The following is a 57,671-nucleotide window of genomic DNA, read 5'->3' on the forward strand; positions in this document are numbered from 1 at the left end:
TCTACTCTGAGGAGTTAGTTCGGGATATTGCTAATATTTACCGCGCTGATTTTGAGATATTTGGGTACAAGCCAGAACTAGATTTAGAGTTGACTGCTCAGGCTCCGTCTCAACCTTCACTTGCTCAAATAGAAAAAGATCTGCTCAAGTGGAGAGATGACTTGAATCAAATTAGAGGTTAATAAAGTTTGCAGACAAACGGAGATGGTTAGAATTTGTAGAGCCGCTCCCAAAATTAAAGCAATAGGGCGTATATAATACGCCCCTAAAGTTCTATATACTAACAGCTTCTCTCTGTTAATTGTTAATCAACTGTGATTATGAATCTGCCTCTTCTTTATCCTTAGAGGGTTTGATAACCCGGAAGTTAACCACTGTACGTGCTGGGACTTCAGTGGTTTCACCAGTTTCTGGGTGGGTTCTGGTTCTTGCTGGTTGCTCTTTGGGGGTAAATTTGCCTAAACCCCGGATCACGACAGACTCACCCTTCTCAATTTCCTGGGAGATGGCATCAAAAGCCAAGTCGAGAATCGTTCTCACCCTTTTCTTGGGCAGTTTGGCTTGTTCGGCGACGTGCTGCACGAGTTCACTTTTCTTCATACCCAGAAGCTCCTATGATAGGTGGGGGTAGCAAAATTATTGTTCTAAGTCTACTGTAGCAGGTGTTTGTCTATGCGTCAAGTCTATAGACACAATCTAACGTCAAGATCTTTGATTTGCTACCACTTGGTTTGGAGTTCCCGTCGCAAACGCAAGGTACTCAAGGGGATGGTAGCCATCAGACTCCGGGAGTTAATCCAAGAGGTCTGCGCCAATTTAGAGGTCGAAATTCTGACTCTCGAGATCCAGCCCAACTACGTCCACGCTTTTTTGGACTGCCCGCCGACCCTAGCCCCGCATCAGATTATCCATCGAATCAAAGCCTATACAGCCCGTCACCTCCGTAAAGAGTTTGAACATTTGCTGGTGCTACCATCAATATGGACTCGTTCCTACCTAGTTTCGACATCGGAGACCATCTCTCAGGAGATTATTGAGAATTATGTGAAACACCAAGGGAAAAAAGGATGAAACAAGACCCAACAGACCAGTCGATAACTATCAATGTCTCTGCTGTTGAAGTTGATAGACTATTTTGGTTAAGGCAGGTATACTGTGGTATGCTACCCTAAGACAAATATCAATAGATGGGTTAGATACTGCATTACAGTAAATCAAATATAGTAAATTAGCTGGGAAAAACTTAGAGATTGAAATTATGACCGAATTCTCTGAAAAATTACCAAATAATACATTTTTATTGATTCATATCCCTAAAACGGCTGGCACTTCTTTTAGGTCTCAAATAGAAAAAAAACTCAAGTGTATTTTTGAGTATGGGGCTGACCCAAAAACTTCCCCATTGGTACATGAGACGATAGATAAAGGTGACTTAACATCTTTTGTGAAATCATTTAAATCGGAGGGCTTTGAAGCTGTATATGGTCATTTTGAGATTGCTAAGTATCAGCCAATTGTAGACGACACGACAAAATTTGCTACTTTCTTGCGACACCCAATTCAGCGCTCTATATCTAACTACGAGCATTTTCGTAGACATTATGGGTATGATAAATCTATGGAGGAATTTTTCAGCAATCCCCATTTTTCTAATCAACAATCTAAAGCCCTTGAGGGGATAGAACTTGACCAGCTATTTTTTATAGGAATTACTGAGCGCTATAGTGATTCTATTAAACTATTTAATAAACTGACAAACCTTGAGATTAAGGATGTCAAAATAAATGATAATCCTCAAAAAAAAGTTGATGAGCAGTATTCATTAGATTATCAATCTTTGAAACTGATAGAAAGCAAGAACCAAAAAGACTTAGACCTATACTGTAAAGCCCAGTCAATTTTCGAGAAAAGATTTGCAGAAATCATGTAATTGTTGTGGCTGCGTGAATTTACAAAGGTGTGCCTAAAAAAGCTGGGTTCCTTCTTCCATAGCTATTGTTAGATCTAAGTCTAATCATCTGAGTTGCCATGTCGTAGACATAATGTTGCTAAGGGAACCTGGTTGCCGTCTTGCATCAGAGCTAGAATCAAAATTTCGACTTCACTGGGTGTTTCACTGACATCAATGGTTTTCACGAACCCGCTATCAAGAGCATGGGGTACATCTGGAAATACCTTAGCCACATCACCACGTTCCTGGTTCATTTTTGATTCCCCAATGATACGATCGCCGCACATAACCTGAATACCAACAGCGGGAGAATACTTGCCAAGCGCCCACCCCTGAACCAGCATATTTTCTTCATCAAAAGGCTGGTGTAGCTTTGGTGAGTCGATCGCACATCCTAAAAACGCCTCCTGATCTTCAGAAAGGAATATCGCCATCACCTGGTTCTCGTCATTATTGAGGCGAATGCTGTAATCCTGTCGGATGCGACTCAGGTTAGGATTATAATAAGGATCGTTTTTCAATAAATCTCCCCACCGCTGTTTCATTAACTTCGATTCTCGCTTAAACCGTTCTTCTTTTTCTGGGGTATCCTCATACCCGCGACTCTTAGACTCATAGTGATATAAAACCACATGAGGAAGATAGATATTTCGATATCCCTGGCGAACCAACTTCAAGCAGAAATCCACATCATTAAACGCCACAGCAAATTCTTCATCTAATCCGCCGACTTCCTCAAAAACCTCTCGCCGGCACATCAAACAAGCTCCCGTAACCGCCGAGTAGTTGTTGACAGTAATCAGGTGGTTGTAGTAACCCAAATGGTGGGCCTGATAACCCTTGTGGCTGTGGCCTGCAACCCCGCCAATTCCCAATACAACCCCGGCGTGTTGGACCGTATCATCGGGGTAGAGTAGCAAAGGCCCCACGGCGCCGATTGAAGCACGTTGAGCCTGTTCTAGCATCGCTTCTATCCAGTCGGGAGTTAATACCTCGGTGTCATTATTTAGAAACAGCAGATAATCTCCCCGGGCTTTACTCACGCCGTAGTTATTAATCTGGGGATAGTTGAAAGGTACGTCGAACTCGTAACAGCTAAACCGTTCGGGTTCTTTTTGTTTCCAAGCCTTGAGAATATCCAGGGTTTCTGGTTCGTCACTGCCATTGTCAATGACCACCACTTCATAGTTGGGATAAGTGCTTTTCTCAAAAATTGACCGCAGGCAATGATTGAGTGTCGTTCCGAGATTTCGAGTTGGGATAATAATGCTAACCCGTTTGTATTCTTGGATGTGATAACGAATGGTGTACTGACCGGGCAAATTTTGATGGTCGGAAACAATTCGGGCTTTTTCCCCACGACGAATAAAGGATTCATTCAGGGCTTTTTCGGCTGCTATATAAGCATAGAGCTTACTATTGGGGTCGTAGGCGGTGGAACCGCCATGCTGTCGCCAACTGTAGAGAACTTTGGGAATATGGAAAATTTTGTCGGTTTTTTCTGTAACCCGCAAGACCAAATCATAGTCTTGGCTGCCTTCATAGCCGACTCGGAAGTTACCGACTGCATTGACAAGCTCCCGACGATATACCCCTAAATGACAGGTGTACATCCGTGCCAAGAATGAGTCAGGACACCAATCGGGTTTAAAGTATGGGAAGACTCGTTGACCGTATTGATCTAACTTATCTTCATCGGAATAAATCATATCCGCATCGGGATGTTGATTGAGTACCAGTGCCACCTCATAAAGGGCTTCTGGTGTGATCACATCATCATGATCTAACAGTGCGATATACTCTCCTGTCGCCAATTCTAAAGCAGAATTAGAGGCGGCACAAATATGACCGTTTTCTGTCCGAAAAGCGACTTTAATTCGGTTGTCTTTTCTGGCATATTCTTCGAGAATCGGTTGAACCCAAGGTTCGGTTGAATTGTCGTCTGCGATACAGAGTTCCCAGTTCGGATAAACTTGGTTAGTTACAGATTCGATCGCCTGTCTTAAAAACCGTTCAGGGGTATTATACACGGGCATAATCACACTGATAATCGGTTTGTATCCCAGATAATTAACCGCCTGAGACATTTGGCGCAAGTCAGCGGGTCTGGGCAAATTTTCCCTCAACCACTGTTCATAACTTTCTTGATCGATGGGAAACTTTTGCTCAGATGGACGAGATTTTTTTTGAGTAGGAAGGGGAAGAGGGACGATTTCCTCCGAGGGTTTTTCAACTATAGGTCGTTCTAGGCCCTCATTTTTTTTTTGAATCACCTGCTCCAACCGAGCGGCAATTTCCCCATCATCCGGTTCGAGTTGCTGCGCCATCTGGTAAAAGACGATCGCCCCGTCCATCTCGGTGTGCCGCGCCAGCGTATCCGCCAACTTAACATAAAGCCCCGCGTCATCCGGCCTGATTTCGATCGCCTTATGATAGGTTGCCACATTGTCCGGCTCCTGCTCCATCACCTGCCGGTAATATCCCAGGGCCTCTTCTAAATCTTGTTTGGCCCGCTCCCGCAGGGCATCCGCCAGCTTTTCCTGAATGGCGGGCAAATCGGACTGGGCCGCGATCGCACCCCGGTAGCCATCCACCGCCGCTTCCCAATTCCCCAATTTCGCGGCCACCTCGCCCAAATTGTAGTGGGACCAGGGGAACTCCGGATTCAACCGCGCCGCCTGCCGGTAGGCCTCCGCCGCCTCTTTCCAGCGCTCCAACTGTGCCAGGGCATCCCCCAAACTGTTGTAGGACCAAGAATAATCCGACTTGAGGCCGATCGCTTTCTGATAAGCCTCCACCGCCTCTTCCCAGCGCTCCAACTTCAGCAGCACGTCCGCCAAACCGTTGTGGGACCAGAACAGATCCGGGTCCAACTGGTTCGCCTTTTCATAGGCCGCGATCGCATCCTCCCAGGCCCCCTTATCCCGGCGCAGATCCCCCAATTTCTGCCAGATCTCCGCATTTTCCCCGTCGAGTTCCGAGGCTTTTTCGTAATGCGCGATCGCCTCATCCTTCCGGTCAGTATTAGAGAACCCGTCTGCCAAACTCTTGTAAGCCGCGCCGTCCGCCGCATTCGCGTCCAACTCCAGGGCCCGACTCAGCACCGGAACCAGGTCAGCCCAGCGCTTCTGCCGCGCCAGCACCGTCCCCAAACCGTAGTGCGCCGGCGCCAAATTGGGGTCGAGCCCCACCGCCTGACGGTAGGCCGTTTCCGCCTCTTTCAACTTCCACTGTCGGTTGCGAATTTCCCCGATTTGGTGGTGAGCCCAGGCCCAATTCGGATTCGCCTGCAACAACTGGCGGTAAATCGCCACCGCCCCGTCCATATTTTCCTGTCCGACGAAAGCCTCGGCCAAGGATTGATAAAATACCCCCGGCTTCGGGTCGAGGGCGATCGCCTGACGGTAAGCCCCCTCAGCCTCGTTCCAAGCCCCCTGAGAGGCCTTCGCCTTGCCGATGCCGAAATAAGCCGCCGCCAGTCGGGGGTCGCCTTCGAGCGCCCGCTGGTAGCTCGCCAGAGCCTCTTCCGGCTTACCCTCACCCAAGCGGGTATTGCCCAGGCGGACGTGATCTTCCGGGGACGCCTTGTCCGGCTCCAAGGCCCAGGCCCGCTCCAGACAGCGGGAAGCCTCCGGGTTCCGTCCCATCCGCTCCAATACCTTCGCCAAATTGCGATAGAAGCCCGCCACATTTTGATTTTGGGCGATCGCCTGTTGGTAGCAACCCAAGGCCTTTTCCAAGCGTTCTTCCTGGGCGTAGAGACTGCCCAAATTGGCGTAAACCTCCGGGAACTGGGGCTGAATTTCCAGCGCCTTATTGTAAGAGCGCACCGCCGCCTCCATTTCCCCCAACACTTGCAGGGCATTTCCCTGAATTTTGTAAGCTTCCGCCAATTGGGGATTGAGTCGCAGCGCCTTCTGACAGGCCGAAACCGCCGGTTCCCACTGCTTGATCGCGCAGTAGGCTTTCGCCTCTTGCAGCAGGGTTTCCGGGTTAGCCGGACGCTTCACCGGGATGCCGTTGGTTGCATTTTGAGGGGGTGTCGCCTGAGGTCCGGCCGTCGCCGCCGCCAGGGTATCTTGGGAGGGGGCGACATTTCCGGAAGTCGCCGTCGCCGCCGCCAGGGTGTCGGCGGGAGTCTGGGCGGTTCCCCCCCAGGCTTTCAATTCGATCGCCTTGCGGAAATAGGGGGCAGCTTCGGGCATTTTCCCCTGTCGTTTCAGGGCTTCTCCCAAATTGTGATAGGCTGCGGCGAGGGTGGCATCGAGGCGGATGGCGTTTTGATAGCAAATGGCGGCTTCGGCTGTTTGGTCCTGTTGCAGAAACGTATTGCCCAGATTGAGGTGATCCTGTGCCGTCACCGCCTGGGGTTCGAGGGTGTAGGCTTTATATTGGGCCCGCAGGGCTTCGGCCGTGCGGTTGAGTTGAGTCCAGACCTTTGCTAAATTCCGGTAAGCTCCGGCAAATTCCGGCTTGATGGCGATCGCCTTTTGGAATGCCGCGATCGCCTGTTCCCACTGTTGCGATCGGGCGTAGAGACTGCCCAAATTGGCGTAAGCCTCCGCCCAGTTGGGTTGCAGTTCCAGAGCCTTCGCGTAACGTTGTTTGGCTCCTTCGAGATCTCCCTGGCGCAGGGATACATCCCCCAGGATCTTAAATCCCGCCGCCGCATTCGGTTGAATCTTCAATAGCTGTTCGCAAGCCTTGCGGGCATCGTCGATCTGCCCCTGCCGCAGGTAAACTTCCGCTTGTTGCTGGAGGAATTGGACGCTTTTTTGCAGGATCTCTTTGGCTTGCATGGTTTGGCTCTGATCGGACACACTCATTTCGATTCCCAAGGGTTAATTGTAATGGGTTTTGGCGCTTTGTTGACAAAAGATTTTTTTCACGAGATTCCCAACTGCCCTATCATGTGGTCGAGGGAAGCCCGACTCACCCAGATATCCTCAGTGAGGGAATTTTGGTACATCAGCGATCGCAGGGGATAGCAGGAAAAGCCGTCTCCGGTGATGGCATAGTGTTCCAACCCCAACGCCTGAGAAATCACCCAGTAGTAATGGCGGTCGTAGTGCGGGGAAATGAACTCGACCGCCTTCGTCCCGGGCCGGCAGAAGGCTAAATTGGTCAACCCGCTACCGTGGGGGCCGACGATAATTTTCGCCCGGGAGAACAGTGCCACCTGTTGGGAAAAGGACAGTTGTTCGAGTAGAATTCGCACGAACCCCAAGGGTTCCAAAACCGCCATCACTTCCTCCTCATTCAAAACCCGCCGATGTCGGGCGGTGGCGCGGCTGACGTAGATGCGATCGGGATAGTTCCCCGCATCTCCCTGAGCCCGGGGCAAAAACGTCCGCCGCAGGAACTCCAACCCCCACGGTTGCAGCCATCCCGTCGGGGAGGCGAAGGAGGGAACGAGTAATTGCCGCGCCCGGAGATAGGGGATGCGATCGCTTTCGATAATTTTAGATTCCGGAATGCCCAGGCGATTCAGGGTTTCCCGCTGAAATGGCAGTTGGCGGCTGTTGACGACGAACCCATCGACGCGATCGAAGTCCACCCCCGCCTGTCGCAACAGTTCGATGCGGGGCAGCACGTCCACCATCCAGTGAAAGTAGATGTGTCCGGAAATTCCCGAGAGTACCGCCACCGTCCCATCAATTTCCCGGGGGGGAGATCGAGGGGGGGCTCGCAAAATCCAGGGTTGCTCCGGTTCGGGTTTCGGACACCCCGGCAGGGGGGCGGGATATTCCCGGGACAAGTCCGTTAACAGTCGATTATCCGGCGTCAGGGTGGCGATCGCGCGGCAGACTTTCCAATAATTTTCCTGGGGGACGATCCAGGCCCGCCCGCCGGGAATAGCCGCGACGAAGGTTTCAAACGGGACTCTCACCTCCCCCGGGGAAGCCGTCCGCCGCTGCAAGCCGTATCCCAAATGGGTGACTCGAAACCCGCCGAAAATCCGCCGCAAACAGGGGGGACAATCCAACCCACCGCAGCGCGGCGGAATGTCTCGGGGGGTGGGGAAATTCTCTGAACCTTCCCCCGTCTCCTTCCCCAGTCGAATCGGGATATAGTGGCGATCGCTCAAATTGTTGGCTTCCAACCAATCCCGAGTGTTTTGGCGGGTAGGGGGAGAATCGACAATTCCCCATTCCCCATTCCCCATTCCCCATTCCCCATTCCCCATCTCCTCCGCTTGCAGCACTTTGCTGTAATAGTCGATCGCCAATTCCGAGTTGCCCTGCCGTTCGAGTAGATTCCCCAGCAGCCAGTACACCCGGGGCGAGAATGCGATCGGCGACAGCGCACCTATCGTCCGGGCCATGTGGCACACCGCCAGGGCCGCCCGTTCTCGCCCCTGTTTGACGAGGCAAGTTGCCAACTCCAAATACGTCTCCATCCGCAGGGGTCGGACTCGGAGAGCCCGTTGATAGTACCGGGTCGCCGCGTCGAACTCGCCGTACTGGTGGAGGGCGTTGCCCAAGTGATGGTAGGTCGCCTCCAAATACTCGTAAACAGCATCGGGGACATCCCGGCTTGTGTCTTCAGACCCGCCGCCGTTCTCAGAGTTCCCGATCGCTAAATCCAATTGTTGCAGGGTTTCCAAAAAGTGAGCGCAGGCGATTTGTGCCAGCAGCAGTTCGTCGGACCCGGCGTCGGCGGGGGTAAGGGAACCGAAGCGTTGGCAAAAAGCCCGCACGAATTTGGGTTTGATCGCGATCACCTTTCGGAAGCAAGCCATCGCCTCGTCCAGCCAACCGACGGCGAGGCAGGAGCTGCCGCAATCGCTGTAAAACATGATATTGTCCGGTTCGATCGCGATCGCCTCTCGGAAACGGGCGATCGCTTTTCGGTGGCGATTTTGCCGCTGCCATAACTTCCCCAAATTGCTGTGGACGACCGCCAAATCGGGTTCGAGGGCGACGGCGCGGCGGTAGGCGGCGATCGCTTCGGCCGTTTTTCCCAGAGTGGTTAGAGCCCAGCCGAGATTGTTATAAACCAACCCATCTTCGGGGTCGAGGGCGATCGCTTGTTCAAATACCGCGATCGCCTCTTCCACCCGATCTTGCTGGAGTCGCAAATATCCTAGGGTATTGAGAATTTCTTTGGCGTCCGGACAGCGAATTCGGCCCCGTTCCAGGACTTGAATGGCTTTTTCGATCTGTCCCCGCTCGTTCAACCGCAGAGCCCAGTCGAGATAGGCCCCGGACAACTTGGGATTGAGGGCCAGCGCCCGCCGGTAACGGTCGATCGCCGCGTCGATTTGTCCCTGCCAGTGCCGCACCATCCCCAAATAATAGTGCAGTTCCCCCCAGTTCGGAGCGCGGGCGATCGCCTGTTCGTAGAAGGAAACCGCCTCGTCCCACCACCCCAGATCCCGGTACAGTTGGGCGAGGTAGACGTACCCTTCCGCCCGGTCGGGGGCCAGTTCCAGGGCCCTCGTGTAGGATGCCATCGCCGCGATCGGTTGTCCGAGGGCCTCTTGAACCGTCCCCAGCAGTTGATAGGTGAGGACGGAATTGGGATCTCGGTTGAGAATTTGCCGACAAATGGCAAAGGCGCGATCAAAATTTCCTCGGGTCAACTCATTGTGAGCCGACGACTGCATTTGTTCAATGCTCATTCGGGTTTCGAGGTTTGGGTGAAGTTGGGATGTCTGATTCCCGTTGAGAGTTCGAGAGGGGGACACTCTATCTGCTTGGCAAGGCTTCCCACCGGATCGATTTTGACACATTCCCTTCCCCCTTCACCAACGGATTGGTTTCCCGAGCCGCGATCGCAAGTGTCGCCGGCCGGGAGTTCCCGGATTTGTGCTAAAGTGTGTCAGAATTTTGGGGCTTGAGGAATCGGACCAATGAAGCCAATTTACGTTGTTTTGATCGCGATCGCCACCGCCCTCGTCGGCGGCGGCATCGGATTTGTCGGGGGGGCGGCGATCGGAGGATTCGGTGGCATCGCCGGCGGCACGTTGCTGGGGGTCTGCATCACCACGGAAACGGCGAAGCAGGAAGGGCTTTTGACCGAAGAACAGGCCACCCAACTCGTCGATCGCATCCGCCAAAATGCCGAAACGGACTTGCAACTGCAATCCGGCGACTTGCAGGATTTAAATTGCGAAGAAGTCACCCGAGAGCTGCAATCTCAATAAGTATTTAGAACGCGATCGCCCCACCCTCAACCCACCCATCAACCTGTTCAATTACGAACAGGGGGCTGACGACGCTGTTGAGTTACCTGTCCACCCGCAGTTTGGAGGAGGTGGCCGCAGCCGTGGGGGACACAGCCGACATTCTCATCGACGGCGGCATCCGCCGGGGGACGGACATCCTCAAAATCCCGGCCTTGGGGGCGAAGGCGGTTTGGGTCGGGCGTCCTGTGTGGGGACTCGCCGCCAATGAAGAGGCCGGAGTCGGCCCGGTTTGGGATGGGCTGCGGGATGAATTGGATGTCGCAATGGCCTTGAGTTGCTGTCGGGCGATCGCCCATATTGACGGGAGTTGGGCCATCCGAATCCGGCACCATTGTTTCTCTGGTACTCCCTCATCAAGTCGCCGGAAAATTCATCCCCACCGGCTCGGGGACACGGGAAAGAAACGGAAAGTTTGATATCTTTTTTTGAGATCATCTTCGGCTGGTCCAAAAAATTGCCACGATCTCTTGACATTGCCCAAAAACCGGGTTACTTTATCTTTTGGAGGGTCATCGTGATCAATTAGGTCTAGCATCATCAGCCTTTTTCAAGCTCGCTCTTTGCTCCCCACTAGGCTGGCTCAACAAGAATTAAATTGGAAAAATAATTGTCGCAATTTTTTGCGACAAACCTATGGTAGTGCATCCCTTTGAATAGACCTAGTTAATCTGGCGTTTCTCAAGCCAGGATACATTCAGCTATCTGGCCAATTTGTAACATCAATGATTCTGCCGTCATTTCGGCAGGAGAGAAATCGCCGTTGACTCCATAAATTGATCGAGAAACCTAAAGAAAATATGAGTCAAGGTCAAAAAATTGTACGAGTCGATTGCCAGACCGCCTCTCAAACCTTCTATGATGTGGTCATCGTGGGAGCCGGAGTAGCTGGTGCGATCGCGGCGAAACAATTGAGCGAACAGGGAAAAACCGTCTTAATTATCGAGGCGGGAACCGGCGAGGGGTTGACCCTTGAGGGCTTTCAAAGTTACCTGGAAACCTTCTACGGGTCGGTGGCAAAGCATCCCAACTCGCCCTATCCCTACAACGCCAATGCCCCCAGCCCAACGGATGGTGCTTTCGGGTACTTCGAGGAAAAAGGATCCGTGCCCCTGAGCGGTTCCTATACCCGAATTTTGGGGGGAACCACCATGCACTGGGAAGGGAAAACCCTGCGGATGCTACCGGACGATTTCAAATTGCAGACCAACTACAAACACGGTCTGGATTGGCCGATCGCGGATCGGGATCTTTGGCCTTACTATCGCCAAGCCGAGTCCGAAATTGGAGTTTCTGGGGACGCCGCCGGACAAAGAAAACTGGGCATCACCTTTGAACACGATGACTATGTTTTCCCCATGAAAGAATTGCCCCCCTCTTATTTGGATCAGATCGTGGGCAAGAAAATAGAGGGGACGACTGTCGAGATCGACGGAGAGACGCGGGAATTAACACTCAGCACCTTTCCCCAAGGCCGCAACGGTATTCCCAACCCCGACTACAAACCTTACCTTTTCGCTCCCGAAGGACTCGCCAGCGTTCACCCGGTGGAGTACGGGGAACGGTGCCAAGGGAACGCCAACTGCGTCCCCATCTGTCCGGTTCAGGCCAAGTACGACGCCCGAAAAACCCTGAACAGCATCGCCTTTCCCGACCGCGTTCACCTGCTGCCCCAGGCCGTCGCCTCCAAGGTGGAAATCGACCCCGAAACCGGTCGCGTCACCGCCATTGGATACAAACACTACAAAGAGAAAAGCTCTCCCCAGCATACGGTGGGAACCGTCAGAGGGCGTTTATTCGTGCTGGCGGCCAATGCCGTGGAAAATGCCAAGCTGATGCTGGCTTCCGGCTTGCCGAGCACGAGCGGACTGATGGGCTGCCATCTGATGGACCATCCCTTTCTGCTGGCTTGGGCGTTGATGCCGGAAGTCACCGGTACGATGCGCGGGCCCCTCGTCACCTCGGGGATTGCCAGCTTCCGCACCGGACAATTCCGCAAGGAACACTGCGCTTTCGCGATTGATATCCACAACGACGGTTGGGGATGGTCAGGAACGGGGGCGACCGATATCGTCAGGGAGGCGGTCGACAAAAACCGCAAATATGGCTCCGAACTCCGCCAAGAACTGGTCAGCCGGATCTCGCGCCAACTGTTGCTGGCTTTCATGTGCGAATTGCCCGCCGACCCGAGCAACCGAGTCACCATCGATCCCAACTACAAAGATCAACTGGGCAATTATCGCCCCGTGATTCACTTTGATATCCCGGATTACTGCAAAAAAACAATGGCATACTGCCGCCAGCTTTCTCGGACGATCTTTGAGCGTTTGGGAGCCGAAGATCATACCCACTACGACCGGTCCGACCCCGCCTATTTTGAGTACGAAGGCGAGGGCTACTGGTTCCGGGGCGGCAACCACTTTTCCGGCACTCACGTGATGGGAACGACGAAATACAACTCGGTTGTCAATACTCAGCAGCGGTCTTGGGATCACGAAAATCTTTACCTGCTCGGCTCGGGAAGTATGCCCTCCATCGGCAGTTCCAACACCAGCTTGACCATCGCCGCCCTCGCTTTTCTCGCTTGCGAGCAGATGATCAAGGATTTGAACGCTTAGGCTCTAAAAACGACAAACCCAGAAACTCTCGCCCACAGAGGTATTACCTATGACCGATCGTTTAAGGTTGATTAAAACGGTTGAGGATTTGCATTACTATCTGATTCAGGGGATGATGATAGAACACGCAACCTTTCCCCCCTACATCACCGCCCTGTATTCCCTCAAACCCGGATCGAACCTGGAAGCTTTCCACATTATTCGCGCCGTTGTGGTCGAAGAAATGCTCCATCTCACCCTGGTCGCCAACGTGTTTAATGCAGTCGGGGGAAATATCAAAGGCGTGCTGACCGCAGATAGTTTTATCCCGGACTATCCCACCTATCTGCCCACCGGAGCGACCGACTTTAAAGTTCACTTGAGGAAGTTTTCCCCCGACACCGTAGAGATGTTTATGAACATTGAACGGTCCAAGGAGGTGCCGGACGATGCGCCCCTGGTACTTCCCCGCAACGAAAACCAATGGCTGCGGATTCAGGGTCTCGATCCCACCCAAACTTACTACAGCATCGGGCTGTTCTACGCGGAGCTGATCCGGGGTATGCAGGAACTCGATCGCGAGTACAAGAGCCAAGGTAAAAATCTTTTCTGCGGCGATCCGAAGAAGCAAGTTACCCCCGAATATTACTACGACGGGGGGGGAGAAATTCTCCCCGTCACCGATATTCGATCCGCCGTCCGCGCCTTGAGGATCATTCAAGAGCAAGGCGAGGGATCGAGACACGAAAGTATTTATGATGCGGAACGGGAACTGAGCCATTACTACCGTTTCCAACAGTTGCAGTTGGGTCAATACTACGTGATCGATAAAGAGAATCCCCTCAACTCCGATCACCCCAATCAGCCGACGGGTCAAACTTTTGACGTGGATTGGGACGCCGTTTATCCGGTGTTGGAAGATGCCAAACTCGGCGATTATCCGGCCGGCTCCGAGGTCTACACTCACGCCGAGGACTTCCAAAAAGCTTACCGTCAGTTCCTCGCACAGATTGAATTTGCCTTTAATGGTCATCCCGACAAGTTGCTGCCGGCGATCGCGGGAATGTTCAAACTCAAGGAGTTGGCGACCCAGCTTATTCGCAACCCCATTCCCGGCCAGGAAGGGGTGAATGCGGCTCCGATTTATTAATCATCATTTTTTGGAGGTCAATCACGAGTGGATATTAATTCGCCCGAATTGATGGAGTATTTCTTGGATTTCTCCGTAGAAGTTACCGGATTTTCTCGGTTTCATTTGCTCGGAACCGGTCAATCGACCCTGTACTTGGACACGGTTCGGGGCGTTGTCGGCAGCGAAATGTTGGCGGAACTGCTGCAAACCTTTCACGATCACGGCGCGGATGCGGTTCTGACATCTGGAAAACTCGGCCCGATCGCCCGCAACATCATGAAACTCTGGTACATGGCGACCTGGGAGGAACTTCCCCCGGAATGGCGGGAAAAATTTGGAACCCCGGTTAATGACGGTACCTTCATTGCCAGTCCCCACGCTTATCCGGAAGGGCTGGTGTGGTCGGCGGTCGGCGTCAACCCCCCCGGCGCCAAAGCGCCGGGATATGAAAGTTGGAGTTATCCGCCTTCGGTTCGCCTCCGTTAATTGAAGGTTAATTGCCCAAAAAATACCCTCATCAAGGTCAAACATGAACATTAAATCTTGGTTTCGCGGACTGTTTGCCGTTGTCTTCCCCGTTCTCCTGAGTGTCACCCTCTGGGGTGCGCCCGCTGACGCTTTCGTTGGATCGGATTACGATCAATTACTTCTCACCAACGAATGTAATGAATGCGATCTGTCGGGAGTTGATTTATCCGATAAGGATTTGTACGGTGCCGCACTGATTGATGCCAATCTATCGAATGCAAATCTATCAGGAGCTTTGTTGATTGAAGCCAAACTCGCAGGCGCGGATCTGAGCGGAGCGAATTTATCGAACGCGGAATTATCTGCTGTCACTTTATCAAAAGCCAAGCTAATCGGCGCTGATTTTTCCGATGCCATTCTATACAACGCCCTGATGGATGGGGCAGATTTGTCCGGTGCAACTCTCACCCAAACCGATGTAGAATCTGCGATTTTATCCGGTGCGAAGTTATTGAATGCGATCGCGAAAGGTGCCAATTTCAACCGTGCGATTTTATCAGGCGCTGATTTGTCCGGCGGAGATTTTTCCGGTGCCTCGATGAGGGACATCCGGTTATCCCAAGCCACTCTGACCAATAGCAAGTTCTCGGATGCCGATTTGTTTCGGGCCCGGATGCCCAATGATACGATTTACAACGGAGATGTCTCCCAGTTTGGAGCCGTCGATTAAGTCGGGCGATCGCTGCGACGCTTGGTTTTGGTGAACCCGCCAATTCTTAACAGCCTGCGGCTACAGGTCGGGATTTCAAATAAAATTGAACGTGATTTTCAGTTGTGAATCTTGACTCGTAGCCGCCCGGCTGATCCGGTCAAACATTTCCACCGTCCGCGCGGTCTCTTCATCGCCGCATTTGATCATCCATCACTCGTATTTCAAAATACAATTGGCATCCAAAATAATCCAACTCGGACTTTGAAAAACCGTACAGCGCCTCACCTCCTTCGCCAATGAAATATCGGGATTTTGTCGCAAGAGTTGGTGGGCATTTTCGCCTTCCGGAAAAATGAACATCCAATCGTTATTTTCGATGAATTCCGGGGTGAAGGAATAAGGGTCGATCAAAAAGAAATCGATATCGTATTTTTCAATAAAATCTCGCAGTTCTCGGGGATTTTGGCTGTAGTGGGCGCGGATCAAATCGAGGGTTCGCCGTTGAATTTGGTCGGCATAGCCGATTTGATAGGGGATGGCATATTCCCGCGCCATCAAAACCGATCGCTGCGCGAAGGTGGGGAGTTGGTTGGCTTCGCCGGATAGGGATGCGATGACGATATCTTTGGGTTGGTTTTGGAAAAATTCGTAAATTTCGGTCATCCGCCCCTGGCGATATTTGATCAGGGGAAAGTAGGGGACGAATGCCGGATAAAATAATAGTGAAATAACGATCGAGAAAATAGCACTGCCGGACACCCATTTTTTCCATTGCAAGCGATCGCGTCTCAGTATCCCCGACAGTTTCTCAAGAATGGCGGTTAAGGCGATGGCGGTGGCGACGGCGATAATGATGCGAAAACTCAGCCCCGTGTACCGACTCGGAAGGTGCAGTTTGAACAGAAAGGCGTGGGCGACAAAAAACATGAAAACCGAGGAGATCAGCAGTTGCAATAGCACCCAAATTCCGCTTTTGAGTTTGGCGATCGCCGGAAATTGTGCGGGGAACAGCAGCAAAATGGGCAGCAACAAACCGGCACATTGGGTGGCGGGAGTAAACAGGGATTTGGGAAACATCCCGCTGCGTCGCCCGGTGAACCAAATGTCGATAAAATTATCGTGAAAAAACAGACTTCGCCCGTTCAGAAAAAACTCCGGGGAGTTCATCGCTTCTGCTTTGCCAATCGTCGGGCCGAATTCTGAGGTGGCGATCGCGTAGGGAAGCAACACCATCACGGCGACAATTAATCCGATTCCGAATAAATGGTAATTTCGGTTATTTTTATAACGGGTCAATTTCCCCTGTTCAAAATTGACCAGTCTCAAAGTTAGGATGACCAGGGCGACGAACACATATTGGGGATAAAATAACCCGATCGCGGCGACGGTTATTCCCACCCCCAGGATCGAACGCCGGACGAGATAATACAAAAACGCCCAAAAAATCGGATAAATAAACGCCCGCGGTGTCCCGGAGGCGAGGTCGTCTTTCATCCAGATCGCCTGATTTGCCACCAGGGAACCGATCAAACCGGCGGCGGGAATCGGCAAAATTTCGACGCACAATCCGAAGCTGTAATAAGTGCAAAATAACCCCAAAATGGGGGGGATGATTTTGGCGAAGGTGAAGGGATCGATGCCCGCGATCGCCCCCAATTGATAAACGAATGTATATCCCCGAGGGGCGACGGATTGGAAGTAATCGGCGATCAGATCGTCGGGAAACAGGTCGCGATCGACGAACCGCAGCATCCAAAAAATGTGCTGTCTCGCGTCGTCGTGGACTAAATTCGGGGCGGCAAACGCCTGTCTGAGGGACAAAATGCCGTAAAGGGTTGCAAATGTCAGGCTCAGAACCCGCCAAAAGCTTGTCTGAGATGGAAAAATTCGATTCGGGTGGGTGATGAAATTCGATTCGGACATCGGCGATCGCAACATTTCCCAACAAAAAGACCCCCACCACCGAGGTGAGGGTTCCATTATCGGATCGATTGAACACCCAATGTCAATGGTTCTTGATGGCGATCGCCCGTTATCAAAAGGTATTTTTAACCGGAAAAAACCCTTGCTCTTGTCTCCCTTCAGCGGTTTTCCTCATCACCCTCGACAATTTTTAACCGAGAATGAAACAGCCCCCCCCTTACAAAGGGGGGCTGGGGGGGATGGGGGCGGGGGGGGCGGTTTCAATTCCCTACAACCCACAGGCCCACACCGGGCGTGCAGCCCTATACATTGCGATCGGGATCAGACGGATTCCGAAATTTGCGAGTTTCCAGATGAAGACCGACCCTCAAAATCTTCAATGGGATATCTCGGGCGATCGGCTTCTCAATTTAGTAGCTGCGAGAGAAGTTACCCCGACGACCACCACCGTTTCTGTTTTCCCGGGGTTTCGCCTTGTTAACTTTCAGGTTGCGACCCAGCCATTCCGCACCATCGAGGGCATCGATGGCTGACGCTTCTTCGGCTTCCGTAGACAATTCGACGAACCCGAAGCCGCGCATCTTACCTGTCTCCCGATCTGTGGGCAACTTGACCCGCTTGACCGATCCGTACTCGGTAAACACCTCAGTTAGATCTTCTTCTGTAACCTCATAAGCGAGATTACCGACGTAAATCGACATAAACTATCTCCTAAACCAGAAGAGTTGCGTAGAGAGTGAGGTTCTCGGAGAGAAACTTGCCAGCACACAACGCGAAAAACTCGTTAAGACTTGAAACAAATGCTACAACCGATACTTAATCCTCCACGATTCAGTATAGCACCATAACGGAACCGTTGGGAATAGTAACTGCCGATTTTTCTCGTATATTTTAAGGTCAGCTTTAGAATTCGTCTCCCACCCGGACGGCCGAGAAACGAAAACACCCTTCCGCTGCGCTATCCGGCCTTTTCGGAACCGTATGGCCCGCGATCGCGCCGGCCCTGGGGGAGAAAAGCGAAACCTGCATGAGTGTTCCAGGAAGCGGTCGGTTCTCATGCAGGGGGGACTAGATGCACCAAGATTACATTTGAGAGGGCATGATCACCTTGTCGATGACGTGGATCACGCCGTTGCTGCCCATGATGTCGGCTTCGACAACCGTGGCTTCGTTGACCATCACCATACCGTCAGCCACGGAAAGCGTCACCGGTTCCCCGGCGACGGTTTCAACGGAACCGTCGGTAATTTCGGCGGCCGTCACCTTGGCGGGGACGACGTGGTAGGTAAGAAGTTGGATCAACTGATCCTTATTTTCGGGCTTGAGCAGTTCTTCGACGGTGCCTTCGGGCAGGGCCGCAAATGCTTCGTCGGTGGGGGCAAAGACGGTGTAGGGACCTTCGCCGGACAGGACTTCGGCCAATTCTGCCGCGTCGAGGGCCGCCACCAGGGTGCTGAATTGATCTTGGCTGCTGGCGATCGCCACAATGTTGTCTGCCGCATCAGACTCCATCGTTGTCGCGACCTCTTCGCCCGTCGCATCGGCTTCCGCGTCGGCCGTTTCCGTTTCGACGGGAGCCATCGTTTCATCCGCGACGGGTTCGGCAGTGACAGATTCCGTGGTTTCTACGATTTCTTCCCCGGATTCTCCCGTGGTGTCGGTGGCGGAGGGCTGGCCGCAGGCCGCCAGAACCGTCGCGCCGCCGAGGGCGACCAACAGGAGGAAAAACCGTTTGCCGAGCAGAGTCATTGTATTCATGTGCACAGAACTCCCAGAAGACACTCGAATAGAGTTTGATTTAATTTAACGCATCTTAACACAAGTTAACAGAGCGTCAAGTCAGCCGGCAAGTCGGGGCCGGGGGGGGATCGGGGCGACCGGAGGCTCGCTCTGATCGCCTGCCAGATGAGCTGTTGCCTGTTGCCGACTCCCGACTCCCTAATACCGACTCCCGACTCCCTACGCCCCATTCCCCATCCTGGCGGGATTCAATCTCACCCCTGGCGATCTTTGAGCCAGAACGTGACCATCTGTCCCCGCCCTTTCACGTGGATGACGCCGCGCTCCTCGAAAAGGTACTTGTCGTTCAAGGCCGCTTTCGTGGCCGCCGTGACCTGGATGCGTCCGGCCTCCCCCTGGGACTCCATACGGGAGGCGACGTTCACCGCATCCCCCCACAGGTCGTAAATAAATTTTCGCGTCCCGATCACCCCCGCCACCACCGGCCCGGTGTTGATCCCGATCCGCAAACGGAAGGGTTCGCCATCTTCCCGGCGGAAGTTGGCAATTTCCCGCCGCATATCCAGGGCCATTTCCGCGATCGCCTCGGCGTGGTCGTCCCTCGGAGTCGGCACGCCCCCGACCACCATGTAAGAATCCCCGATGGTCTTAATTTTCTCCAAATGGTGCTTCTGGGCGAGTTCGTCGAAACAGGAAAAAATATCGTTGAGCAGGTCCACCAACTCCGTGGGGGCGATGCGGGAGGAGAACCCGGTAAAATCCACCAGGTCGGCGAACATCACCGTCGCCCGTTCAAACCGCTCGGCGATGGAGTGGGGGTTCTGCTTCAGGCGTTCGGCGATCGAGCGCGGCAAAATATTCAACAGCAACCGTTCGGACTTCTGCTGTTCCACCCGCAGGGCATCGAGGACCCGGCGTCGTTCCGTGGTGTTCCGGGCCACCCAAATCACACTGTTGTCCGGCATCGGCGAAACGGTGGCGGCGAACCAGACCAAGTCCCCCGTCTCGGATTGCACGGCGTTCACGGCCCCCGTCTCCCCCGGCCGGGGGGGAGCCAGTTGCAGACTGTATTCCAAATTGAGGGTCTGCCCGGTTTGGATCACCTTCTGGATGTGGTCGTAAAACAGTTGGGCCTGGGGGGGAGGAAACACCTCGAACACAGTTTTTCCCAGGCGGTCGGCCGTCGGCGTGTAGATCACCTCGGCGTTGGTAGTGACAATTTTTTTATAGCGCCCCTCCCCGTCGAAGACCGCGATCACGTCGGTCATAGCCGCAAACAGCGCCCGCAATTCCGCCTCGGACTCCCGCAGGGCGGCTTCGATGCGCCGCCGTTGGGCCACTTCCCGGACCAGGTGGTGGTTGGCCTCCTGGAGGGCGGCGGTGCGCTCGGCGACCCGAAGTTCCAACTCATCCTTGGCCCGCTGCAGGGCGGCTTCGGCCTCTTTGCGGTCGGTGATATCTTCGACGGTTCCCTCGTAGTACAGCAATTCGCCCTTGTCGTCGCGGATGGCGGAGGCATTTTCGGAAATCCAGCGAACCCGGCCGTCGGCCCGCCGGATTTGGGATTCAAAATCCACCACCGACCCCCGCTCCGAGAGCAGTTGGACGAATTCTTCCCGCCGCCGCGGATCGACGTACAGTTGAGCTTTGATGTCGATCAAATTGGTCATCAGCAGGGCGGGGGACTCGTAGCCGTAAATCCTTGCCAGGGCGGGGTTGGCGCTGATATAGCGCCCGTCCGGGGTAGTTTGGAAGATGCCTTCGACGGCATTTTCAAAGATGCTGCGATAGTTGGCTTCGGCCCGTTTGAGGGCTTCCTCAGCGCGGCGGCGATCGCTGATGTCGATGCCCACGAAAAAGGCCGCGTCGCCCCCGTCGTATTTTCGGGCGGCGATCAGGTATTCCCGGGGTTCGCCTTTGACGTAGGTGGTGACTTCCCGATAGGCTTCCGAATTGGAGCTCTGGAAAAAAGCCTGAACGAAGCCGTTGAATTCCGGGCTGGCCTGCAGGAAACCGATGTGCTGGCCGACGAAGGCTTCCGCCGGCAGGTCGAAGGTTTGGGCGAGGAATCGGTTGACGCCGAGGTAGCGCAGATCGGAGTCGATCCAGGACACGGTGCCCGGGACGACGTTGAGCACGGCTTCCAACTGATTTTGGGTCATTTGCAGGGCGGCTTCGGCCCGCTTGCGGTCGGTGATGTCGATGCCGATGACGAAGGCGGCGCGGTTATCGTCATATTTTTGAGCGGCGATCAGGTAGTAGTGCCGTTGGGCGTCGAGGAGGACCGAGATCTCCCGGTAGGCTTCCACTTGGGGGGTTTCAAACAGATTTTGCACGAATTTCTGGAATTCCGAACCCCGGCCGAGGAAGCCGATGTGTTGGTTGGCGAAGGTTTGCCGGGGCAGGCCGTACAGGTCGGCCAGTTGTTGGTTGACTTCCAGGTAGCGCAGGTCCGACGTCACCCAGGATACCGTGCCGGGGACGGCTTCCAGGACGGCTTGCAGGCGGAGATTGGCCTGTCGCAGGCCTTCTTCGGCCCGTCGCCGCTCGGTGATGTCGATGCCGACGACGAAGGCGGCGCGATCGCGGTCGTATTTTTGCGCCACGATCAAATAGTGCCGGTCTTCACCGTCAATTTGGGTGCGGACTTCCCGGTGGGCCTCGCGATCACCGGAGGCGAACAGGTCGGTCACGAAGTCATTGAATTCGGAGCTGGTGCCAAGGAAGCCAATGTGGCGGTCGGCGAAGGCGTCCCGGGGCAGCTTGAACAGGTCGGCCAAGGCTTGGTTCACTTCGATGTACCGTAAATCCCGGCTGATCCAGGACACCGTGCCAGGGACGGCCTCCAATACCGCCTGCAGGCGGGCGTTGGCGGTGCGGAGGGCTTCGGCGGCGCGGGTGTGTTCGACGATCTCCTGGACCAGGTGGTCGTTGGATTCCCGCAGAGCGGCAGTCCGTTCTTCGACGATCTGTTCGAGCTGCTCGTTGACCTGTTTGAGTCGGGCTTCGGCCCGTTTGCGGCTTTCGATCTCCTGCTGGAGTTGCAGGCGGGCCCGTTCGAGTTCGTGGGACTTCTGTTGGAGTTGTTCGGCCCGCTCGGTACTCTGGCTGACTTCCGCGAGCAGGGAGATCACCATTTCGGAGGTGTTGAAGGTTTCGGCCTCGAATCCCAGCCAGGGCAGGGGGTGGATGCGGTGGGGGCTGGTGTGGAGGATCTCGAATTGGCCGTCCGCCCGGGCCCGGCCGATGCGGCAGACTTTCCCGACGTGGTGGTTGGGTTCCATGTGCACGATCCCCCCGGGGGCGAGGAAGTTTTGGCCGTAGGCGGCGACGCGCACCCGCTCCGGCTCGAAGGACTCAGCCAGCTCGACGGCCTGCTTCCACAGGTAAACTTGGGTGTAGGCGGCTTCGATGGGGTCGCTCGTGACGCGATCGCGCCCGTATCGGTTTTTGAAATGTTCGACAAATCGGCGATTTTCGGGGGTGTCCAAACTCTGGAAATAACTCCAGCAGCTCAGGTGCCCGGCCGCCGCGTCTCCGATGCTTTGCAGTTCGGTTTCGGAGACGGAGGTAGCCACGATCGGGATCTGCTCGGCGGTGAGCCGGGCCTCCCGAAACTGCCGGTAAAAGGCGACGTTGCCGTCCCCGCTGAGGGTGTTGAAAACGACGTCGGGCTTGGCCTGACGGATGCGGGAAATCACCGAGCGGAAGTCCTGGACACCGAAGGGGACGTAGGCTTCCCCCACCACCCGCCCCCGCTTTTGGTGGAGCTGAATTTTGACCAGTTGGCTGACGGCGTGGGGAAACGTGTAGTCGGAACCGAGCAGGTAGACGCGACTGCCGATATTTTCCAACAGCCAGGATACAGCGGGTTCGACCTGTTGGTTGGCACAGGCGCCGGTGTGGAAAATGTGGGGCGAGTTTTCGAGTCCTTCGTACTGGACTGGATACCACAGTTGGGCGTTCAACTCTTCCAAGACGGGTTTGACGGCCAGACGACTGGCGGAGGTCCAACACCCAAATAGGGTGGTAATTTGTTTCTCTTGAATCAGTGTCCGGGCTTTGCGGGCAAAACAGGCGGCATCCGATTCCCCATCTTCGATCGCCGGCTCGATCAACTGGCCCAGAATTCCGCCGCTCTGGTTGATTTCATGAATTGCCATCAGTTCGGCATCTCTGAGAGGGGCTTCGCTGATCGCCATCGTCCCACTCAAAGAATGCAGTATCCCGACTCGTACACCTGGCATAGCTGCTTAACGCTTATAGAACTTGAGCACAAACACCGATTCCAACTGCACCCTCATGTTTTGGCCGATGTTGAATGCCCCTCGGGTCTATTCTACGGAACACACCTTCGATCTTAACCAACTTTGCTAAGATACACCCTTGCCAAAAACCTGTCCATTCGGGGGAACAACTCACCCGTCATCAACTCACGCATTCCCAAATCAAAAGTCTTTTTGACTTGAAACTTTTGACCCTTTCGGGTTCCGGGAAAATTCGGCGCTTTCGAGTCCGGACGGGTCGGGTTCAAGATGACCGTCGCCCGCTCGCTTTCCTCTCGGGGAGACCCTCGGCGATCGCGGTGCCTTTCGGGTCGAATCGGAAAAACGGCTGGAATTTTCGGTATTTCCCTTCCGATACCTGATCTCTTCTAGTTTGGCACACTTTCGAGATCGTATGATTGTATCACATCATACAGGAGAGATTAAAAGAGTTTAAAGTTTCGGGGGCGATCGCGGCAGCGGTGCGTCCGGGAGGCGGCCACTGTCTGGCGCGAGTTGACGCTCTCGATGCCCCCGCCCGTCCCTTCCCCTGTCGGCAATCAAGGCGAGATATCCCCTTCAATTTAAACGTAAAAAAATGACTCAAATCGACAGCCGAATTTGCGACCCGGATGCCAATTTACTGACTTCAATTTTGGCTTGGAATGCCTCTTTCAAATGGGGGATGTGGGTGACGGCTAAAATGCAGGCGAAGTCCGGCGCGATCGCGTTGATGGCAGCGATCAGGCGATCGCACCCCTCCGCATCTTGGGTTCCGAACCCCTCGTCGATGATCAACATTTGCAACGCCATCCCCGCCCGCTGCGCCAGCAATTTCGCCAGGGCTAACCGGATCGCGAAATTAATCCGAAATGCCTCGCCCCCGGAATAGGTTTCGTAGGGTCTAGTTCCCCTCGCGTCGGCGATCAAAATATCCAAAGTATCGATCAATTTGGAATTCTTTTTCTTGGAACTTCCGCTCCGCCCCGCCCGCTGGGTCACGAATTGGACGTGCAGTTGATTGGCGGAAAGTCGGGACAAAATCTGGTTGGTTTCCGCCTCCAATTGCGGCAGCACGTTTTCGATCATCAATGCTTGGATGCCATTCCTTCCGAACGCCTGGGACAACTCCTGATAAATCTTTTGTTGGTGGCGGGCTTGTTTTAACTGTTGTTTCTGCTCGTTTTTCTGAGCGTCGAGGCGCTCCCAATAAGTCTGCTGTTGTTTCAACTGTCCCAGTCGGCCTAAATCCCCGTCGAGCTCCTGTCGCTGCCGTCGGATCTTCTGCTCCAAAGCCTCGATTTCATCGGTCAAGTCCGGGGCATCCCGAAGCTGTTGTTGCAGGGCGCCGATCTGGGATTCTACCCCTTCCAAATCCCGCGATCGCGCCGCTTTCAACTGCTCCAATTCCGACAGCCGTTGTTGCAGTTGCGGATGCTGAGATTTAGCCCGGTCGAGTTGTTCGGCCCGCCGCAGCCACCCCGCGGCCTGGCGCAACTCCGCCCGGACGCGATCGTGTTCCTCCAAGCTGTACCCAATCCGCTCCAACTCCCCCTCCAAAGCCCGGATTTTCTGCTTCAATTCCGAGTCTGTTTCTTGGTGGTGCAGCCGTTCCCCGACCGCCCGAATTTGGGCTTCGAGCTCCGGTTTCTGCGCCTGAATGCGCCCCAATTTTTCCTGGGCATCCCGGATTTTACTCTGTTTGATCTCCGCCCAGCGCAGGTTCTTTTCCTCCGTGCGGGCGAGGGCGTGACTCTGTTCGTTGTAGTCGAGTTCTTGCAGTTGGCGATCGAGTTGTCGCAGTTCCGAATACAGTTCGGCGGCGTGTTCCCCCGCCTGTAGCGATCGCTCGATTTGCGCGGCTTGGGCCCCCAACTGTTGCAGTCGCAGTTCGTCCCCCCCCAACCCGTCCAAACGAGCCTGAATTTGCCCCCGCCGTTCCCGCAATTCTTCGTAGGGGGAGAGATCCTGACTCAACTGGCGGTATTCCTCCCGCAACTTTTCGATGTCCCGTTGCGCCCGCACCGACTCTTCCCGGACCACCCAAATGCGATCGCGGATTTCCTGCTGTTGGGTGCGGTGTTTTCCCACCACCAAATTCCAGTGATGTTCATCCAGGGGGCGATCGCACAGGGGACACAACGGCGCCGGGGAACCCCCCCGATTTTCCCCCCCCGGCGGCTCTCCGAGCATCGCCATTTTGCGGTCGATTTCCGCCAGTTTTTCTTCGTACTCCCGCTCCTGGTTCGTCAGTTGCGTGATGTGGTTGTGCCGTTCCTGCCCTTTCGTTTGAACGCGGGTGAGGTAGTTGCGCTTTTTCTCCAGTTCCGCAATTTCTTCCTCGATCGCTCTGAACTGGTTTTCCAAATCGGGGCGGTACTGCTGGAGGTTTTGCCGCAGTTGGCTGATGGACCCGTAGAGATCATCCAAACGGGCCGCTAGGCGAGCCTGGGCGCGATCGACCTCCCCCTGGAGGCGCTGATACCGCTGCACCAGGGGGGTGACTTCCACCTGCAGGCGGTCCAACTCGTTGAGCCGCAGGCGGGCGGCATGAAGTTTGGCCAGTCCCGCCTCCACTTCGGGTTGTTGGGTGAGGACGCTCTGATACTCCCGCTCCTGTTGGGTGAGGGAGTCCAGGCGGGTTTGCAGGGTTTCGCGATCGCGTTGCAGTTGGTAGATCTGCTGTTGCTGCCGGTCTTGCAGTCCCCGCAATTGCTGTTGGGCGGTTTGGTGGGTGAGTAAGCGGGCACAAAGGTTTTCTTCCGCCGCTTGCAGGGTTTGATAGCGGGCGGTTCCGGCCCGGATTTCCGCTTCCTGGCCGAGGGTGGCGTCGAGTTCGTGCAGTTGGGTGCGGGCGGCGTCGATTTCCCGTTGCAGGCGATCGCACTCCTGGGCGAGGGTGCCGCGCTGTTGCTGCTGTCCCCCGATCAGTTGTTCCCAGGTTTGCCGGTGCTGTTGCCGTTCCCGCAGGTTTTGCAGTTGTTCGCGATCGCGGTTTTGCCGCTCCTGCCGTCCGGCGAGTTCGGTTTCGAGTCGGGGGATTTCTGAGGCGATCGCATCCCGGTTTTGCAGTTCCCCTTCCGTACTTTCCAGGTTTTGTTCGATCTGGTCAATTTGTCCTTTATATTGGCGCGAAAGATCCCGCGCCCGTTCCGCCAGGGTGTCGTATTCGTCCAACTTCAGGAGGCTGGCGAGAATTTCTTTGCGATCGCCGGGGCGTTTGAGCATGAATTCGTCCGCCCGCCCCTGCCGCAAATAGGCGGAATTGATAAAGGTGTCGTAGTCGAGCCGCAGGTGCTCCAAAATCTTCTGCTGGGTCGCCCGCACCCCCTTTTCCGTGAGGGGACGGAAGTTGATTTTTTCCCCGGGTTTGGCATTTTTGGCGGGCAAGGGGGCGATCTGAAATTCCAGGCTGGCGGACCCGGAACGGCGACGGCTCCGGATCACCCGGTACAGGCTGCCGTGGCTGATAAAGGTGAAGTCCACCCGGGTTTCTTTTTCCCCGATCTGGATCAGATCGTCTTCCGTTCCGGCGCGGCTGCTGCCCCAAATTGACCAGGCGATCGCTTCGAGGAGAGACGATTTTCCCGCCCCGTTGGGTCCGCAAATGCAGGCGGTGTGCAGGCCGCTAAAATCCAGGCGGGCGTCGCGGTAACTGAGAAAATTTTTGAGGATGAGTTTCTGGGGGATCATATCGTAGCCCTGGGCTCGAATTCCGGCTTTTGGTCAGTCTTGACGATTTCATCATCGAGTGAAAAGGGTTGCCGGTTGCCGGATATCAAGATTGTGGAGTTCGTCCGATCGATAGTATAGAACAGTTTCCCCGGCCGTGGGGATCGAATTGCAAGTTTCCGCGATCGCGCCACCTTTCGGCGAATTCTCCGGAACGGCCGTCACGGACACCGTTCGGGCGGGTGTCGGTCGTTTTTCATCCCGGGCGATCGTCGGTCGGAGCGAATCGAATCCCGCCCATCGACCCGAAAACACAAACCCAATCCGATCTAACATAAAAGTCGATCCCTTGAATTGGACGGTGAAAATCTGGATATCCCCCGACGATCGCCCGCGGCAATCCGAACTCAAATTTGGGCTTTTTTTTTCCCTTTTCGGATGCAAACTTCGACTCAAAAAAGGCGCGATCGCCTCAATCCTTCATCATTCTTAATATGGGAGTCGCCCGAACTCTCAAGCTATCCGAAAATCAATGATGGACTCTCAACCGCCCTCGGATGGCTGAAAGCTGGGAGCCGATTGCCATAGCAGTCGTCCGGGTAGTCAAGACATCGAACCACTCCGAAACTCAGACAGTGGGCGATTTTTTTCCCGATTGCCTGTTGCCTATTGCCTGTTGCCTGCTAGATCAAAAAAATGCTGCCGATGTCGGATAACTCGCTAAGATTGTAGTGTGGTCAGTGCAGGCTGGGATTATGGGAAAAAGCGAGCGATCGCCCGACCGTGTGGCGGATCGATTTCAAACGTTGCAATATCAACTGCGCCGGTGTTTTCGGCAGCGCGGGCCTGTCAAATTTGACGATTTCGATGTTCTCGTCATCCCCTCCCTCACCCTCGACCAGCAGCAACTTGAGAAGATCCCCGGCGTACACCAGTACGAGGAGCGATTTCTGTTCTCCCTGACCCGCCTGCGAAACCCCAAAATGCGGCTGATCTACGTGACGTCCCAACCGCTTCACCCCAGCGTCATCGACTATTATTTGCACCTGATGCCGGGAATCCCATTTTCCCACGCCCGCGATCGCCTGCTCCTGTTTTCGACTTACGATTCCTCCAAAAAATCCCTCACCGAGAAGATCCTGGAACGTCCCCGCCTGGTGGAACGCATCCGCCAAGTCCTGCGGCCGAGTCAAACCTACATGGTCTGTTTCAATTCGACGCCGTTGGAACGGGAACTCTCAGTCCGGTTGCAAATTCCCCTGCTGGCTTCAGACCCGAATTTGGCCGACTGGGGGACGAAAAGCGGCAGCCGCCAGATTTTTGGGGAGTCGGATATCCCCCACCCGGACGGCAGTCCTTTGGTGCGGACCGAAACTGACCTCGCCGGGGAAGTGGCCGCGTTGTGGAACCGCCAACCGCAGTTGAGGCGGGTGGTGGTGAAGTTGAACGAGGGGTTTTCCGGGGAGGGAAACGCCATTTTGGACCTCGAACCGCTCCGGGACGTCCCCTGCGGCCAAAGGGTGGCCGCGATCCGCGATCGCTTTTCCCGGTTGAGTTTTCAAGCCGGAGGCGAAACCTGGGAGTCCTTCGGCAGTCGGATTCCGGATTTGGGGGCGATCGTCGAAGCGTTCGTGGAGGGGGAGATCAAGCGATCGCCGAGCGTCCAGTGCCAGATCCACCCCTCCGGCGAGGTGGAAGTCCTCTCCACCCACGACCAGATTCTCGGCGGACCCGACGGCCAAATCTTTGAGGGGTGCCGGTTTCCAGCGGACGAAGCCTACCGCTTGCCACTCCAGACTTTGGGGGAGCGCGTCGGCCAGAATTTGGCGGCTAAGGGGGCCCTGGAGCGGTTCGGCCTGGATTTTGTGGCGGTGCGCCGGGGGGACGGCGAGTGGGACCTGCAGGCGATCGAGATCAACCTGCGCCGGGGGGGGACGACTCACCCCTTCATGACGTTGCAGTTGTTGACCAACGGCCAATACGATCGCGCCACGGGGTTATTTTACAGCCAGCAACAACAGCCGAAATATTACATCGCCTCGGACAATCTTCAAAAGGATTGTTATCGGGGGTTGTTGCCGAACGATTTGATGGATATCGTCGCCGATCACCACCTCCATTTCGACAGTTGCCGCGAGACGGGGACGGTGTTTCATTTGATGGGATGCCTGTCCCAATACGGAAAACTCGGCCTGACTTGTATCGGCAATTCTCCCCGAGAGGCCCAGGATATTTACGATCGCGTCGTGGCGGTTTTGGACGAGGAAACTCGAGCGATCGAACCGGATGAGGAGCAGGGGGAGGAGATGCGATCGGGGGACAATGTGGCGGCGTTCCCGGCATCTAAAATGTCGGTGTGACGGTCGGGAAACCGAGGGTTTGAATCCTCGTTTCGGGAAAATTAACTGGGTTCAAATCACCTCGGCTTCCGAACCCCCATTTTTTATTTTTTAAAAGTTTAATCAGTCCGCTTCGGGTTCGTAATGGTGGCACTCCGAACAGGGGCCGCTGGGGTTGACGGCACAGCGGAGAAAAGCCGAGTGGGCGTTAAATCGGCAGGTTCCCTGCTTGTCAACCGTCTTCGACAGCAGGCGGTAACGCTGTTCGTGATATTCCAGAAAGCGTTTAATTTGTTTGTGGGATTGCAGCCGCATCCTCTCCATGCCCAGATTTTTCATCGTCCCATTCCTGATCGACATTTATCAAAATCGGTGGCCTCGTCCGAGCCTCCGATATCAGATGTTAATGGGTCGATCTTAACACTGTTTTAAGGATTCTCTAAATTTGAGCCAGCCGTCGGAATGGGATGGTTGGCAATTCTTTCACCAGATGAAAATCGACTCGACGTCCAGCTCGAATCCAAGCCGGCGATCGCATTCAATCCCCCCCGGTTTCCCTTGAAAAAGAGGGGAGAATCGAACTCAAAGTCCCCCTTATTAAGCAAGATTTAGGGGGATTGAATCGACTGCAAAACCGGCGCGATCGCGAAATTGCTGTAGGCAAACTCGCTGACGGCGTGCCACTGGCGGATGCTGTCTCGGAACTGTTTCCAAGGTTCGTAAATCTCTTTAAATGAAGGTTCCTGACTCGCCATTTCTTCCATCAGTGCGATCGCCTCCCGCTGAGACGCCTGCAAAATTTCCGGACTGTAAGCCCGCAACTGCGTCCCCCCCTCGAGCAACCGCTGCAACGCCTGGGGATTCTGCACGTCGTACTTCGCCAGGGTTTGAACGTTCGCTTCCGCCGCCGCCGTTTTGACAATTTCCTGATACTCCGTCGGCAACTGATTCCAAGCGTTTAAATTGATCTGCAAATCGAAGCTAGAACCTGGCTCCCACCAACCCGGATAGTAGTAGAAATCCGCCGCGTCATTCAACCCCAATTTTTCGTCGTCGTAGGGGCCGACGAACTCCGCCGCGTCGATCGCGCCCCGTTCCAACGCCAGGAAAATCTCGCCCCCCGGCAACACCTGGACGTTGACCCCCAACCGAGATAAAACCTCGCCCCCCAAACCGGGAATTCGCATTTTCAAACCGTTCAAATCGGCGACGGTATTCACCTCTTTTTTGAACCAGCCCCCCATCTGCACGCCGGAATTTCCCGCCGGAAATGCGATGGTGTTGAAATCGGCGTAAAGTTTGTTCATCGCGTCGATGCCGCCCCCCTGGTACAGCCAAGCCATCTGCTGCTGGGTGTTGAGTCCGAAGGGAACGCAGGTTCCGAAGGCAAAAGCCGGGTTTTTTCCGATGTAGTAATAACTCGCCGAATGGCCGCATTCGACGGTTCCCTGTTGGATGGCGTCCAACACCTGCAACCCGGGCACGATTTCCCCCGCCGCGAAGGTTTGGATGGTAAATCGCCCGTCGGTGAGTTCCCTCACCCGGCGAGCGATGAATTCGGCGGCGCCATAGAGGGTATCCAGGGAAGTCGGCCAACTGGTGGCCATTTTCCAGCGGACCGTGGGCAGGGAATCCCCCTGAACGGCCGGACCCGTGTTGTTGCTGCAAGCGGCGAGGGCGGCGGTGGTGGCGGCACCGGTGGCCGCGTAACCGAGGAGTTTTCGACGTTTCATGTTTTCAAGTGATCGCGTTCGGTGATTTCATTGCGGTGGGGTGGCGGACGAAGATCTCGGCGTTTCATCCGGTCTGCATTTTCGCAATTTTATCCGAATTTGGGGAAGTTTGTGATAGAATTTCAGCCGATCAGAGTGTCCGAATCAAATTTGTTAAGTTTTTTGAATGGATGGATGGGTTCGCTCGGCGGGCGGACGTGACATCGATTTCGTTCACCTTCCGATCGCGGATCGGGAACTTTCGGGGGCTGCATTGAGGTTCGGCCGGCTTTCCGAGGGTTGAAAGCGATTGGGGGTGCGACTTTAAAAACTTCAGAATAGCAGATTTTTTTTCTGAATGTAGAGGAGGCGGTTTGATGTCTGGAACGAAAACAGTTGTCGGGGGAATGGTGGCGATCGCGATCGCGGGGACGGGCTTATTTTGGGGGGTAAAAACCTGGCAGGATCGCGCCTTGAATGCTGCGAAAGCGGAAGTGGAAACGGTGGGATCTCTGAAACCGGGGATGGACGTGGAGGCATTGCGGGGGATGGCCGAAGATCTGCGGGAGGCGATCGCGATATTAGAAAAAACCCCCAGATTGCCGGGGCAACCGGTGGCGGTGGAGTTGGCGAAATTGCGCTATCGCCTCGACGACGTGGAAGAACAATTGCGGCCGGAAGTGAAGGCAAAAACGGATTTGGAGGCGGCGAAAAAATTGGCGATGCAGGCGTCGGTGTTGGTGCAAAATCCGCCCCACCCGTCTCAAGTTTGGAAGCGGGCGCAGCAAAAATGGGAAGAGGCGATCGCGCTTTTGGAAGGCATCGAACCGGGTACGCCCTCCGACGATATTGCCCGGGAAAAACTCCGCACCTACCGCCAAAATCGCAATACAATCGTGATCCGGGCGGAGATGTCCGAACAGGCGCTCCGCCTCAATAATATCGGCATCGGGCAAGTGCGGAAAAAACAATATCGGGATGCGATCGTGGCGTTCGACAAAGCCATCCGCCTGGAACCGAAATTGGTGGCGGCGTACATCAACCGGGGGGTTGCCTATTCGGAATTGGGGGAAAACGCTGCGGCGATCGCCAGTTTTAATCGCGCCCTGGAAATCGACCCCAGAAGCGCCCAAGCCCGCTATTTTCGGGGTTCGGAATATCTGGAAATGAGCGACTATCAAAAATCCCTCGACGACTACACCGAGGCGCTCCGCCTGAATCCCGACTACATCGACGCCTATTTGGATCGGGGGTTCGTCCACAAACAACTCGGGGAGGAACAAAAGGCGATTATCAACTATCAAAAAGCCGCCGAAATTCTCAAGTCTCAGGGCAAGCTGGAAACGGCGGATATGGCGATGAGTATCGTCCGGGAACTGCAAAGTTCGACGGCTGAAAATTCCACACCTTAGAAGGCGCTGAAGCGCAACAACGAACGGAAATTAGCAACTTTTTTACATCATTTATTTGAAAGATTTTAAAATCTGAAAAACGGTTTTTAATTCCCGAGAAAGTTGAGTTGATAATTGGCTGGATATCGCGTAACGAGAGATGTCACCCCTTACCGCTTTCAAAAACATCCACGTTCCGCCATTGGTAATCAAATCGCCATCTGTCTGGCAAATAATCGGATCTGGTATGACCGATCATCAATCCCTCATGCGATTTCCCGGATCGTCTCGAAATAGGGTATTTCCGGTGCGGACGATGCGGGTGCGGGTTTCGATCATGTAAGGTCCCCGCAGGCGGTTTGAGCCCGCAAAAATTAACAGGAAACCCAGAAAAATATCGGCGGTGGCAACAATCGAAATCGCCCCCAACCAACTCAATCCCAAATTGTGGAGCACGAAAATGGCGGCGACTTGCAGGAGGGCGAGTCCGGTGATAAAAAATGCCATTCCCACCGCCAAAACCGAGAAACCGGCGGTGAGGCGTCTTTGTTCGCGCTGGGCTTCCCGGAGGGCGATATCGCGGTGCAGGTCCACCAAAACCGCCACCAGACGGAGCATCCGGCGCAAATAAGCGTTGATGGCTTCCAGGAGGTCACTAACGCCCACGGCCCGATCCTCCGAACAGCAAACCCAGGATAAAGCCGATTCCCAAGGCCGTCAACAAACTGGTTCCGACATGATCTTTGGCTTTGCGGTTGACTTCCGGCAGCATTTCCGTCTCGAAGCGGGTGATGAGTTTTTCCGTGCGTCCCTCCAAAGTTTTCAGGGTGCGATCGAGGGTCGGCAGGATGTAATCTTCGAGTTTGGAGGGGTCAGAGGTGTGAGCATTTGGGCGGGTTTCCCGCCACCGCTGGAGTTGGGAGAGTTCGGTGAGGTAATGGCGGATGAGGGTGCGGGTGTGTTCCGTGCGAGCCGCGATGTAATCGATCGCCAATTCCAAATTGCCTTCGGTGGCGGCCAGATCTTCGGCGGCGAGTTGGGGCCACTCTTCCAAAATGAGAGGTGCGATCGCACCGAAGCGCTCCGCAAATTCGGTTTGAGAGATCGTCGGCCGGTTGGGGGTATCGGTGGGGTCGGGTTCCATAATGTTAGGCGATCGCTGCAACTGTACCAATTTCCATCAGATTTGAATCGTCAATTGTCGGGGCGAATGGCATTCGCCTTTGTCAAGAAATCGGGTTCGGGAAAAGTTTACCAATTTATTGAATCGGCGATCGCAGTTGGGGTCAAATCTAACCCGAATGCGCCAAAGCGCAACAACGGAGGGATTGGCAGTTTCTCCGGCCTCGGGACGCCGTCCGCAACTGGAATTGAATGCCCTATTGTACAATACTCCCAATTTCGTTTCGAGAACCCGGTGGCCATGTCCGAACAACTCAATTTGGAATCGAACCCCAAATCTTTCCCCCAGATCGCGAACGCCTTCCGGCGGGGGGGATGGATCGGCTTTTGGCTGCAGGTTGGGTTTGGAGTCGTACCCGTTTTTCTGATCCTGTTTGCTTTATTTCTCAGTCCCGCCAAAAATCGGCTGGGACAGTCGTTCGTCGGGGTGATTTTAGCCTACGCCTGTTTGATCGCGTTGGGATTTACCATCTACTGGTGTTTCCGCTACACCCAAATCGGCAATCAACTCGACGATCCCCAGCGCCGTCCGACGAAAGCCAGCGTCACCCGCACCCTTTGGATCGGGTTGTCGGCCAATATCGTCGGGATGAGTTGTGCCGTCGTGGTGGCGCTGTGGAAAGTGGGAGTTCTCTTATTTAAGATGCTGTCCGTGCCTCCCGGGGCGGCGATGATCGACAATTCGGGTGGGGGGCCGACGATTGTCAGTCGCAGCGGGCCGATCATCGTTCCGATGGACCTGATCGCATTGCAGGCGGCGGTGAACGCGATCGCGGCCGAGTTGGTCGGCATTATCGTGGCCGCATTTCTACTCTATATGGTGACGCAAAATTCCGGGAAGCGATCGTGACGGTCTCGGTTGCCGGCGATGGCAAAATTTTCGCCTTCGATATCAGCAATGTTTCGATTTCAACAATTCTGGTGTTTCGACGGTTTCAATCGGGGAAAAGAGCCCGCAAAAGTTGACGACCTCCTCAGAGACGGTATCGCCGCAAAAATCAGGCAACATTCGAGGGAAATTCGGATTGATTCTCGCGAACTCGGTCGGTCGGGGGCGGGCTAGTCGGGAAAATTGGCCAGCAGGTCGCGGCCCCGTTCTCCCATCTCCAACAGTTGCCCCCTCAAGGCATTGATCGCCAACTGGGAGGGCTGCGATCGCCCCCTCTCCCAACGGTTCACAGTTTGAAAGGAAACCCCCAACTTCGCCGCAAATTTTTCCTGAGATAAACCCATACGCCGCCGCAGGGTGAGGACGAGGGTGGAAAAATGAGAATTGGTGGTGACGGACATGATGACCTCCCGGATGAAACCCAAAATTGGCTTGATGCTGATATACCAGTTGATATAATACTCAATCAATTTAATCGTCGAGCATTTCGAGGCGGCCGGCTTCCTCTGTCAGAATGATGGCGTCAGGCGGAATCCGCATTCATCCGATCGGGTCACAGAGATGACAGGGGCGAAGTTAACCTCCACAATAGATTAATGAACTCTCATCATTCACACCACCCATGACCGAGACTCAGCTTCCACCCCTGATTCCCCGGGAAATTTTATTCGGAAACCCGGAACGCTCCCGCCCGGAATTATCCCCGGACGGCAAATTTCTCGCCTACATCGCCCCCGACGAGAACAACGTCCTGCAAGTGTGGCTGCGGACGATGGGGGAAGCGGGCGATCGCAAACTGACAAACGACAAAAAACGGGGCATCCGCGCCTTTTTCTGGACCTATGAGCCCGACTGCCTCATTTACGCCCAGGACTCCGACGGGGACGAAAACTGGCACCTCTACCTCGTCAACATCCAAACCAACATCGTCCGAGATCTGACGCCGTTTCAGGGGGTCCTCGCCCGGGTGGTCCAAATCGAACACACCTTTCCCGACCGGATTTTGGTGGGAATGAACCTCAACAACCCCCAGGTTTTCGACGTCTACGAGATCGACATCAACAGCGGAGCGGTGGAACTTCACACCCAAAATCCCGGCAATATCGTCAGTTGGACGGCCGACAGCCAATATCAAATTCGAGCCGCGAGTGCCTCGGCGCCGGACGGCGGCTTCGATTTATTGTACCGGGACACTCCGGAGTGCCCCTGGGAAACCCTCCGCCACTGGGGACCCGACGAACAGGGGGGGGCGGCTTTCTTTTCCCGGGACGGCAACACTCTCTACATGGTGGGCAACCACGACGCCAACGCCGGACGACTCATCGGTTGGGACGTCTCCACCCGGGAAGAGACGGTGATGGCCGCCGATCCCCAGTACGACGTGGGCGGGTTGCTGGTCCACCCCACCACCTACAAAATCGAGGCCGTCTCCTTCTACAAAGACAAGGAAGAATGGCACATTCTCGACGAGGGCATCCGCGAGGATATCGACACCATCAAAACTATCCGCCCGGGGGAATTCGGCATCAAGCGGACTCTGGATGACAAGCTGTGGCTGGTCAGTTTTGTCGCCGACGACGGCCCTGTTTATTATTACATTTACGATCGCACCTCGAAGGCGGTGACGTTCCTGTTCACCAACCAGCCCCAACTCGAAGGCTTGCCCCTCGCCCCGATGGAAGCGATCGCCTACGAGGCCCGGGACGGACTCACCCTCCACGGCTACCTCACCCAACCCGTGGGCGTCGAAACCCCCGTCCCGGCGGTGATGCTGGTCCACGGCGGCCCCTGGGCGCGAGATCTGTGGGGGTACGACCCAGAAGCCCAATGGCTGGCTAACCGGGGTTACGCGGTCCTGCAGGTCAACTTCCGGGGTTCGACGGGTTACGGCAAGGGCTTTTTGAGAGCCGGAAACCGGGAGTGGGGGGCGAAGATGCACGACGACCTGATCGACGGGGTGAATTGGCTGGTGGAAAATCACGTCGCCCCGAAGGACAAAATCGCCATCATGGGGGGATCTTACGGCGGCTATGCGACCTTGGTGGGGCTGACGTTCACCCCCGAGGTGTTCGCCTGCGGCGTGGATATTGTCGGGCCGAGCAATTTGATGACGCTGATGGAGAGCATCCCCCCCTACTGGGAACCGCTGCGGGCGAATTTTTACCACCGGGTGGGGAATTTGGAGACGGAACCGGAATTTCTCAAATCGCGATCGCCCCTATTTTTCGTCGATCGCATCGTCAAACCCCTGCTGATCGGCCAGGGGGCCAACGATCCCCGGGTCAAACAGGCCGAGAGCGAACAGATTGTCGGGGCCATGAAAACGGCGAAAAAGCCGGTGGAATATGTGTTATATTCCGACGAAGGCCACGGCTTCGCCCGCCCGGAGAACCGCCTGCACTTCTACGCGATCGCGGAAGACTTTCTCGCCAAATATCTGGGGGGACGCTGCGAACCCGTCGGAGACATCCCCGGCCATTCGGGCACGGTGCGATCTCTGGCTTAGGGGGTGCTCGGTGGGGTGTAGGGTGTAGGGTGTAGGGACAACCTGATACGGTTGCCGTTCCCATGCCCCATTCCCCAGGCTCCATTCAGAAGGGCGCGGCGCTATAAATTGTCAATTATCAACTATCAATTCTCATAATTCGGTGAGGTTCTATGGTACAGTATATCCTCGCGCTTTTGATCGTTATGTCGATCGGATTCGGCACGAATTCCTCGATCAAAATCGTCAGCGAGGGAGATGAGGCATTGGTCGCCCGGTTGGGAAGATACCGGCGGACGTTGAGACCGGGGTTGCACTTTATCACCCCCGTCATCGAAAAGATCGTCTACTACGACACCCTGCGAGAGCGGCTGTTGGACATTCCCAAACAGGAAGCGATCACCAATGATAATGTCCCCCTCACCATCGATGCGGTGGTGTTTTGGAAAATCACCGATCTGCGAAAGTCCTATTACGATATTGAAAACGTGGAAGGGGCGATCGGCAACCTGGTGACGACCACCCTGCGGGCGGAAGTGGGGTTGCGGAATATGGAGGATATGTTTTCCCAGATCAAAGACATGAACAAAGTCCTCCTGACCAGTCTGGCCGAGAAGACGGGCGATTGGGGCGTGCAGGTGATGCAGGTGGACTTGCAGAGTATCGAACCGCCCGAAAAAGTGAAACAGGCGATGGAAGCCCAGCGGGCGGCGGAAAATCAAAAGAAAGCGCGCATCAGCGAGGCGGAGGGCAACGCGGCGTCGATTCAGGTGTTGGCAAAAGTGCTGAAAATGGACCCCAACAGCCGGGAATTTTTGCAGTTTTTGATCGCCAGACAATATGTGGAAGCCAATCTCGATATCAGCAAGAGTAACAATGCCAAGGTCATCTTCATGGATCCCTCCAACCTGACGGAAGCGTTGGTGGATTTGATGGACAACCCGGCCGCGATGCAAGAGCAACTGAAGATGAAAGGTGAGCCGAATTTGTCCAAATCCCGCCCAGCCAACGGGGACAGTTAAAGCCGGTATGGAGGAAGCGGAAGAAGTTCCCTGGATCTCTAGGGAGAAATCATGCTTCCGGGAGCTGGGGAGTGTTAAGACAACTGCTGGCGAACCTTCTCAAATCTAGGGGTTCAACAGAAGTCGAAAAATCTCCTCAAATCCGCTCAATTTTGGGTATAATTACCTTCGGCCGGTTGAAAAGTCAAACATAACCGGGTGCCGTCAGAGGATACAACATGGCGTTTTCACGTCAATGTTCAAGCTCCATAGACAGCGGGAAGTTAGAAGCTCCGCGCAGCGAAAAGATTTTTCTTTTCACCCCATCAAGCGGGCGGCTCGTCCGTGTTAGCCCGCGGACTGGACGGTGCCGACACTTCCAGAAACAAGCGGGAAGAAAACATCGAACCCATTCAACGCCAATATTTGGGCAGTTGTATATCAGTTGAAGTCGGTTTTCAGAGCGGTTTAACTCCTACGATTCTTGCAGCATGGTCAATCTCACACCGAATCCGAGTTTTAGCGTCACCCTCCGCCTGGAACTGCCGAACCGGGCCGGCCAACTGGCGGCCGTGGTGCAGGCGATCGCCACGGCGGGGGGCAACATGGGGGCGATCAACCTGATCGAGCAGACCCGCCACACCACCATCCGGGAGTTCACCGTCGATGCTTCGAGTACGGAACACGCCGAGCAAATTATCGCGTCGGTGAAGACCCTGCCCGGTTTAAAATTGCTCACGGTTTACGATCGCACCTTCAACCTGCACCGGTGCGGCAAAATCAGCATCCAGAGTAAGATCCCCCTCAAGTCCCAGAGCGATTTGGCGATGGCCTACACGCCGGGGGTCGGCCGCATCTGTCGGGCGATCGCGGACGACCCCGAACAGGCCTACAACCTGACGATCAAACAAAACACGGTGGCGATCGTCACCGACGGCAGCGCGGTTCTGGGCCTGGGGAATTTGGGCCCGGGCGGTGCCCTGCCGGTCATGGAGGGCAAAGCCATGCTCTTCAAGGAGTTCGCCGATATCGATGCGTTTCCGGTCTGTCTGGACACCCAAGATCCCGATGAAATTGTGGCGACGGTCAAACACATCGCCCCGGTGTTCGGCGGGGTGAATTTGGAGGATATCGCCGCGCCGCGGTGTTTTGAGATCGAAGCCCGGTTGCGGGAAGAACTCGACATCCCGGTATTTCACGACGACCAGCACGGGACGGCGATCGTCAGTCTGGCGGCTCTGATCAACGCCCTGAAACTGGTGGACAAGTCGATGGAGGAGGTGAAAATTATCCTGAACGGGGCGGGGGCGGCCGGGATCGCCATCGCCCGCCTGCTCAGAAAGGCCGGGGCGACGGAAATCGTCCTGTGCGACTCCCGGGGGATTATCTCGGCGGACCGGGAGCTGACCCCCCAGAAGCGGGAATTTGCGGTGGAGTCGGGGGGAAATCTGGCCGACGCCATGAAGGGGGCGGACGTGTTCATGGGGGTGAGCGTCCCCGGGGTGGTGACGCCGGAGATGGTGCGATCGATGGCGAAAGATCCGATCGTGTTCGCGATGGCCAACCCCATCCCCGAAATTCAGCCCGAATTGGTCGTGGACGACGTGGCGGTAATGGCGACGGGACGCAGCGATTACGCCAACCAAATCAACAACGTGCTGGCGTTTCCGGGGATTTTCCGGGGCGCCCTGGACTCTCGGGCCGCCACCCTGACGATGAGTATGTACCTGGAAGCGGCCAACGCCATCGCCTCCCTGGTGACGCCGAACGAACTGACGCCCGAACACATCATCCCCTCCGTGTTCGATAAGAGGGTCGCCACGGCCGTGGCCGCGGCGGTGGCCCAAACGGCCCGCCAGGAGGGCATCGCCCGCCGTTAGCGATCGCGCCCCACCGTCGGATCGGGCGGATGCTGCCGAAAGTGGGGCGAATTATTCTATGATTGGGATCGGGACGTTTGACATTTTTCGATCGTCGCGAACTCGATCCTCAAAACCGATTGTCGGGTGGTATCCGTCTACAGATTTTGACCGATTTCGGGGGGCGAAATTCGATCCGAACCCCATTCAATTTCAACTCGTCGGTCTGAGATTGTTGTCATTTATCAGGAGAAATCAAATCAATGGAGCAACGAGGCGTCACCGTATGGTTTACGGGTTTGAGCGGCGCGGGCAAAACCACCATCAGCCAAGCCGTCGCCGAAGAACTGAAATCCAGAGGATATCGGCTGGAAATTTTGGATGGGGACATCGTGCGGACGAACCTGACGAAGGGGTTGGGATTTAGCAAGGAAGATCGGGATGAAAATATCCGCCGGATCGGTTTCGTTTCCCACCTGTTGACGCGCAACGGCGTCATCGTCTTTGTGTCCGCCATTTCTCCCTACCGCGAGATTCGGGATGAGGTGCGGCAACGGATCGGCGATTTTGTGGAAGTGTTCGTCAATGCGCCCCTCGACGTCTGTGAGACGCGGGACGTGAAAGGACTCTACAAGCGGGCGCGGGCCGGAGAAATCAAAGCCTTCACCGGCATCAGCGACCCCTACGAACCCCCCCTCAATCCGGAAATCGAATGTCGGACCGACTTGGAAGAACTTTCCGAAAGCGTCGATAAAGTGATCGGGGCGTTGGAAAAGATGGGCTATTTACAGAGTCCGACTGCAGTGGCATCTCAGTAGCGATCGCCATCGCTTTTGGAGCCGGGGCAATTCTTCGGGAATTGCCCCGAAGCGAGGATGATACATTCAGGAACGAGGGGCGAAAATTCGGACGATTGATCCGGTTAAACACGACAAAATTGACCTTTATTGATTCATGAGCGACCTCTACATTTCCTGGACCGAATATTATCGCAAAACTGAAATCTTGGCCGCTAAAATTTATCAATCCCAGTGGGCCTTCGATCAAATCGTCTGCATCGCCCGGGGGGGGATGCGAATCGGGGACGTGCTCTCCCGCATTTATAATTTGCCCCTGGCGATCCTCGCCACCTCTTCCTACGGCGGCCCCCGAGGGCAAACCCGGGGCGAAATTCGCCTCGCCCACCACCTGACCATGACGACGGAAAATCTGGGGAGCAACGTCTTGCTGGTGGACGACCTGGTGGATTCCGGGACGAGCCTCGATCGCTCCGTTGCCTGGTTGACGGAGCACTATCCCGACGAAATCCGAGAAATTCGGACGGCGGTCCTTTGGTACAAAAGTTGTTCTTCCGTCGTCCCCGATTACTACGTCGATTATCTGAGTGACGACCCCTGGATTCACCAGCCCTTCGAGTGTTACGAAAAAATGGATCCGGCCGATTTGCCACACAAAGAGGCGATCGCGACTGAGATTCGCACCGATTCCCATCCGGACAAATAGCGATCGCGGCCTGTTTATCTACCCCGAGAAATAGGAGGTTCGCCAGAGGTGGGGCGGATGGCAATGACTAAAATGGAAATCGGGAGTTGGGAATGAGAAATGAATGGGTAATTCTCACTTCTCCCCCACTCCAATGCTGATCGCTTTTTTAAATCTCATGTCCGAGTCGGAATCGAGTCTCCCAAAATTGATGCAAACTCTGAGACGGCGACTCAAGTTATCCCAGGAAGGGTTGGCCGATCGCCTCGGCGTCTCCCGGGCCAGCGTCAATCGCTGGGAAAACGGACGCAGCCACCCCTCCGAGGAACTCTTGGGGGCCATCAAACACCTGTGGGCGGCCATGCCGCCGGAACCGAAGCCGGAAGCGTCGTCCGAGCGTCCGGACAGACTGCGGCAGTCCGACGTGATGCGAATTTTGGGGGTTTCTCATCAGCGGGTGCGATCGCTGCGAATTCGCCGCACCCTGCCATTTGAATGGGACGAAGATCTCGAGACTTGGGTCACGTCCGAGAAGGAGGTCGATCGCTACCTGCGTCGAAAAGGCAAGCGACTGAAACGGATGGACCTTCGAGAATCGTCGCTCACTCCCAAAGGCGACCAGAACTTCAAAAATGCGGATCGCCGGGGTGAGAATTGAATCGGCTCTGTCCACTTACGGACACCCGGGGCGCGGCGCTATAATTGAAAGTGACTCTGTCAAGAGACTTTTTAACATTTCGTTTTTCTTCCCCTCTCTTTCTGCATCCAAAAAGACCTGGATTGAATGCTTTTTATGAGAAAAATATTCGGTCTAATTATACCTTTTTTTATGTCTATTTTTACGCTCCTTGTTCTGGCTTCACCTGCTCATTCAGACCGGTCTGAGTCTGCCGTAATTTTGACGGAACGGAACGGATATTATCCCCTGGGTTTAAATGATCTGAGTTTGAAGACGAGGGGCGCGATGGTCGTTCCGCTGAGTCTGTGGTCGGTTGATGCTTTGATACCCCACCTCCAAACCGAGAGTTTTATTTTGGGTTTTTACTACGGTTTCATGCTGATCATGATCGGCTATCACTTTTTTATTGGGTTGACGTTGCGCGACAAAAGTTATAAATATTACGTATTTTTTTTGCTAATGAACTTGATTTTAAGTAGCTCCCAAAACGGCATTTTTGAAGAATACTTTTTGCTCAAAAATCCGGACATAAATCCTGGGATTTTTTCCCTAACGATGGGTCTATCCCTGCTGGCTTTTATTCGATTCTCCGAAACCTTCCTCAATCGCCAATCTCTGACCCCCAATTTCCATCAATATTTCAGATTTTTATCGATCGCGATCGCCGGTTTTACAATCCTCATTTTGTGGCCAGTTTCCCGCCTATTTATCTGGATATTTATCGCCTTATTATTGCTCACCTACTGGCTAATTTTTATCGCCATTATATTGAGTTGGCGGCAAGGGCAAAAACAAGCCCGTTACTTCTTCTTCGCCCAACTGCTGCTATTGATTCAGGCGAACCTGACGCTCTTTTCCATTGGGGATTTACTTCCCGCCCAGTTCCAGATTTTGGTTCGATATCCCGGCTTGGGGATTTTGCCGGTCGCCCTCTTCATCGCCTTTGCTCTGGGCGATCGGATCAATATCCTCCGACAAAACCAAGAAAAAGAGCAAGCCGAAACCCTGCGGGTAAAAGAAGAGTTAAATCAGGCTTTGCACTTGGCAAAAGCCGACCTCGAAAAACGGGTCAAGGAACGGACTGAAGACCTGCAAAAAGCGAAAATAACGGCTGAAGTCGCCAACCGCACCAAAAGTCAACTCATCGCCAATGTCAGCCACGAATTGAGAACTCCTTTGAATGGTATTTTGGGATACGCCCAAATCTTGAGACGAGACGATCGCCTGACGGAGAAGCAAAAAGAAGGTTTGGACGTGATTTACAACTGCAGTTCTCACCTCTCATCAATCATCGACGAAATCCTCGATATCTCCAAATTTGATGTCGAAAATATTGAAATTTATCCCGCCGATTTTTGTCTGCCAGAATTCCTAGCTGAAATCGTCGAGCCGTTTCAGGAAAGAAGTCGTCAGAAGCAGTTAAACTTCCTGGGGATATTTGACGAAGGCTTGCCCCTTTACGTCCGCGCCGACCCCGATCGACTCCGGCAAATTTTGAATCACCTTTTGGATAATGCCGTCGAATTTACTCCCCGGGGTAGTATCACGTTTGAAGTGCAGTTGCTCGAAATTTTGCCCCTCCCTCAATCTCCCGTCGGCACCGCCAAAATTCACTTTTCGATAGAAGATACGGGTCGGGGATTGACATCTCAACAAATCGAAAAATTATTTCAACCCTTTGAACAAGTCGGCGATCGCATCCACAATGCGGAGGGGACGGGGTTGGGATTAGCCATCAGTCAAAGGCTGGTACAGATCATGGGGGGACAGATTCACGTCGAAAGTTATCCCGATCGCGGCAGTCAATTTTGGTTCGACTTGGAGCTGACCATTTCGACGGAAGAAGTCCCGTCAAAACCCACGATTAAAGCTGAAAATATCATCGGGTTTAGCGGCGATCGGCGCAAAATTTTGGTGGTTGACGATCGCCCGGAAAATCGCTCTTTTCTCAAACACTTATTGGAGTCCCTCGGTTTTACCGTTGCCGAAGCGGAGAACGGACAACAAGGGATTGAACAAGTTCACATTTTCCAACCCGATCTGGTCATTACAGATTTGATCATGCCGGTCAAGGATGGATTGAAAATGATCCGACAGTTGCGCCAATCTCCTCAATTCAATAATTTGCCCATTGTCGTCGCTTCCGGAAGTGCTTCGGGCTCAATTAAACAGTTAGCTTTAGAATCCGGATGTAATGACTTGATAACGAAACCCATTCGCGTCAATGAACTCTTGCAAAAATTGCAAGTTTATTTGCCGTTACAATGGATTTATGCGGGACGAGAGATGGATGAAGAGCAAGTGGAACCCGATCCTTCAGAAACTTCCCTTATCGTCCCTCCCATCGAAGAATTATCCGACCTGATCCAAGCCGCCAGAATTGGAGATATCGACACCCTGGAGCGGGAAGCAAAACGGCTCAAGCAGGTGAATCCTAGCTATACCAATTTTGCCAATAAAGTCCTTCAATTTGCCCGAGATTTTGACGATCGCGCCATTCTCAAACTCATCGAAGCTTGAACCCTCAATCTCGGGACGTTGGTGGCAAATGGGACTCAATCAGATTGACAATTTCATGATCTTCAAAATTGAGCGCCAATTCCGAGACGCGATCGCAAAAGGGAACGTACCTTTGATCCGAAATTTTAATTCTTTGCACCTCTCGCTCAATTTGTTCGATATCCCCAATCTTTGCCGCCTCACAAATGACCATCAACGCTTCAGCCGGTGGCAGAACCCATTCATCTGAGGCGACATCCTCCGGGGTGTTATCGTCAGTTCGCGAGGGTCGATATGTTTCGTAAATCCACTCCAAATTGAGGTATTTTTGCAGAATTTCCAACAGCCGGTCGAACTCGATCGGTTTGGGGATAAAATCGTCGCACCCAGCCTCCAAACTCTGCACTTGATCTTGCTGAAGAACGCTGGCGGAAGAAGCGATGATGATGGTATTTTTGAGGCGGGGATCTTGACGCAGGCGGCGGGTCATTTCAAACCCGTCCAACACCGGCATCACCAAATCCGTCAGAATTAAATCCGGCTGTAATTCTCGGGCGACTGCCAGCCCTTCTTCGCCATTTTCAGCCCGGTGGCAGTCGAATCCCAGGGGGTCGAGCACTTCCATAATAATTGTCCGATTCACCGCTTTATCATCCACGACCAATAATTTTCGGCGCGACCCCTCGTAGCCGACAATTTTTCTCCCCTCTACCTGCGTGACCGCCGATACCCAATCGTCTGCCAGGGGCACTTCCAACTCGAAACTGAAACAACTTCCCCCCCCCAACCGACTGCTGACTTCGATGGTAGAGCCCATCATCGCCAGCAGTTTTTGGGAAATCGTCAGTCCCAAACCGCTGCCCTCGGCGCGGCGAGAAATGGCGCCGACTTGCTCGAAAGGCCGAAAGATCGTTTCGATTTGTTCCTCGTTCATTCCCACTCCCGTATCCTCGACACCAAATCGAAGTCGGACGGTTTTGGGGGTGCTGTCGGTGACTTCGACGCGGAACGTCACGCCGCCGGTATCGGTAAATTTGACGGCATTTCCGAGGAGGTTAATTAAAATTTGTCCCAACCGTTTTTCGTCGGCAATAATCGCGGCGGGAAGCTGGGGGTCGCCGATGTAAGTGAACTCGATGCCTTTGTTTTGGGCGCGGATGCGGATCATTTCCGCCACGCTCGTCACGAAAGATAAAAAATGGAATTCTTTGGGATAGAGTTCCATTTTTCGGGCTTCGATTTTGGAGAGGTCGAGAATGTCGTTGATCAGGTTTAACAGATGGGTGCCGCACTGGCGGATGATGTCGATGCCGTGGCGGTGTTGGTTAAGGTCGTCGGCTCGTTCCAGGATTTGGGTGTAGCCGAGAATGCCGTTGAGGGGGGTCCGCAGTTCGTGGCTCATATTGGCGAGAAATTCGCTTTTGGCTTGGTTAGCCATATCTGCGGCGGTTTTTGCCTCTTGCAATTGTCGTTCGTAGGCTTTGCGATCGCTGATATCCCGCACCACCACTTGCCAAATATTCCGCTCTCCCAAAAGGGTCGCTTTCGTGCACACGTCGGCGAGAAACTGCTCGCCATTTAAACGCTGGTGCAGCCACTCGAAGCGGAGGGTGTCTTGTCGGGCATCGAGCCGCATCATAATTTCTCGGGCGCGCTGTTGCGAGTTCGTCCCGTCCGGTTGTTTTTCGGGGGAAAATTCACTCGGATGTCTGCCGATAAATTCGGATTTATCGGTGCATCCAAACATTTTTAAAGTCGCCTCGTTGCAATCGATCAAGATGTTTTCATCGAGCAACATGACCGCGTCCAGGTTGGCTTCAAAAAGGGTGCGATACCGCTCTTCCGAAGTTTTGAATGCTTCCTCCGTTTGTTTTCGTTGGGTCATGTCAAGGACGGTGCCAAATAAACAGGTCACCCGTCCCTCGCTGTCAACTAACGGTTTGGTTTTGGCTTCTGCAAATCGAATTGAACCGTCGGGTCGCACGATCCGATAGTCGAATTGGGCCGGTTGTTTGGTTTCGATGACCCGCGCGATCGCCGTCAAAAAAATCTCCCGATCTTCGGGATGAATTAGTTGTTGAAATTGGTCAAAATCGGGCGTTTCTTGGGTCGGATTCAAGCCAAAAATGTGGAAGACTTCTTCCGACCAAGTGATTTGACCCGTCTCGAGATCGTATTCCCAGTTGCCGACGTGGGCGACGCGCTGGGCTTCCAATAGTAAGGCGGTCCGTCGCTGGATTCTCTCTTCGAGTTCCGAATTAATTTTTTGGAGTTGAAGTTGGGTTTTCTTGTGTTCAGAAACGAGGGCCGATAAAACCAACGCACTAATGGCGATCGCGCCGATGAACGACTGCAGCAGCACCAAAGATTCGCCGGGAGAATCTCGCACAAACGAACCGTAGCCGTTGGCCGTGGCGATCGCCGAAATTGAAATGATGGCGACGACCAGCAATGTGACGATTTGGGGCGGGAAGCGAAACGCCGCCCAAATCAGTGGCAGGACGAGCATATATTCGATCGGATACCCCCGCAAAAAGGCGAGGATATTGATTGCCAATAGCAACCCGACCAATAACAGGAATTCTATTTTTTGTTGTCCGATCATTTGCCGTTGATGTGGGGGTTGATTTTGACGACCCCAAGCGACGATTAAAGGTGTGAAGACCAAAATACCGACCGCATTCGACACCCACCAATTTGTCCAAATTTCCGCGCCGCCATTCCAGGCAACTTGGCGGGTTGCCACCAAGGTGAGGGTGGCGATTGTGGCGCTGACGGCGGGACTGAAGACGACGGAGAGTCCGATGAATTTGAACAGGTCCCGAGAGCGGACGAGCCAATTTCGGGAGCCGACAAAGCGATCGAGCAAAACCACCGCCACGATCGCTTCCAGAGAATTTGCGAGGGCGAAGACGACCGTGGTGAGGGCGGAAAGTGCCGCCAATTCTCGACTGGAAAATCCGAGGATGAGGCTGCCGATGAAAACGCCCCAAATCACGGGATAGCCGAGTAGCAATGCTCCGCCGATCGCCAGTCCGGAGATCGGCCAAATCGCGGCGACACTCCCGTATACCGTCGCCACCAGCAGGGAAATTTTGGCAATACAAATATAAGTGACGGCGACGATGGCGACGATGGCGGCGATCAACAGTTTTTTTGGGTTCAAATTCAATCGGTTTTCCATCAATTCCCCCGACCGCTACTCAGGTTGACAACTGGGCCGGCAACGTCACGTTAAACTCAGTTCCCCGTCCCGGTTGGGAAGCCAAAGCGATCGTCCCCCCGTGTTGATCTTCGACAATTTGACGGACGATCGCCAGTCCCAGTCCGGTTCCCTTTCCGACAGCCTTGGTGGTGTACAAATAATCGAATATTTGATTTTGAATGTCCGGGGTCATGCCGATGCCGTTATCTCGGATGCGAATCGCGACTTGTCGGGATTCGGGAAAATATTCTGTTTCGATTGTAATACAATTGGGGTCCGCTGAAATGTCGTCGAAGCTGCGGCCGACATTTTTCTCTTCCACCGCATCGATCGCGTTCGAGAGCAAGTTCATGAACACTTGGTTCAATTGTCCGGGATAACATTCGATCTCCGGCAATTTTCCATATTTTTTGACGATTTCGATAGGGGGGCGATCGTCATTTCCCTTGAGACGGTGCTTTAAAATCATCAGGGTGCTGTCAATGCCATCGTGAAGATTAAACGCCACCCGAGTCCGTGTATCCGAGCGAGAAAACGTCCGCATCGAACCGCTGATGTCCGCCAGCCGTTTCGTCCCTTCCTTCATGGAATCCAGCAATTTGGTAAAATCTTTGACGAGATATTCCAAATCGACGGCTTCTATCTCCTCTAAAATTTCGGGTTCGGGTTCGGGATAGTATTTGCCGTAAAGTTCGAGGAGATGAATTAAATCTCGGGCGTAATCCTGGGCGTGGGACAAATTTCCGCCGATAAAACTGACGGGATTGTTAATTTCGTGGGCAATTCCGGCGACCAATTGTCCCAAGGAAGACATTTTTTCGCTCAAAATGAGCTGCGACTGGGCTTTTTCAAGTTGCGACGTCCGCTCTTTGACTTTCTGTTCGAGTTGGCTGTTGAGTTCGGCGAGTTGTTGATTTTTATCGGCGAGTTCTCGCGTCAAAGACCGCAACTTCAGTTGCAGGTTGATGCGGGCGAGGACTTCTTCCTGCTGAAAGGGTTTGGTGATGTAGTCCAACGCCCCCAATGACAGGCCCTTCACCTTGTTATCCGTATCTGCGAGGGCCGTCATAAAAATAATCGGTAAATCGCGATGGTTCGGATTGGCTTTGATCTGCCGACAGGTTTCAAAACCGTCAATTCCCGGCATCATCACATCCAGCAAAATCAAATCGGGAACGGCGGATTGAAGTTTGTTGAGGGCATCTCCCCCATCTTTGGCGACCAAAACCCTGAAGCCGACTTTCCGAAGAAATTCAAAGAGAACTTTGATATTTGTCGGATTGTCATCGACGATCAGTAGGGTGGTTTGTCCTTCGTGTTTTGAGTTCATAATTTAATGGGCGAAAAGTGATGGCTCGATCAAAAATTGGGTCGCTTCTCGGCCGGGCAGTGGTTGAGAAAACAGATACCCTTGACCGAATTCACAGTTCAACTCGATCAGTTTGTCAAGTTGTTCTCGGGTTTCGATTCCTTCGGCTACCACGTCCATATTCAGACGGTGGGCGAGAGAAATAATTGTTTTAATGATTTCTTCTCCTCCTCTGTTATCTGTCAAGCGAGTCACAAACGAACGGTCAATTTTGAGCGTATCCAGGGGAAAGTTGTGCAGGCGACTCAAGGACGAATGTCCCGTTCCAAAGTCGTCGATACAAAGCTTGATTCCCAAGTCGTGAAGTTGTCGCAGGATCTCGATCGCCTGATGGGCAGTTTTCAAAAAGTCGCTCTCCGTGACCTCTAGTTTGATAGCCGAAGTTTCAATTTCATACTTTCCCATCACCGCCCGTACCTGGGCGACGATTTCGGGCTGTTGCAATCTCTGAGCTGAACAATTGATATTGACAACGGGAAACTCTTTTAAATCCAATTCTCTTCGCCATTTCTCGATTTGCTGGCAGGCTAATTTAAAAGCCAAACAGTCGAGGGCAGAAATCAAGCCGATCTCTTGTGCGATGTCGATAAATACTCCCGGCGAGACAATTCCCAGCCGCGGATGTTGCCAGCGAATGAGCGCTTCAAATCCCGTCAATTTCCGAGTTGATAGGGAAACGATCGGTTGGTAATACAGACAAAACTGTTCTTCTTCTATTCCCTGACGGAGGTCGGATTCGAGTTGAATCCGTTCCCATGCCGCCGCCCGCATTTCCGGTGTCAAGACGACGGAGCATCCCCGGCCCATCTGTTTGGCTTGGTAGATGGCAATATCCGCATCTCGGAGAATATCAGTCGGTTTTAAATAGCCGTCGATGGCGGGAACGATGCCGATACTCACCCGGACAAATAGTTGATATTTGCCGACATTAAAAGGTTTTTTAAATTGCTCGAAGATGTCCGCAATCAATGAAGATTGTTTGTTTGTATCCCATTTTCCGGGGACAACGATCAGAAATTCATCCCCTCCCAATCGGGCGATTTCAGCTCTCGATTTCAGGCATTTTCTTAATCTAAATGCTACGACTTTTAGCAGCCCATCTCCGGTCAAATGTCCGAAGCGATCATTGATGTTTTTGAATCGATCTAAATCGACAAATAGGATAGAATTTTCTTCTTTTTTTAGCCGGCTATCTGCGATTTTTTCTGACAAAAATTTCATCAACCAAGCCCGGTTAAATAAGCCGGTCAGAGAATCATGGGTCGCTTGATGGCGCAGTTTTTCTTCCCGGATGTGCAATTCTTTTATAGCCTGCGAGAGTTCTTGAGTCCGTTCTTGAACCCGGATATCTAGTTTTTTATTGAGTTGCTTTAATTCCGCTTCTACCGCCAACCGGGCGGCAATCTCTTCGCTCAAGTTGTGATTTTTTTCTTGCAAGCTGCGGTTCAAATCGTGCAATTTTAGGTGCAATCGAACCCGACTCAAAACTTCCTCTTGTTGCAGGGGTTTGGTGACGTAATCGACGGCCCCCAAGGCGAACCCTTCCACCTTATTTTCGATCTCGGCAAGGGCGGTCATGAAGATCACGGGAATTTCTCGAGTTTCGGGATTGTCTTTGAGGCGACGGCAGACTTCAAACCCGTCGATTTTGGGCATCATTATATCCAATAAAATTAAATCGGGAGTTACTTCTTTGGTTTTTCTCAGCGCATCTTCCCCGCCCGTAGAAACCAAAACTCGGAAGTTCGATTTTTTAAGAAAATTAAAAACGACCCTTATATTATTTGGATTGTCATCGACAATTAGAATTAAATAAAGTGGCTCTTTATTCATTTCCGCCTATAAATGCGTCAGAGGATTTCTGTTTGGGTGAGATTTTAACGCTTTTTTGGCGATCGCGACAGAACCGAAGGTTAAGAAATCGCGAACCGATCGCCGTCAAGTTAAAGAAATGTAACGGTCACGCTGCCATCGGATCGTCATTTCCGAACCCCGACATTTCACGCTCGGATTTCCGGGTTCTGATTCGTTTTGGCGATCGCGCTTTGAGTCATCTCTCCCTCGTTCGGGTTGTTTTCACATTCGATCATCCGCAGACACTCCGATAACCCCCCTCTGTTGGCAGCTTCATTCATCCGAGCCGGATCGGCGGAGCGCCTGCCAACGTCCCAATTGTAGAGAGACAACATAGGATTTTGACTCCATTGCGATTTTTTGATATAAGCAGAATGACCCCAATCTAATCGTAGTCGGATGCTACGCCCAGTCTAAAAAATTAATCTTAAAATTAGATTAACATACGGTTATCATAGAGTTGTCACCATTTTTTAGCCGTCAAAACTCGACGCCAATTTGAGGCCCCGCATCATTCATGGCTCAATCCCTGAATCCCGATCGCTTTTTGCAAGCCCCCGGCCCGATTTTGGATGTCCGCAGTCCGGGCGAATACGCCCAGGGCCACATTCCGGAGGCGATCGCATTTCCCCTGTTCACCGACGCGGAACGGGCGAAAGTGGGAATTTGCTACAAACACGAAGGCCGCGATCGCGCTGTGGAGTTGGGTTTCGCCATCGCCGGCCCCAAATTTGCCGGCTTCATCGCCGCGGCCCGAGATCTAGCCCCCGACGGGCAAATTCGGATGTACTGCTGGCGGGGAGGAATGCGGAGTGGCGGGGTGAGTTGGGTGTTGGAAATGGGCGGCTTCCGAGTTTCCCTCCTCGCCGGGGGATACAAAGCCTTCCGAGGCTGGGGGCGCGCGCAATTTCAAACCCCCAAAAAAATCGTCATTCTCGGCGGGATGACGGGGACCGGAAAAACCGACGTCCTCCACGCCCTCGCCGCCCAAGGGGAACAAATTCTCGACCTGGAGGGACTCGCCCGCCACCGGGGCAGTAGCTACGGCAGTTTGGGACAGCCGCCCCAGCCGACGAACGAACAATTTTGGAACCAGATCGCGATCGCCTGGGCGGGTTTCGATCCCGAACGGCGGGTTTGGATCGAAGCGGAAAGCAAGCGGATCGGCCTGTGTCGCGTCCCGGAAGAGCTTTACCAGCAGATGGATCGGGCGCCGGTCATCCAGATCGAACGACCCCGCCACGAGCGTCTGGAGCTGCTTGTGGAGGCCTACGGAGAGGCGGAAATCGAGAAATTGATCGGGGCGACGGAGCGGATTCGCAAGCGGCTGGGGGGGGCGCGAACCCGGGAGGCGATCGCATTTTTGGAGCGGGGAAAATTGGCGGAAGCCTTCGATTTGATCCTGTATTACTACGATAAAACCTATTCCTACGATTTAGAACGGCGGCAGGTTCCCCTCCACGGCGTTGACGTGGCGGGCTGTTCCCCCGACGAGGCGGCAACCCGCCTGCTGCAAAAGGCGCGGGCGATTTGGGAATAAATCTGCATACCCTCGTTCCGGAAATCCTATGTTCTCTTTGAGCGGACAGGGCGTCTATTATTGGATTGAATCATGAACAGCAACATTGAGCCGAGGGGAGAAAATGAGAAGATTTCAGTCGGAAAAGTGGTCGGAGCGGCGACCATTGCCGGCGCCATCTTCGGCCTCAAAATGGTGGGTTGGACAGCCGACCCCCCCGCACAGTTTCAGTTTCGGCAGCAGGTGGGAGACGATCGCCTGACGGTCGAAATTCGGGGCGACGATCGCGACGGAAACGGCGTCCTGGAGTTGTCGGAATTGGAGGATTTTGCAGCCCGCCGGGGCGATCAAACTTGGGAAAAAGAAGATCTGGAGGTTTTCGCCCTGAATCTGAAGCCGGAACCGATCGCCGGGTTGAACGTTTTCGCCCGTCGCCGGGGCGGAGAAACGTCGAGTATCCTGGAAATTTCCGATTCCAATATCTACGGTTTGGAATACGGCAAAAATCAGGGCGACCGGGTGTTATTTTCCGAGCCGAATGCCCCGGAATCCGCCACCGTCGAGTCCCCCGCCTATCCCAAACTTCTCAAAGTCTTCGGTTTGTTCGGCGTGGGTGCGTTGTTGATCGCCCTTGAATGGGTGACGCGCGATCGCGATCCGATCCTCGATCCTTCCCCCAATTCCGCCGGCGAACCGGGATAGACAATTCTCCGGCATTTCAATAGATTGGTGCGGGTTTAGACCGGCATGGAAGGCGCAGAACGCCACCACAAAGGCGGCGGAAATCCCTCGGAATCGAGCCAAAAATGAGGTCTGACGCTTCTTTTTGCGATACAATATGATCCGCCCTCCAAATGCGATCGCCCCATGACCGAGAAACCCCTCAAATTGCTGTTCATGTCAACCCCAGTCGCCCCCCTCGGTTCCGGATTTGGAGGGGGGGTCGAATTGACCTTGCTCAACATCACGAAAGCGCTGCAAGATCGGAGCCATGAGGTCGAGGTCGTGGCTCCCCTGGGGTCGGAATTGGACTCGATTTCGATTGTCGAAATTCCCGGAGAATGGCAGCCGATCGCCCAAAATCAAGGTCGGAATTTACCCATCATTTTACCGGAAAATTCCGTCTTGGCGAACATCTGGGAATACGGGAGAAGCGTACAACATCAATACGATGCGATCGTCAATTTTGCCTACGATTGGCTGCCCTTTTATCTGACCCCATTTTTCCAAACCCCCATCGCCCACTGGGTGAGTATGGGATCGTTAACTTCCGCCTTGGATCGGGTCATTTGTGAGGTGATGAATCGGTATCCGGGGACGGTCGGATTTTACACCCACACCCAGGCGGCGACCTTCAATTGTGAGGGAAGCTACGCCTGTCTGGGAAGCGGGTTGCAAATGTCCCGCTATCAATTTTGCCCGCAACCGGAAGATAAACTGGCGTGGATGGGGCGAATTTCCCCAGAAAAGGGCCTGGAAGATGCGGTGGAAGCGGCGCAAAAAACGGGGATTTCTTTGGAAATTTTTGGCAAAATACAGGATGAGAATTACTGGCAAAACATCCTCGAAAGTTATCCCGATGCGCCCATCAATTATATCGGATTTTTGGATACCGATCGCCTGCAAGAACGGCTGCGACACTGCCGGGGGTTGCTGATGACGCACCGCTGGGTGGAAGCCTTCGGAAACGTGGCGATCGAGGCGTTGGCCTGCGGCGTTCCAGTCATCGCCTACCGGCGGGGAGGACCCGCCGAAATTGTCTGCAACGGGGAAACGGGTTGGCTGGTGGAACCTGATAGTGTGGAAGGTTTAGTTGAGGCGATCGCAAACCTGGATCAAATTGACCGGGAAAACTGCCGCCAACAGGCCGAAATGGAATATTCTTTGGAAGCATTGGGCGATCGGGTGGAGTGGTGGTTGTTGCAGATTCGAGACGGCTGAAATTAATCAAACCGTAGGGGCAAGCCTCCGTGCTGGCCAAAAAATTGCCGGAATGCCAATGAAAATCAGAGGTAGGGGCAAGCCTCCGTGCTTGCCAATGGAGTCAAAATACTCGAACTACTCGATTTTGGGAACTTCTGTATTTTCCGCTTGAAAAAATGGCTGTCGATCAAATCCGAACAACCCGCCCACCACCGAAGTTGGGAAACGTTGTCGGTTTTGATTGTAGCTTTGAACCGCCTGATTGTACCGTCGGCGTTCCGTGGCGATCCGATTTTCCGTCCCGGCAATTTCATATTGAAGGTTGATGAACGCTTGGGACGATCGCAGTTCCGGAGCGGCGATCGCATACTGATTAAATTGCTGAATTGCCGAATTCATTTCAGCCATTGCCGCCAATTTTTCATCCGTCGATTTTGCCTGTAAAAACTGCTGTCTCGACTCCGTTAAAAGTCGCACAATGTCCCGTTCCTGATCGGCTTGTGCTTCCGTAACCGCCAACAATTGGGGGATCAAATCGGCGCGACGCTGGAGTTGGTTTTCCACCTGTGCCCAGGAGGCTTGCACTTGCTGATATTTCCCCGATAAGGAATTATAAGCAAATACTCCCCAAAGCGCGATCGCTCCTCCCAGAGCCACTCCTATCCCAATTATCGCTGATTTTCGCTGCTGTGCCTGCCGTCGGGCGATTTCTTCAAGCCGCCGTTTTTCTCGAACTTGCGCGATCGCCGTTTCGATCAATTCCGGGGGGATGGAAACCGCCTCTCCCGCCTCCTGAAGTTCGGCTAGGGAATAGCGATCGCTGGCTTCCTGATACAGGCGGGAAGCCACTTCCAGCACTTCGGGGGCGAGTTCTTCCGGAATGTTGACATCTGACTCACTCATGGGGAATGACCTTGAAGAAACAATAATAAATGATAAGTTTTTTAAAAAATTAGGGAAAATTTCGACGAATTGAATACAATATAAAACAAATCGCCTGAAACAGCAATTGATGCGACGAGTGGCACGGATCGATCGCCCGTCCAACTGATGGGCATTACTCAGTCGTTTATTTTCCATCTTAATATGAATATCAACAATCGTCTCCGGCGAAAAATACGAGTTGGCTTGCTGTATGGTTTGGGGCTCGCTTGTTTGGCGATGATTCTCCTCTGTCAACCCCACCCCAGTTACAGCCTTACCCCCTCGGAGGTTCCCAACCCCCGACAGGTTTATGGGGGATGGGTGACAGATATGGCGAATATCCTCAGCGACGATACGGAAACTCAGTTAAATCAGATGATTTCCGAACTCGAAGCGACAAATGGGGCGGAAATTGCGATCGTCACGGTTCCCGAAACTCAACCTTCGTCCTCTCCCAAAGCATTTACAACCGAATTGTTTAATACTTGGGGAATTGGCAAAGCGGGTGATGATAATGGTATTTTATTTTTGACATCGGTGGGCGATCGCAGAGTCGAAATTGAAACGGGTTATGGCATGGAAGGCATTCTTCCCGATGCCAGAGTTGGCCGAATTATCGATACTAAAATCAAACCCCATTTTAAAACAGGTGATTTCGATCGCGGCACGTTAGCGGGAACGGAGGCTTTAATCCGAGGCATACAAAATCAGATCAGTAATTCTCCCCCGGACACCGAACCTAAAACCGTCAGCGATCCGGTTACTCATACCGCTCCCAATTCAACTTTACCACAAACCGATACTTTGGCTCAAGCCGTCCCGTCTGAAAGTATCAATTCTGTCTTTCCTGCTTTTACATATCATTCGAGTTTCATCTGGCCTGTGCTTGGTTGTTTTGGGGGGTTATCTTATCTGGGTTATAAATTGGCACGTCATTTTTCCCGTCAACCCATTTTAGTCAACCCCGGTGAATCTTGTCGAATCAAAACATTGGACAGCAGCGATCGCTTGATCAATCTGTCCCTCCGTATCGAGGTGTTTGGTCTTTTATTTATACTGACATTTCCAGCTATATTTTTGACATTGCAAGTCTTCCCACCTGTCGCACTCACATCTGGAATCTTGATGGTCGCCCTCCTATTAATTGGGGTGCTGCATCAATCCCAATCCGGGGCAGAAGCTTGGAAAAAATTTAAACCTGGGACAGGATCTTTTCTGATCATGCCATTTATCTTTGCCGTTTTTTGCGCTAAATTTATTTGGTTATATCCACCTTCGTTTGATTTGATCTCATTTTTGTTATTTGTCGCAATTTTGACAGTCGGTGAACATCCCAGTTTGGCACGGGATAAGATGACATTAACCATGATACTGGGATTAATTTTTCAATTCATCTGGTTTATGGTGTGGGCTAGTATTTTAGGAACTCCTCAAAACCTGCCCGTTATATTGGAGAGTTTAAGTGGTTCAATCGGTAATGTCAACGGGGCGATTTTCGGTGCGTTTATTGTCAGTCTTTTGGGCTGTTCTTCAATGACTCGTTACTGGCGTAAATGGCAATTTAGCAAGCCTCCAAATGTGCGATCGCTCCGTCCCATTCTCAGTGCCACATCTCAAACACCCCTGCAACAAATCGATCGCGACACTTTAACCCCCCTCCTCACCGAACACGAACGAGACGCCCAGGAACTCGAAAGCACGAGTTTTGAGGGGTGGTGGTGTCCTGAATGGGGACAAATTAGCCGAGACACCATCTATTTAAAAGCCTACGTTCAAAACAAGGGAAATGGCTATTATCAATGTCCGGTGGGAAAAGAATTAACCGTCGAATGCACATCAAAAGTTGTCAAATACCCCACGACATCTCGTAAGGGAATACGACAGATTACTTACTCTTGCCACTGTTGCGACTATCACAAAGAAGTAGAAGAGAAAATTCCCCGTTTGCCTCCTCCTTCGAGTAGCAGTGGCGGAAGTTCCAGCAGCAGTTCTAGTGGCAGTTATGGTGGGAGTTACGGTGGCGGATATAGCGGTGGTGGTTCGAGTGGCGGCGGTAGCAGTGGCGGCGGTAGTTTTGGAGGTGGCGGGAGTGGTGGTGGAGGCGCCGGTGGTGGCTTTTAGAATAGATGTAGGGGCAAGCCTCCGTGCTGGCCAAAATATGGCAGGAATTAATTGAATTAATTCATCAACCGGGCAACCCGAGACGGTTGCCCCCACACCCGACTCCCGACTCCCGACTCCCGACTCCCTACATTTCCGCTTCTCCCCCCACCACCACATTCCGAATCCGCAGACTCGGGCCGCCGCAGCCGACGGGTAAGCCATTTTGTCCCCCCTTGCCGCAACCCCCCGACTCGTCCCAGTAGAAATCATCGCCGATCGCTTCAATATCCGCCAAAGTCGTAAACACATTCCCCGATAAAGTCACATCCCGCACGGGTTCGGCGAGTTTCCCATTGCGAATCATCCAGGCTTCCCCGGCACTGAACGTGAACATCTCGCCGTTGGTCATTCCCCCCAGCCAATTTCGCGCGTAAACCCCCTCTTTGATATCGTTGAATAAATCCGGAACCGGCGTATCACCCCGTTCGATCCAAGTGTTCGTCATCCGCACCAAGGGGGGATAGTGGTAGTCCAGACAGCGGGCGTTTCCGGTGGGGGATTCGTCCAGTTTCCCGGCCGTTTCTCGGGAGTGGAGGCGCCCGACGAGC

Annotated in this window: 42 protein-coding genes (1 of these 42 running past the window's edge); 23 read left to right on the plus strand and 19 right to left on the minus strand. The window is 53.7% G+C overall.

All coding sequences use genetic code 11. The features are described 5' to 3' along the window. Nucleotides 1-182: hypothetical protein (locus LKE08_RS12140; RefSeq protein ID WP_324704493.1), on the plus strand; the 182-nt coding region annotated here is incomplete at its 5' end. Between the two features lie 136 nt (nt 183-318). Here the strand turns inward: LKE08_RS12140 and LKE08_RS12145 are convergent. Beyond that, entirely contained in the window at nt 319-600 is a 282-nt protein-coding gene (locus tag LKE08_RS12145; protein ID WP_324704494.1) for an HU family DNA-binding protein, read from the minus strand. Nucleotides 601-672: 72 nt separating this feature from the next. Here LKE08_RS12145 and tnpA point away from each other — a divergent pair, with 72 nt between their 5' ends. Both tnpA and LKE08_RS12155 read left to right on the plus strand, forming a co-directional pair. Further along, nucleotides 673-1,071, plus strand: coding sequence for an IS200/IS605 family transposase (tnpA, locus tag LKE08_RS12150; protein ID WP_324704495.1), 399 nt, complete (start codon nt 673-675; stop codon nt 1,069-1,071). 187 nt (nt 1,072-1,258) lie between these two features. After that, entirely contained in the window at nt 1,259-1,930 is a 672-nt protein-coding gene (locus tag LKE08_RS12155) for a sulfotransferase family 2 domain-containing protein (RefSeq protein WP_324704496.1), read from the plus strand. Nucleotides 1,931-2,010: 80 nt separating this feature from the next. Here the strand turns inward: LKE08_RS12155 and LKE08_RS12160 are convergent, their stop codons facing one another. Both LKE08_RS12160 and LKE08_RS12165 read right to left on the minus strand, forming a co-directional pair. Beyond that, nucleotides 2,011-6,777 (minus strand): tetratricopeptide repeat protein, encoded by a 4,767-nt coding sequence (locus tag LKE08_RS12160; protein ID WP_324704497.1) that lies wholly within the window; start codon nt 6,775-6,777, stop codon nt 2,011-2,013. A gap of 59 nt (nt 6,778-6,836) precedes the next feature. Next, nucleotides 6,837-9,575, minus strand: a complete 2,739-nt coding sequence (locus LKE08_RS12165; protein WP_324704498.1) for a tetratricopeptide repeat protein — start codon at nt 9,573-9,575, stop codon at nt 6,837-6,839. Nucleotides 9,576-9,806: 231 nt separating this feature from the next. On the opposite strand from LKE08_RS12165, the gene LKE08_RS12170 reads away from it, so the two are divergent. From LKE08_RS12170 to LKE08_RS12195, 6 genes are all read left to right on the plus strand, one after another. Next, nucleotides 9,807-10,100, plus strand: a complete 294-nt coding sequence (locus LKE08_RS12170; protein ID WP_324704499.1) for a hypothetical protein — start codon at nt 9,807-9,809, stop codon at nt 10,098-10,100. Nucleotides 10,101-10,177: 77 nt separating this feature from the next. Next, the gene (locus tag LKE08_RS12175; RefSeq protein WP_324704500.1) at nt 10,178-10,558 is read left to right on the plus strand and encodes an alpha-hydroxy-acid oxidizing protein; all 381 of its coding nucleotides are present in this window, start codon (nt 10,178-10,180) and stop codon (nt 10,556-10,558) included. Between the two features lie 381 nt (nt 10,559-10,939). Next, complete coding sequence (locus LKE08_RS12180) at nt 10,940-12,757, plus strand: GMC family oxidoreductase (RefSeq protein WP_324704501.1); 1,818 nt, start codon at nt 10,940-10,942, stop codon at nt 12,755-12,757. 49 nt (nt 12,758-12,806) lie between these two features. Beyond that, nucleotides 12,807-13,886 (plus strand): ferritin-like protein, encoded by a 1,080-nt coding sequence (locus LKE08_RS12185; protein WP_324704502.1) that lies wholly within the window; start codon nt 12,807-12,809, stop codon nt 13,884-13,886. A gap of 27 nt (nt 13,887-13,913) precedes the next feature. After that, the gene (locus tag LKE08_RS12190; protein WP_324704503.1) at nt 13,914-14,354 is read left to right on the plus strand and encodes a hypothetical protein; all 441 of its coding nucleotides are present in this window, start codon (nt 13,914-13,916) and stop codon (nt 14,352-14,354) included. 43 nt (nt 14,355-14,397) lie between these two features. Further along, nucleotides 14,398-15,066, plus strand: coding sequence for a pentapeptide repeat-containing protein (locus LKE08_RS12195; RefSeq protein WP_324704504.1), 669 nt, complete (start codon nt 14,398-14,400; stop codon nt 15,064-15,066). Between the two features lie 192 nt (nt 15,067-15,258). Here LKE08_RS12195 and LKE08_RS12200 read toward each other — a convergent pair whose 3' ends face one another. The 6 genes from LKE08_RS12200 to LKE08_RS12225 form a co-directional block, all read right to left on the minus strand. Further along, entirely contained in the window at nt 15,259-17,028 is a 1,770-nt protein-coding gene (locus tag LKE08_RS12200) for a hypothetical protein (protein ID WP_324704505.1), read from the minus strand. A 353-nt stretch (nt 17,029-17,381) separates the two neighbouring features. After that, complete coding sequence (locus tag LKE08_RS12205) at nt 17,382-17,672, minus strand: RNA-binding protein (RefSeq protein WP_324704506.1); 291 nt, start codon at nt 17,670-17,672, stop codon at nt 17,382-17,384. A 382-nt stretch (nt 17,673-18,054) separates the two neighbouring features. Then, on the minus strand, nt 18,055-18,729 hold the full coding sequence (locus LKE08_RS12210) for a fasciclin domain-containing protein (RefSeq protein WP_375341419.1): 675 nt from the start codon (nt 18,727-18,729) through the stop codon (nt 18,055-18,057). Nucleotides 18,730-18,965: 236 nt separating this feature from the next. Beyond that, on the minus strand, nt 18,966-22,958 hold the full coding sequence (locus LKE08_RS12215) for a transporter substrate-binding protein (protein ID WP_324704507.1): 3,993 nt from the start codon (nt 22,956-22,958) through the stop codon (nt 18,966-18,968). 621 nt (nt 22,959-23,579) lie between these two features. Next, entirely contained in the window at nt 23,580-26,669 is a 3,090-nt protein-coding gene (gene sbcC, locus LKE08_RS12220) for an exonuclease subunit SbcC (protein WP_324704508.1), read from the minus strand. A 51-nt stretch (nt 26,670-26,720) separates the two neighbouring features. Beyond that, nucleotides 26,721-26,984, minus strand: coding sequence for a hypothetical protein (locus LKE08_RS12225; RefSeq protein WP_324704509.1), 264 nt, complete (start codon nt 26,982-26,984; stop codon nt 26,721-26,723). Between the two features lie 419 nt (nt 26,985-27,403). Between LKE08_RS12225 and LKE08_RS12230 the strand changes: the two genes are divergently transcribed. Continuing rightward, nucleotides 27,404-29,008: a peptide ligase PGM1-related protein gene (locus LKE08_RS12230; protein ID WP_324704510.1), complete on the plus strand. Its 1,605-nt coding sequence runs from the start codon at nt 27,404-27,406 to the stop codon at nt 29,006-29,008. A 102-nt stretch (nt 29,009-29,110) separates the two neighbouring features. Here LKE08_RS12230 and LKE08_RS12235 read toward each other — a convergent pair whose 3' ends face one another. Then, nucleotides 29,111-29,326: a DUF6464 family protein gene (locus tag LKE08_RS12235; protein WP_324704511.1), complete on the minus strand. Its 216-nt coding sequence runs from the start codon at nt 29,324-29,326 to the stop codon at nt 29,111-29,113. A gap of 269 nt (nt 29,327-29,595) precedes the next feature. Continuing rightward, nucleotides 29,596-30,720 carry a TRAP transporter substrate-binding protein gene (locus LKE08_RS12240; protein ID WP_324704512.1) on the minus strand — a complete coding sequence of 375 codons (1,125 nt, stop codon included), beginning with the start codon at nt 30,718-30,720 and terminating at the stop codon, nt 29,596-29,598. Nucleotides 30,721-31,076: 356 nt separating this feature from the next. On the opposite strand from LKE08_RS12240, the gene LKE08_RS12245 reads away from it, so the two are divergent. Further along, the gene (locus tag LKE08_RS12245) at nt 31,077-32,111 is read left to right on the plus strand and encodes a tetratricopeptide repeat protein (protein ID WP_324704513.1); all 1,035 of its coding nucleotides are present in this window, start codon (nt 31,077-31,079) and stop codon (nt 32,109-32,111) included. A 237-nt stretch (nt 32,112-32,348) separates the two neighbouring features. Here LKE08_RS12245 and LKE08_RS12250 read toward each other — a convergent pair whose 3' ends face one another. Next, complete coding sequence (locus LKE08_RS12250; protein WP_324704514.1) at nt 32,349-32,756, minus strand: phage holin family protein; 408 nt, start codon at nt 32,754-32,756, stop codon at nt 32,349-32,351. After that, nucleotides 32,746-33,264 carry a hypothetical protein gene (locus LKE08_RS12255; RefSeq protein ID WP_324704515.1) on the minus strand — a complete coding sequence of 173 codons (519 nt, stop codon included), beginning with the start codon at nt 33,262-33,264 and terminating at the stop codon, nt 32,746-32,748. Before LKE08_RS12255 ends, LKE08_RS12250 begins: the two co-directional genes overlap by 11 nt. Nucleotides 33,265-33,513: 249 nt before the next feature. Between LKE08_RS12255 and LKE08_RS12260 the strand changes: the two genes are divergently transcribed. Further along, the gene (locus LKE08_RS12260; RefSeq protein WP_324704516.1) at nt 33,514-34,122 is read left to right on the plus strand and encodes a DUF3611 family protein; all 609 of its coding nucleotides are present in this window, start codon (nt 33,514-33,516) and stop codon (nt 34,120-34,122) included. 209 nt (nt 34,123-34,331) lie between these two features. Here the strand turns inward: LKE08_RS12260 and LKE08_RS12265 are convergent, their stop codons facing one another. Next, nucleotides 34,332-34,631 carry a helix-turn-helix domain-containing protein gene (locus LKE08_RS12265; RefSeq protein WP_324704517.1) on the minus strand — a complete coding sequence of 100 codons (300 nt, stop codon included), beginning with the start codon at nt 34,629-34,631 and terminating at the stop codon, nt 34,332-34,334. Between the two features lie 152 nt (nt 34,632-34,783). Between LKE08_RS12265 and LKE08_RS12270 the strand changes: the two genes are divergently transcribed. The 7 genes from LKE08_RS12270 (at nt 34,784) to LKE08_RS12300 (ending at nt 44,187) form a co-directional block, all read left to right on the plus strand. Continuing rightward, on the plus strand, nt 34,784-36,667 hold the full coding sequence (locus LKE08_RS12270) for a S9 family peptidase (protein WP_324704518.1): 1,884 nt from the start codon (nt 34,784-34,786) through the stop codon (nt 36,665-36,667). 152 nt (nt 36,668-36,819) lie between these two features. Beyond that, complete coding sequence (locus LKE08_RS12275) at nt 36,820-37,668, plus strand: SPFH domain-containing protein (protein WP_324704519.1); 849 nt, start codon at nt 36,820-36,822, stop codon at nt 37,666-37,668. Between the two features lie 470 nt (nt 37,669-38,138). Next, nucleotides 38,139-39,527 carry a malic enzyme-like NAD(P)-binding protein gene (locus tag LKE08_RS12280; RefSeq protein WP_324704520.1) on the plus strand — a complete coding sequence of 463 codons (1,389 nt, stop codon included), beginning with the start codon at nt 38,139-38,141 and terminating at the stop codon, nt 39,525-39,527. Nucleotides 39,528-39,769: 242 nt separating this feature from the next. Further along, entirely contained in the window at nt 39,770-40,324 is a 555-nt protein-coding gene (gene cysC, locus LKE08_RS12285; protein WP_324704521.1) for an adenylyl-sulfate kinase, read from the plus strand. A gap of 136 nt (nt 40,325-40,460) precedes the next feature. After that, the gene (locus LKE08_RS12290; protein WP_324704522.1) at nt 40,461-41,009 is read left to right on the plus strand and encodes a phosphoribosyltransferase; all 549 of its coding nucleotides are present in this window, start codon (nt 40,461-40,463) and stop codon (nt 41,007-41,009) included. 190 nt (nt 41,010-41,199) lie between these two features. Continuing rightward, nucleotides 41,200-41,646, plus strand: coding sequence for a helix-turn-helix domain-containing protein (locus LKE08_RS12295; RefSeq protein WP_324704523.1), 447 nt, complete (start codon nt 41,200-41,202; stop codon nt 41,644-41,646). Nucleotides 41,647-41,952: 306 nt separating this feature from the next. Continuing rightward, on the plus strand, nt 41,953-44,187 hold the full coding sequence (locus LKE08_RS12300) for a 7TM diverse intracellular signaling domain-containing protein (RefSeq protein ID WP_324704524.1): 2,235 nt from the start codon (nt 41,953-41,955) through the stop codon (nt 44,185-44,187). Between the two features lie 4 nt (nt 44,188-44,191). On the opposite strand, the gene LKE08_RS12305 is transcribed toward LKE08_RS12300, so the two are convergent. From LKE08_RS12305 to LKE08_RS12315, 3 genes are read right to left on the minus strand one after another with little or no spacing between them, the layout of a single operon-like run. Then, complete coding sequence (locus tag LKE08_RS12305) at nt 44,192-47,350, minus strand: MASE1 domain-containing protein (protein ID WP_324704525.1); 3,159 nt, start codon at nt 47,348-47,350, stop codon at nt 44,192-44,194. Nucleotides 47,351-47,369: 19 nt separating this feature from the next. Beyond that, nucleotides 47,370-48,701, minus strand: coding sequence for a response regulator (locus LKE08_RS12310; protein WP_324704526.1), 1,332 nt, complete (start codon nt 48,699-48,701; stop codon nt 47,370-47,372). Between the two features lie 3 nt (nt 48,702-48,704). After that, nucleotides 48,705-50,573, minus strand: coding sequence for an EAL domain-containing protein (locus LKE08_RS12315; RefSeq protein ID WP_324704527.1), 1,869 nt, complete (start codon nt 50,571-50,573; stop codon nt 48,705-48,707). Between the two features lie 538 nt (nt 50,574-51,111). On the opposite strand from LKE08_RS12315, the gene mnmH reads away from it, so the two are divergent. The 3 genes from mnmH to LKE08_RS12330 all read left to right on the plus strand — a co-directional run bounded on the left by mnmH (nt 51,112) and on the right by LKE08_RS12330 (nt 54,054). Further along, a complete protein-coding gene (gene mnmH / locus LKE08_RS12320; protein WP_324704528.1) occupies nt 51,112-52,134 on the plus strand; it encodes a tRNA 2-selenouridine(34) synthase MnmH in 1,023 nt (340 codons plus the stop codon). Between the two features lie 72 nt (nt 52,135-52,206). Then, complete coding sequence (locus tag LKE08_RS12325) at nt 52,207-52,815, plus strand: hypothetical protein (RefSeq protein ID WP_324704529.1); 609 nt, start codon at nt 52,207-52,209, stop codon at nt 52,813-52,815. 165 nt (nt 52,816-52,980) lie between these two features. Beyond that, nucleotides 52,981-54,054, plus strand: a complete 1,074-nt coding sequence (locus LKE08_RS12330; protein ID WP_324704530.1) for a glycosyltransferase family 4 protein — start codon at nt 52,981-52,983, stop codon at nt 54,052-54,054. Nucleotides 54,055-54,171: 117 nt separating this feature from the next. Here the strand turns inward: LKE08_RS12330 and LKE08_RS12335 are convergent, their stop codons facing one another. Next, nucleotides 54,172-54,939 carry a LemA family protein gene (locus LKE08_RS12335; RefSeq protein ID WP_324704531.1) on the minus strand — a complete coding sequence of 256 codons (768 nt, stop codon included), beginning with the start codon at nt 54,937-54,939 and terminating at the stop codon, nt 54,172-54,174. 351 nt (nt 54,940-55,290) lie between these two features. Here LKE08_RS12335 and LKE08_RS12340 point away from each other — a divergent pair, with 351 nt between their 5' ends. Continuing rightward, nucleotides 55,291-57,081, plus strand: a complete 1,791-nt coding sequence (locus LKE08_RS12340) for a TPM domain-containing protein (RefSeq protein ID WP_324704532.1) — start codon at nt 55,291-55,293, stop codon at nt 57,079-57,081. A gap of 127 nt (nt 57,082-57,208) precedes the next feature. Here the strand turns inward: LKE08_RS12340 and LKE08_RS12345 are convergent, their stop codons facing one another. Further along, nucleotides 57,209-57,671: the 3' end of a TldD/PmbA family protein gene (locus LKE08_RS12345; protein ID WP_324704534.1), read on the minus strand. 938 nt of this gene lie beyond the right edge of the window; 463 of the gene's 1,401 nt are visible here — the last part of the coding sequence; the start codon falls outside the window, past its right edge; the stop codon is at nt 57,209-57,211.

It is taken from the genome of Lyngbya sp. CCY1209 (assembly GCF_035615495.1).
Taxonomy (GTDB): domain Bacteria; phylum Cyanobacteriota; class Cyanobacteriia; order Cyanobacteriales; family Microcoleaceae; genus Limnospira.

What these genes read in the sequence shown, in the direction of transcription:
- LKE08_RS12225 (WP_324704509.1), bottom strand. Translation starts at nt 26,984, where the DNA reads ATGTTAGATCGGATTGGGTTTGTGTTTTCGGGTCGATGGGCGGGATTC.
- LKE08_RS12290 (WP_324704522.1), top strand. Translation starts at nt 40,461, where the DNA reads ATGAGCGACCTCTACATTTCCTGGACCGAATATTATCGCAAAACTGAA.
- LKE08_RS12325 (WP_324704529.1), top strand. Translation starts at nt 52,207, where the DNA reads ATGAACAGCAACATTGAGCCGAGGGGAGAAAATGAGAAGATTTCAGTC.
- LKE08_RS12335 (WP_324704531.1), bottom strand. Translation starts at nt 54,939, where the DNA reads ATGAGTGAGTCAGATGTCAACATTCCGGAAGAACTCGCCCCCGAAGTG.
- LKE08_RS12155 (WP_324704496.1), top strand. Translation starts at nt 1,259, where the DNA reads ATGACCGAATTCTCTGAAAAATTACCAAATAATACATTTTTATTGATT.
- LKE08_RS12235 (WP_324704511.1), bottom strand. Translation starts at nt 29,326, where the DNA reads ATGAAAAATCTGGGCATGGAGAGGATGCGGCTGCAATCCCACAAACAA.
- LKE08_RS12280 (WP_324704520.1), top strand. Translation starts at nt 38,139, where the DNA reads ATGGTCAATCTCACACCGAATCCGAGTTTTAGCGTCACCCTCCGCCTG.
- LKE08_RS12260 (WP_324704516.1), top strand. Translation starts at nt 33,514, where the DNA reads ATGTCCGAACAACTCAATTTGGAATCGAACCCCAAATCTTTCCCCCAG.
- LKE08_RS12330 (WP_324704530.1), top strand. Translation starts at nt 52,981, where the DNA reads ATGACCGAGAAACCCCTCAAATTGCTGTTCATGTCAACCCCAGTCGCC.
- LKE08_RS12245 (WP_324704513.1), top strand. Translation starts at nt 31,077, where the DNA reads ATGTCTGGAACGAAAACAGTTGTCGGGGGAATGGTGGCGATCGCGATC.
- LKE08_RS12180 (WP_324704501.1), top strand. Translation starts at nt 10,940, where the DNA reads ATGAGTCAAGGTCAAAAAATTGTACGAGTCGATTGCCAGACCGCCTCT.
- tnpA (WP_324704495.1), top strand. Translation starts at nt 673, where the DNA reads ATGCGTCAAGTCTATAGACACAATCTAACGTCAAGATCTTTGATTTGC.
- mnmH (WP_324704528.1), top strand. Translation starts at nt 51,112, where the DNA reads ATGGCTCAATCCCTGAATCCCGATCGCTTTTTGCAAGCCCCCGGCCCG.
- LKE08_RS12195 (WP_324704504.1), top strand. Translation starts at nt 14,398, where the DNA reads ATGAACATTAAATCTTGGTTTCGCGGACTGTTTGCCGTTGTCTTCCCC.
- LKE08_RS12210 (WP_375341419.1), bottom strand. Translation starts at nt 18,729, where the DNA reads ATGAATACAATGACTCTGCTCGGCAAACGGTTTTTCCTCCTGTTGGTC.
- LKE08_RS12145 (WP_324704494.1), bottom strand. Translation starts at nt 600, where the DNA reads ATGAAGAAAAGTGAACTCGTGCAGCACGTCGCCGAACAAGCCAAACTG.
- sbcC (WP_324704508.1), bottom strand. Translation starts at nt 26,669, where the DNA reads ATGATCCCCCAGAAACTCATCCTCAAAAATTTTCTCAGTTACCGCGAC.
- LKE08_RS12315 (WP_324704527.1), bottom strand. Translation starts at nt 50,573, where the DNA reads ATGAATAAAGAGCCACTTTATTTAATTCTAATTGTCGATGACAATCCA.
- LKE08_RS12275 (WP_324704519.1), top strand. Translation starts at nt 36,820, where the DNA reads ATGGTACAGTATATCCTCGCGCTTTTGATCGTTATGTCGATCGGATTC.
- LKE08_RS12205 (WP_324704506.1), bottom strand. Translation starts at nt 17,672, where the DNA reads ATGTCGATTTACGTCGGTAATCTCGCTTATGAGGTTACAGAAGAAGAT.
- LKE08_RS12165 (WP_324704498.1), bottom strand. Translation starts at nt 9,575, where the DNA reads ATGAGCATTGAACAAATGCAGTCGTCGGCTCACAATGAGTTGACCCGA.
- LKE08_RS12185 (WP_324704502.1), top strand. Translation starts at nt 12,807, where the DNA reads ATGACCGATCGTTTAAGGTTGATTAAAACGGTTGAGGATTTGCATTAC.
- LKE08_RS12310 (WP_324704526.1), bottom strand. Translation starts at nt 48,701, where the DNA reads ATGAACTCAAAACACGAAGGACAAACCACCCTACTGATCGTCGATGAC.
- LKE08_RS12340 (WP_324704532.1), top strand. Translation starts at nt 55,291, where the DNA reads ATGGCGAATATCCTCAGCGACGATACGGAAACTCAGTTAAATCAGATG.
- LKE08_RS12295 (WP_324704523.1), top strand. Translation starts at nt 41,200, where the DNA reads ATGCAAACTCTGAGACGGCGACTCAAGTTATCCCAGGAAGGGTTGGCC.
- LKE08_RS12240 (WP_324704512.1), bottom strand. Translation starts at nt 30,720, where the DNA reads ATGAAACGTCGAAAACTCCTCGGTTACGCGGCCACCGGTGCCGCCACC.
- LKE08_RS12270 (WP_324704518.1), top strand. Translation starts at nt 34,784, where the DNA reads ATGACCGAGACTCAGCTTCCACCCCTGATTCCCCGGGAAATTTTATTC.
- LKE08_RS12305 (WP_324704525.1), bottom strand. Translation starts at nt 47,350, where the DNA reads ATGGAAAACCGATTGAATTTGAACCCAAAAAAACTGTTGATCGCCGCC.
- LKE08_RS12300 (WP_324704524.1), top strand. Translation starts at nt 41,953, where the DNA reads ATGGTCGTTCCGCTGAGTCTGTGGTCGGTTGATGCTTTGATACCCCAC.
- LKE08_RS12170 (WP_324704499.1), top strand. Translation starts at nt 9,807, where the DNA reads ATGAAGCCAATTTACGTTGTTTTGATCGCGATCGCCACCGCCCTCGTC.
- LKE08_RS12160 (WP_324704497.1), bottom strand. Translation starts at nt 6,777, where the DNA reads ATGAGTGTGTCCGATCAGAGCCAAACCATGCAAGCCAAAGAGATCCTG.
- cysC (WP_324704521.1), top strand. Translation starts at nt 39,770, where the DNA reads ATGGAGCAACGAGGCGTCACCGTATGGTTTACGGGTTTGAGCGGCGCG.
- LKE08_RS12200 (WP_324704505.1), bottom strand. Translation starts at nt 17,028, where the DNA reads ATGGAACCCTCACCTCGGTGGTGGGGGTCTTTTTGTTGGGAAATGTTG.
- LKE08_RS12230 (WP_324704510.1), top strand. Translation starts at nt 27,404, where the DNA reads ATGGGAAAAAGCGAGCGATCGCCCGACCGTGTGGCGGATCGATTTCAA.
- LKE08_RS12215 (WP_324704507.1), bottom strand. Translation starts at nt 22,958, where the DNA reads ATGCCAGGTGTACGAGTCGGGATACTGCATTCTTTGAGTGGGACGATG.